Here is a 54,822-nt window from a genome sequence, read left to right as displayed (position 1 = left end):
GATGGCCCACTGCTCCACTCGCCGATTGCCTTATCGAACCTGACCCAGGCATTTGCCGATCTGGTGGTGCGCTTGGTTCCTCATCGGCTCTCGCATCTTCTGGACAAGAAAATCCATCTGATCGCCCCACGGCATGTCCGTCGCGCAATTGAATTCATGCATGCGAACATTGCCCAGCCGTTGACGATGCAGAATGTCGCGGACGCCGCGGGCGTTTCCATTCGCGCTCTTGAGATCGGTTTTCGGGCCTTCAAGGCAACCACACCGTCGGCCTACCTCAGGACGATCCGTTTGCAGGCGGTCAGGGAGGATCTGCGCGATCCTTCAAACCGGCAGCCGTTGCGGGACATCTGTTTGAAGTGGGGGTTCTTCCACTTTGGCCGTTTTGCCGCAATCTATCGGGCGGCCTATGGAGAGAACCCGTCGGACACGAGAAGGCGATCCGGTCTATGAGGGCGCCGATCGGAGAGCCCGGCGGGTTTGCGCCAGGGCTGCATGTTGCAAGCCGGCCAGAGAAGGTCTAGCTCGCAAAGCGGCCGGCGTCGGCGCCGTAATAGTTCAGGTAGCGGTCGGAAATGCTGGAGATCGGCAGCACGATCAGCACGTCGGTCGTGTTGAAGGCATGATCGATGACGGCGCTGGAGCCGACCATCGCGCCGAGGCGCAGATAACCCTTGATGAGCGGCGGCAGGGCCATCAGCGCCCGCTTCGGGTTGACCGCCTCGACCGGCATCAGGTCCATGTTGCGAGCGAGATGCGGCAGCGCTCCGACGGCCCATTCGTCCTTCGCCAGCACATTATGGTAGAGGAAGGACAGGGCGAGCGCATGGCTTTCGAGATAGACGCCGGGGAACGAGGCGCAGCCGAACATGGCGCTCATGCCGTGCTTCAGCGCATAGGCCCAGTTGCCCTGCCATAGAAGCTCGACGGTGCGCTTGGTGCGGTATTCCGGCAGCACGCAGGAGCGGCCGAGCTCCATGAAGCGCTTGTCCGGATGCTTGGCGAGAAGCCCCTCGATCTCGAATTCGGAAGCCGAGTAAAAACCGCCATTGGCCATGGCGACATCCTGGCGCAACAGCCGATAGGTGCCGACGATCTGGTCTTCAGAATCGCCCTCGATCGCACGGTCGAGCACAAGAAGATGATCGCAGAAGGCATCATAGGCGTCGACATCACGCTGGCGGCGCATGGCGTCCAGCGGCAGCTGCGCTTTCATTTCGTCGACGAAGACGCGGTAGCGCACCGCCTGCGCGGCGTCGATCTCGCGCGCCGTGCGGGCAAGGCGCGTTTCCAGATTGCCGATGCGGCCAAGGATATCGCCGTCCTTCTGGACAGCAGCCGTCGACGGCCGTGCAGCCTCGGCTGTGACGTCACGATTGAGAATGTCGATGGAGGACATGGCGATTCTCCGGTTGCCGGCTTATCGACGCCATAAAACACTTCTGTACGACAGGAAAGTGACATATTGCATTTCCCGAGGCAAGACGCGTGCCGGTCCCCACGGGGCTCTATCGCGCCTCTGCGCGGCGGGCGGAAAGTGCGGCGACCGCCTGAACTTCGGTCAGCAGCCGCAGCGGGTCGACCGGCTTCACCATGACCCGGTTGGCGCCGTTGAGCAGGACCTGGCGGCGTGATTCGTCGCTCTTGTCGGCGGTCAGCACGATCACCGGCACGGGGGCAAGATCGAGCCGCCGTTCGTGGCCGCGCAGCCGTCCCAGCATGTCGATGCCATTGCCGCCCGGCATCGACAGATCGCTGATGATGATGTCGGGGCGGGCATCGGCCTCGCCGAGGGCGCAATCGAGCAGCGTCTCGAAATCTTCGACGTGGCGCACCTTGTGCCCGCCTTTTTCCAGGACGACGCGCACCAGCATGGCGTTGATCGGATCGTCCTCACCGAGCAGGATGCTGAGCCCGCTCGCCGCCACCCTCGCCTCCGCCACCGAAAGCCCGAAGCCCGGCTGGTTGTCGTTCAGCGCGTCGCGCTTTTCCATGCCGCGCATGCGCCCGCGCAGCACATCGATCAGCGACTGTTCGCGCAGCGGCCGGATGAGCCAGGCGTCGAACAGGTCGAGCGGATGGGCGCTGCGCTCTTCCGGGTTGACGAGCAGAACCTTGCGCAGGCCGAGCGCGGCGATTTCGGCGCGATCGGCAAGGTGAGTGGAAAATTCCGCCGACATGCGGTGGTCGACGATGATATCGGTCGGCCGGCCGCCGCCATTGGCCATGCCGAGCAGCTTTTCCCGCGCCGTCTCGCCGTCACCGACGAGATGGCAGATGCCGCCGAGCGCGGTGATGGTCTCGGCGATGGCGGTGCGCGCCGCCCCTGCCGGCGCCAAGAGCACGACGCTGTTGCCGGCAAGCAGCGTGTTTCGCCGGTCGGGCCGCTCGCTGCCGATATCGACGGGAAAGCGGATGGTGAATTCGCTGCCGAGGCCCTTTTCGCTGGCAACCGTCAATGCACCGCCGAATTCGCGCATGATGCGCGCCGAGATCGCAAGGCCGAGCCCGGTGCCGGCGCTCTTGTCGGCGACGGTGCCGCCCTGCTCGAACTCGCCGAAGACGCGCGCCTGCTCCTCCGCCGTCATGCCGGGGCCGCTATCGGCCACGGTGATCAACAGGTTGCCGGCGTCAAGCGAGACGCGGATGAAGACACCGCCGACCTGAGTGAACTTCACGGCGTTGCCGATGACGTTGAACAGAACCTGGCGCAGCCGCGCCGGATCGAAGCTCATTTGCTCCGGCACGTCGGATGACACGGTGGCGCCGATCTCGATACCCTTTTCATGCGCCCGGTGGGCGAGCATCTCGACGACGCTCTCGAGCAGCTTGCGCAGGGATTCGGAGCGTGGGTGCAGTTCGAAACGGCCGACCTCGATGGTGGAGAAATCGAGCAGATCTTCGACGAGCTGCGTCAGCGCGTGGCCGGATTGGCGGATATTCGCCAGATAATTCTGCTGTTCCTGCGTCAGCCGCGTCTCGGCGAGCAGATGCGTCATGCCGAGGATGCCGGAAAGCGGCGTGCGCACTTCGTGGCTGACGGTGGCGAGCAGCCTGGATTTGGCGGCGCTGTTATATTCGGCCTTCTGGCGGGCCTCCTCGCGGCTCTGCGCGATCAGCCGCTCTTCGGTGACGTCGCGGGCAACGCTCTGCAGCAACAGGCGGCCGTTCGCAGGATCGCGGGTGACGACGTCGCGCCAGACGAAAATGCGCTGGCCTTCCGGTGTCGAGATTTCGACATCGTAGCAATGCGGGATCGGACCGGGGCGGAAGGCGAGGCCGATCTCCTCGCAGCTGCGTCCTTCCGGATGCAGCCGTCCGGTCAGACGGCGAAACGTATCATTGGCGGAGATGATGCGCCGGTCCATGGTGCGGCCGACAGTGATGTCGCCGAGCACGTCGTGCACGTCGGCGAACAGCTTTGCGCCGTCGTTGCGCTCCGGCAGGGATTGGCGGCCGGGCGTGTTTGCCCCGCGCCGGCGGATCGTCAGGACGAGGTAACCGGCAAGCACCGCAAGGCCGAGAACGACAAGCCCGCCTGGCAGCAGCAGCGGATGGCCGGCATGGGCAAGCAGCATGAGGATCGTTGCGGCAAGGAGGCCGACGCCACTCAGCCAGTAGAACAGCAGGCGCCGTGTCGGGGCGGGCGCCTGGCGCCGATTGGCTTCCGCGGGTGCCCCCGCATGTGGTCGCGGGGAGGGTTGCCCCATCCGCTCCTGATGCGGCTTGGCGGCGGGTCCGCCGAAGGCGGCGGACAATCTTTCCTGCAACTGTCCCAGGTTGTGCATGCTATATGGCTAACATGAGGCCCCTTCCGAATGCCTTCAGGAATTCGATAAGATTTTAGCGGCCGGCCTTTTTCGGCAGCAGCAGCTCGTCGAGAATGACGCAGGCCGCGCCGATGGTGATGAAACTGTCGGCGAGATTGAAGACCGCGAAGGACCAGCTTTCGGTGTAAAAAAGGATGTAGTCGATCACATGCCCGTAGGCGAAGCGGTCGACCAGATTGCCGATCGCGCCGGCGATGATCAGCGCGTAACCGAGATGGGCGAGCCAGCGATCCTTGGCGGTGCGGTACCACAGCCAGATGACGAAGGCGACGATGATGAGCCGCATGCCGACGATGAACCAGCCGTCCATGCCCGACAGCATCGAAAAGGCGACGCCGAGATTATAGGTGCGGTAGAGCGCCAGCATCGGAAGAACAGGCACGGCTTCTTGCAGCGGCAGGTAATGGTCGACGGCGATCTTGACGATCTGGTCGATGAGAACGGCGGCGACGATGAAGAAGAGGATCGGCGCTGGGCGCGCAAAGAGCGCGGGACGTGCATGCGTCTGTTCGGTCATTTGCCCTCGGCAAGTGAGAGGAGATGGCGGCGCGCCTCGAAAAGCATGACGGCGGTGGCGACGGCGAGGTTCAAGGAATCGGCGCGGCCCTGCTGCGGAATGCGGGCAAGCGCGTCGGCCTCTTTGGCGAGTTGCTCGGGCAGGCCGGATTGCTCATTGCCCATCAAGAGCACGATGGGCTTCTTCCGGTAGTCGATCGTGCGGTAATCGACCGCGCCGGCAAGATGGGTGGCGACAATGGAAACGCCGGCCGATTTCCGCCAACCGAGGAATTCCTCCGGCGTTGCGCGTGCGACCGGCACGGCAAAGACCGAGCCCATGGTGGCGCGCACGGTCTCGAGCGAAAAGGGATCGGTTGCCTCTCCGACCAGAATGACGCCGGAAGCCCCGGCCGCATCCGCTGTGCGGATGATGGTGCCGAGATTGCCGGGGTCGCGCACGCGATCGAGCGCCACCCAGGTCTCGCCCTCCCTGGGCCGGATGTCTTTGAGCGGTTTCCAGCGCTGGTCGAAGATGCCGACGACCATCTGCGGGTTGTCGCGGCGGGTGATCGAGCCGATCACCTTTTCGCTGACTTCGAGCACCAGCCCGCCGGAGGCGACGGTCTTGGCCGCCATCTGCTCGACCAGCGGCTTGCCCTTGGCAGCCTTGGCGTAGACCAGCGTGCGGATCGTCCAGCCGAGTTCGATCGCATCGATGACGAGCTTCAGCCCTTCGGCGAGGAAAGTCCCGCTTTCCTCCCGCGACTTCTTGTTCGTCAGCGCCTTGATGTCCTTGATGATCGGATTGGCGAGCGAGGTGACTTCCTTCACCTGGCCGACCCGGCGCGGTCCCTGATCGTGGAAGTCCTTGCTCATTTGGGCACCCAGCGGGAAAAGAGGGAGGTGGAAAGGGCGCGGCCCGGCGTTTTGCCGTCGAGGCCGGCCTCGCGGATCACCAGTTCGCCGGATTCGACCGCGCCGCCGGCACCCCGCATCGTCTCGCGCATCAGCTCGTGGATCGAATAGAAGCTGGCGCGGATCGAATAGGCCGTCAGCACTAGGCCGGCCGCCTGCGGCGACAGGATCTCGCGGCAGACATCCAGCATCAACGGCAGGTGCTCGAAGAGATGCCAGACTTCGCCATTGGGGCCGCGGCCGAACTTCGGCGGATCGGTGAGGATGATGTCGTACTGGCTGCCGCGGCGCTCCTCGCGCAGGATGAATTTCATCGCATCTTCGCAGATCCAGCGGATCGGCAGCTTCTCCATGCGCCCAAGCGCCTGGTTTTCGCGCGCCCAGCCGATCGCCTTCTTCGACGCGTCGACATGGGTGACCTCGGCGCCGGCTGCGGCGGCGACCAGCGAGGCGACGCCGGTATAGCCGAAGAGGTTCAAGACTTTCAGCGGCCGGCCGGCTTTTTCGACCTGATCCTTCATCCAGCTCCAGTGGACGATCTGCTCGGGGAAGACGCCGACATGGCGGAAGGAGGTGAAGCGGCCGAGAAAATCGACGCCGAGCAAATTGAGCGGCCAGGTCTCGCCGAGTGCGGCCTTCGGGAAGCGCCAGCGGCCGGTGCCTTCTTCATCGGTATCGCCGGTGAAGACGGCGTCGACCTTCTCCCAGATTTGCGGCGCCAGTGAAGGCCGCCACAGCGCTTGGGCCTCCGGGCGAATGATGCGATAGGGGCCGTATTGCTCCAGCTTTTGGCCGTCGCCGCTGTCGATCAGGTGGAAATCGCCGGCGCCGAGCGATTCGAGAATGACAGGCACGCGTTCCGCCGGCCGCTCGCCGCTGCGCGTCGTCAGCGGACGCGCGGCTGCGACCGGCACTGCGCTCTCTCGCGCCGCCTCGCGGGCCGCCACAGACTGCGCAACCGGCCTCGCCGGCCGGCCGGCCCGATCGTCCCTGCGGCTTTCACCGGAGGGACCTGACGTTTTCTTCTGGCCCGGCCGGCGTTCTTTCTGTTTCAACGTGCTCTTCCGCGTCTCTGTCGGGCACAGCGCCCTTTGAATTATGCAGTAGCCCAGAAAAGCGTGCCGGATCAACTGCGCGCCGGCGGGGGCGTCTATTTCAAGTCGTCGGAGGCGAGCATGAAGGCATAGAAGCGCAGCGGACACGGGCCGCGGCTCAAGAGAGAGCCTCATCCTGAGGTACCCCGCAGGGGCCTCGAAGGACGAGGCGGGTGCGCTGACCTTGGATGAATGCAAGGAGCAGCTTTGCGGCGTGTCCTTCGAGGCTCCGCCCTATGGGCTGCGCGCCTCAGGATGAGGGATGTTGGAGCATGCCGTACGGTCAATTTCTCGCTGCGGCGCCAGCCCGCAGATAAACATTCCTCCGCCTTGGCAAAGCGCTTTGCCGTTGGGATAAGGTGAGCGAATCGGAGATGGGGCTATCGAATGGATTTCACCGGCGAAGAACGCATCGCGGCGCCGCGGGACATGGTCTGGGCGGCGCTCAACGATCCGGACATCATGCGCGGCTGCATTCCCGGCTGCCAGAGCATCGAGCGGCTGTCGCCCGACACCTTCGAGGCGACGATCAGGGTCAAGTTCAGCCTGCTGTCGGCCACCTTTCATGGACTGCTGACGCTTGCCAATGTCGATGCGCCCAAAAGCTATACGCTGTCGGCCGAAGGCAAGGGCGGCCTTGCCGGCTTTGCCAGGGGAGCCGCCGATGTCGTGCTCGAAGAGCGGGGCGGTGAGACGATCCTGCATTACCGGGCGAGGGCCGAACTCGGCGGCAAGCTCGCCCAGCTCGGCGCCCGCCTGCTCGATTCGACCTCGCAGAGGCTGGCCGAAGGCTTCTTTTCGGATTTCAACGCTGCCGTCGTCGCAAAAATGGCCGCCGATTAAGCGCCGAAGGCGTTGGCGGTGGGCTTGGCGCGGGCAGGAGCTTGGTTTAAGCCCTCATCATGACATGGACCATCAGGCCGCCGCGGGCGGAAGACCAGGACATGCTTGCGGAAATCTATCTTTCCGTGCGCCGCCAGACATTCGTCTGGGTCGATCCCGGCAAATTCCATCACGAGGATTTTGCCGCCCATACCAATGGCGAGACGATCCTCGTCTGCGAGCATGCCGATGGCGGGCTTGCCGGCTTCCTGTCGCTCTGGCCGGAAGACGATTTCATTCACATGCTTTACATCAGACCGGAATTCCAGGGCCTCGGCGCCGGCACGGCGCTGCTGCAGGCGCTGCCGGAATGGCCGCAGCATAAATACCGGCTGAAATGCCTGGTGAACAATCGGCGGGCGAAGGCCTTCTACCTTTCCCACGGTTTTGCAGTGACCGGCAACGGCGCCTCGCCGGAAGGCGATTATGAGGAGCTGAGCTTCTGTCCGGTTTGACGCGCCGGCAACGCTCTTACCGCGACGGCAGCTGGCCGGCGATATCCTCGGCGCGCGTCCTGTGGCGGTCGGCCTCACCCTGCCAGCGAATGGCTTCCTTGGCCTCGGTGCGTGCCCGCTTGCGGTGTTTGCCCTGGCTGAACCAGGTGGCGGCCGAGCCGATCAGCATGCCTGAAATCAGCGCGATGAAGAGGAAGACGAAGAAGGGGGCGGAGACCGCAAGCACCTGATCGTCAGGCCGGAACGGATTGAAGGCGAGCGTAACGCTCTGCCGGTTGGCAACGCAGAAGACGATGAGAATGACGCCGAGCGGCAGCAGAATCAAGAGGTTGACGATCTTCTTGGCCATTGGTGTCTCCATGCGTCGGACGGCGCCGCTCTCTTCGAATGGCGCGTTGTATCTACGCATCGGCCCGAAAATCGATTCCGATTTTCGGGCCGATGCGCTAGCAGAATAGGAAAACCGAGTTCAAGTTCAAGTGCGGTTTCGCCGCAGGCCGGTTGCGCCGCTCAATCCTCTTCGTCGGCCTGGCCGGGATTGAGCCGCTCGCGCAGTTCCTTGCCGGTCTTGAAGAAGGGAACCCACTTCTCCTCGACGAAGACGGTATCGCCGGTGCGCGGATTGCGGCCGGAGCGGGAAGGGCGGTTCTTGACCGAAAACGCGCCGAAACCGCGCAATTCGACGCGGTTGCCCGCAGCCAGTGCATCGGTGATCTCGTCGAGAACCGCGTTGACGATATTTTCGACGTCGCGATGATAGAGATGCGGGTTGCGTGCCGCAACAATCTGCACCAATTCGGACTTGATCACAGTCGCCCCCTTAAATTATTGATTTCTTATCAATCGTGGCCAACCTGCCAAACTGAAAGCAGCCCGTCAAGAAGCAACTTTGGGGGCAGGATTCCATTGATATCCTGGCCTTTGACGAGATCATCATAACCGAGGATCGTAATCAACCGCGTAACAGCCCCAGCGAGCAGAAACGGCGTGTTGCTCTTCTTGTCCCAGTCCACCATCGGCAGATCGGCGTCCACCCCGCGCGATTTAAGATAGGCACGGATTTCGGGCTCGCCGCCGATCGTATCGACGAGTTTCGCCTTGAGCGCCTGCCGGCCGGTATAGATCGTGCCGTCGGCGAGCTTCAGCACCTCCTCGCGCGGAAGCTTGCGCCGGTCGGCGACAAGGTCGACGAACCAGTTGTAGCTGTCGAGCACCATGTTGCGGATCATCGCCTTGGCTTCCTCACTCGCCTCGTGGAAGGGCGAGGGCTCGGCCTTCAGCGGTGAGGATTTGATCTCCTGCAGCGACACACCGATCTTGTCGAGCAGCGGCTGGATCTGCGGATACTGAAAGATGACGCCGATCGAGCCGGTGATCGAGCTGTCGCCGGCAATGATCGTATCGCCGGCAGTGGCAATCATGTAGCCGGCCGAGGCGGCAAGCGTGCGCACGTCCGAGACGACGGGCTTCTTGGCCGATATGGCCCGGATCGCCTTGAAGATTTTTTCGCCGCCATAGGTCGTGCCGCCGGGCGAGGAGATCGAAATCACCGCTGCCTTCACCTGATCGCTGGTCTCGACCTTCTTCAGCCGCTCCAGAAGCTCGTCGTCGTCGACGATCAGCCCGGATATCGTCACATGGGCAATATGCGGGCGCTCGGTTCCGGCACCGCCGAAGGCGAAGCCGTAGAAGGCCAGACCAAGCGCCACGACGAGGGCCACCGCGACGATGCGCCAGAAGCCGAGCTTGCGGCGCAGCCGCCGGCGATCGGCGATGATCGAACTGTCCATGAGATACCTCCAGCGCTGGCCCGGCGTCGGCACGGCGCCGATCGATCCGGTGAAATAGGTGGCAGCGGCGCGTACGAATGCCACTTTTTGATGTTTTTCCGTTTTGTTGCTTGTTGCAGAAAAAATTCCATATTGGCAAGCCAATGTAATAATGCGAAACGAACTGTGATTGGCGGCCGGCTTTGTTATAAGGCGCGGCAATCACCGCAGATGGAACGAGACCAATGCTCGACACCCTGAAGAACAACGGAAATGCCGCTTATGTGGGCTCCGGCAGGAGCGCCTATGGCGATGCGTTGTTCCATTCCGCCCGCGTGCGGCGGCTGAAGATCCTGCTGCCGGTGGCCGCTCTCATCGTCGCCGCTGGCCTCGCGGCGGTGGCGCTGGTCAGCATCTACCTGCCCGAAAACGTCAAGTTCGAAGGTGCCAAGATCGAGAACGGCAAGGTCGTGATGGAAAAGCCGGCGATCGCGGGCCGCAATTCCGACGGCATCAACTATTCGATGCTCGCTGAACGAGCGTTACAGGATATCCGCAATCCCGATCTCATCACGCTCGAGACCATCAAGGCCGCCGTGCCGATGAATGACGGCCTGATCGCCCGCGTCGTCGCCTCGACCGCCGATTACAACCGCGCCACCGACAATCTGCATATGACGGCCCCCTTCACCCTGGTGCTGAGCAGTGGCCTCAACGCGAAATTCCAGTCCGCCCGGCTCGACATCAAGGGCGGCAACATGCGCAGCGACGACCCCGTCACCATCACCAAGGACAATGCCTCCATTGTTGCGAAGACGCTTGAGATAACAGATAAGGGGCGGGTGATCACATTCGAGGGGAATGTTCGCATGAATGTCGATCCATCCACCATCCATAAACAGGGCACCTAACCAGCCGGGTCATCCATGACAAAAGATTGTCGCATTTCAGCTTGCAAGACGGGCGTAGCATTCATTGCCGGCGCGTTTGCCCTTATCCTGACGGCCTCGGGCGCCGGCGCGCAGCAGGCGACGGCCTCGATGTCGGGCATGAAGCTTTCCAACGACCAGCCGATCCAGATCGAAAGCGACAAGCTCGAGATCCATGACCAGGAGCACACCGCCCTCTTCACCGGCAACGTCAAGGTCGTCCAGGGGACGACGACGATGCAGTCCGGCAAGATGACCGTCTATTATAAGGACAAGGCGGCAAAGCCGGGCGCCGATGGGGCTCAGCCCGCCGCCCAGCCGGAAAAGTCTGCCTCGCTCGCATCGGGGAGTGCCGATATCGACAAGATCCTGGTGACCGACAAGGTCCTGCTGACCTCGGGCACGCAGACGGCGACCGCTGATGACGGCAATTTCGACATGGCCTCGCAGACATTCACCCTGACGGCGGATCAGGGCAATAAGGTTATCCTGTCGGACGGGCCGAACGTCTTTACCGGCTGCAAACTGACCGTTCACATGCAAACCGGCCAGGCGGAGCTTGAAAGCTGCGGCGGGCGTGTCCAGATTCAGCTCGATCCGAAATCGCAGCCGAATGCGCAGCAGCAGAAGCAGAACTGAGAAGCCGGCCTCCCACGTGAAATTAACATCGCTATCCACCATGTTCGGCCAGCCCGAGCCACAAGCTGCGGGTGCCGCCGACAAGAGTCGCTATCAGGGAACGCTGATCGCCCGTGGTCTGACGAAGACCTATGCGACGCGTCGCGTTGTCAACGGCGTCTCGCTGGTGGTGCGCCGTGGCGAGGCCGTCGGCCTGCTCGGTCCGAACGGTGCGGGCAAGACGACCTGTTTTTACATGATCACCGGCCTTGTGCCGGTGGATGAAGGCACCATCGAAATCGACGGCAACGACGTCACGGCCATGCCGATGTACCGCCGCTCCCGCCTCGGCGTCGGTTACCTGCCGCAGGAAGCCTCGATCTTTCGCGGGCTGACGGTGGAAGAAAATATCCGCGCCGTCCTCGAAGTGCATGTCAAGGACAAGGCCGAGCGCGAGCAGAAGCTGAACGAGCTGCTGGAGGAATTTCATATCCAGAAGCTCAGAAAGAGTGCCGCGGTCGCTCTTTCCGGCGGCGAGCGCCGCCGTCTCGAAATCGCCCGTGCGCTGGCGACCGACCCGACCTTCATGCTGCTCGACGAGCCCTTTGCCGGTGTCGACCCGATCTCGGTCGCCGACATCCAGAACCTCGTCCACCATCTGACCGCGCGCGGCATCGGTGTTCTCATCACCGACCATAATGTGCGCGAGACGCTCGGTCTCATCGACCGCGCCTACATCATTCATGCTGGCGAAGTGCTGACCCATGGCCGGGCGAACGATATCGTCAACAATCCGGAAGTGCGCCGGCTCTATCTCGGCGACAATTTCAGCCTCTGACGCCGGATCAGGCTGATTTTCGACCAAATCGGAATCCGTCATGCTCCCGTCGGCGCGGAAATTCACCTTGCCGCTTAGTTCCGCTTGACCAAATGAGATAAAAAAGCAATTTTTGGGCCAACTTGGTTTCCGTGGCCTGAGGCGTTAACTGGACGCGGTTTCCCGGAGGAATTGAGGGGAGTTTCGCGTCCGTCATGGCACTGTCCGCCAATCTTTTCCTGCGCCAGAGCCAGTCCCTGGTGATGACACCGCAACTGATGCAATCCATCCAGTTGCTGCAGATGACGCATTTCGAGCTCAGCCAGTTCATCGCCCAGGAAGTGGAAAAGAACCCGCTGCTCGAATTCCCATCGAATGACGGCGAGGGCGGCGACGACCGTGGTGCCGGTGAGGACGAGCAGTTTGGCCAGCCACCGGAGGATGCCGGCTCGGACGACGGCGCCGACAATCGCGCCGAGGCGCTCTCCAGCGACTGGTACGACAATGGCGGCAGCGAAAGCACCGGCCGGCTGAACGACGAGCTCGACGCCAATTATACCAATGTCTTTCCCGATGACGGCGCGCCGCAGCGCCTCGATGCGCCGGAACTTGTCGGCCAGTGGAAGTCGATGCCGGGCAGCGCCGAGGGCGCCGATTATGATCTCGACGATTTCGTCGCCGGCCAGCTGTCGCTGCGCGACCACCTCGCGCAGCAGATCCCCTTCATCCTGCCCGATATGACCGACCGGCTGATCGCGCAGAATTTCGTCGATCAGCTCGATGATGCCGGTTATCTGCAGACCGATCTCGTCGAGACCGGCGAGCGGCTCGGCACGAGCCTCGAACAGGTCGAACACGTGCTTGCCGCCCTGCAGACGCTCGATCCACCGGGGGTTTTCGCCCGCAGCCTCGCCGAATGCCTGGCGATCCAGCTCAGGCAGAAGGACCGCTACGACCCTGCCATGCAGGCGCTGGTCGACAATCTCGAACTGCTGGCGCGGCGCGATTTCGCCACGCTGAAGCGGCTCTGCGGCGTCGACGAGGAAGACCTTCTCGACATGCTCGGTGAGATCCGCCAGCTCAATCCGAAACCCGGCAGCGGTTTCGAGGTGGGTGTTTCCGAAGCGATCATGCCCGATGTCGTCGTCAGGCCGTCGGCAGACGGCGGCTGGCTGGTCGAGCTCAATCCGGATACGCTGCCGCGCGTGCTGGTCAACCAGTCGTATTTTTCGCGCGTGACCAGGAACGGTGAGGATCATGCCTTCCTGTCCGAGTGCCTGCAGAGCGCCAACTGGCTGACGCGCAGCTTGGACCAGCGGGCGAAAACCATCATGAAGGTGGCAAGCGAGATCGTCCGCCAGCAGGATGCCTTCCTGCTCAACGGCGTCGACCACCTGCGGCCGCTGAACCTGAAGACGGTCGCCGAGGCGATCAAGATGCACGAATCCACCGTCAGCCGCGTCACCTCGAACAAATACATGCTGACGCCGCGCGGCCTCTTCGAGCTTAAATATTTCTTCACCGTGTCGATCAGCGCCGTCGAAGGCGGCGACAGCCATTCGGCCGAGGCCGTGCGTCACAAGATCCGCGCCCTGATCATGCAGGAGAGCCCGGACGCGGTGCTCTCCGATGACGATATCGTCGATATGCTGAAGAAGGGCGGCATCGATCTCGCCCGTCGCACGGTGGCGAAATACCGGGAAGCGATGAACATCGCCTCCTCGGTCCAGCGCCGCCGCGAGAAGCGGGCGCTCGCCAAGGTCGCGGGCTTCTGACGCGGGTCTCATCCAGGCGCCGGGTTCGACCGCATCGCCAGCCATATCAGGTGTCACCACACCGCTCTCCGGCTAAATTTGGTGGACTTGTTGCACGGTGTTGATTCTATTGCGTATCAAACGTTTCTCAGCGCTTTAGACAATTCAATTGTCGCTCTAAGAGGTCGCCGCCCGCCACCAGCCAGGTCGAGCCGCGGACCTCGACCCCGGTAGGTCAGGGTGAGAGGCAGCCGTCGACGCCAACCGGACAGCAGTGGTGTCACTGCAATAATGATACCCGTAGGGCGGCACAGCTTAAGCGCGAAGCGTTGAAGGCCATCGAAGCGGTGATCGTCGGGAGCGCCTGTCGGCAAGGAATCCTCCGCACGTTCCCCGCGCATCGCCGCTGGCCATTTTCCGCCCTATTGACTTTTTGGTAAGCTCTGGCTAGAAGCCCGCCGCAATCGACGCCGTGAGCGCCTTTTGAAGTTATCCCCATCATCCCAAGGGCACCGAGGACCCGCAGGCCCACGCCGATCTTGCTTGAGATTGCGCGAAGTGCTTGGATGAACCTGAGGCTTGGCGTAAACTGATACCCGCAAACGACCATAAGAAGGGAAACTCCATGAGTGTGCGTGTATCCGGGAAACATATGGAAATTGGTGAATCCTTCCGTCAAAAGATCGAGGACCAAATTGGTATGGCCATCACGAAATACTTCGACGGGGGGTATTCCGGCCAGGTGACCGTCGAAAAGGCGAGTTCTCGTTTCTCGGCAGATTGCAAGCTTCATCTCGACAGCGGAGTGGTGCTGCATGCCGCCGGCGAAGCAACCGATCCCCAGCTTGCCTTCGACGCCGCTTCCGAGCGCATCGAGAAGCGTCTGCGCCGCTACAAACGCAAGCTGAAGGACCATCATGCCGGAAACCACCTGAATGGTTTTGCAGAAGTCTCCTACACGGTCATGGACTCCGTTCCTGATCACGAGGATGAAATTCCCGACGATTTCGCCCCGGCGATCGTCGCTGAAAGCACGAAGCAGCTGAAGACCATGTCGGTCGCCACCGCCGTGATGGCGCTCGACATGACCGACGAGCCGCTTCTCCTGTTCCGCAGCCCCGGCAAGGAACATCTGAACATTGTTTACCGTCGCCACGACGGGAATATTGGCTGGATCGATTCGGCCAATATCAAAGGCTGAGATCAGGGCGGTGAGCGGCGGTATCGCCGCCGCTCCCCCGCATCATCTGATCCCGGCGACAGAAGGAAAAAGAAATGGCATTGGCAGATTTGCTCCATCAGGATGCGATCATTCCCGCCCTCAGAGTAAATTCCAAGAAACAGTTGCTTCAGGAATTGGCGGCACGAGCCGCAAGGATCACCGGGCTCTCCGAACGGGAGATCTTCGACGTCATCCTGCAGCGCGAACGCCTGGGCTCGACCGGCGTCGGCAACGGTATCGCCATTCCCCACGGCAAGCTGGTGAACATTCATTCGATCGTCGGCATCTTCGCGCGGCTGGAGCAGCCGGTCGATTTCGAAGCGCTGGACGACCAGCCGGTCGATCTCGTCTTCCTGCTTTTGGCGCCGGAAGGCGCGGGCGCCGATCATCTCAAGGCGCTGTCGCGCATCGCCCGCGTCCTGCGTGATCATGATCTCGTGGCAAAGCTGCGCGCCACCGATTCCGCCTCTGCGATCTACGCCTTCCTCAACGAAGAGCAGACCTCGAACGCGGCCTGAACCACTTCTATTCCTGATAAAAAAGGCGCCTGATTTCGCAGGCGCCTTTTTTCATCATAGAACGGAACGGAACGATCAGAACTCTTCCCAGCTGTCCTGCGCCACGGCGGCGGAACCGCGCGACGGCGCGGCCGGTCGGCGGGCTGCCGGGACGGCGGCCCGAGGCGAGGCGGCTGGGGCAGCCGGCGCCCGCATCTGCTGGGCGACGGCGGTGAGCTGAGCAGCGTTGCCCGAACCGGAGACCCGGAAGCGTGTGGCGAGCGCCTTCAGCGTCTGCGCCTCGTCGTTGAGCGCCACGCTGGCGGCGGTCGCTTCCTCGACCATCGCCGCGTTCTGCTGCGTCACCTGGTCCATCTGGTTCATGGCCTGGTTGATTTCCTTGAGCCCGACCGCCTGTTCGCTGGCCGAAGCCGAGATCTGCCGGATGAGGTCGTTGATGCCCATCACCTGTTCGGCGATCTTGTGCAGCGTGCCGCCGGCACGCCCGACGAGATCGACGCCTTCCTTGACCTGGACGGCCGAGGTGTTGATCAGCGTCTTGATCTCCTTGGCGGCGTTGGCCGAGCGCTGCGCGAGTTCGCGCACTTCCTGGGCGACGACGGCAAAACCCTTGCCGGCCTCGCCGGCGCGCGCCGCCTCGACGCCGGCATTCAGCGCCAGCAGATTGGTCTGGAAGGCGATCTCGTCGATGACGCCGATGATCCGCGAGACCTCCGTCGAAGACTGTTCGATCCCCTGCATCGAGGCGATCGCCTTCTGCACCACCTCGCCGGACCTTTCGGCATCCTGGCAGGCGAGGCTGACGTTGTCGGCCGCCGTGCGGGCATTATCGGCGCTGGAATCGACCTGCGCGGTGAGCTCGTTGAGCGCCGCCGCCGTCTCCTCCAGGCTGGCCGCCTGCTGTTCGGTGCGCTTGGCGAGATCGGAGGCGCTGTTGCTGATCTCGCCGGTGCCCGAGCCGATATTGGCAACGCTGAGGGTCATGGTGTTGATGGTCTCTTCGAGGCTTGCAAGCGCCGCGTTGAAATCCTGCTTCAGCTTGCCGTATTCGCCGGGGAAGTCGTCGCTGATGCGGTGGCCGAGATTGCCCCGCGACAGCTCGGAAAGGCCGGCGCCGACAATCGAGACGATACGGCGCTGCAGCGACACCGATTCCTGGCGTTCCGATTCCGAGCGGCCGCGCTCGGCCTCGGCCGCCTGCCGTTCTCTGGCAGCCTCGTCTTCGAGACGCTTGGTGTCGGCGAGTGTAAAGCGGAAACCTTCGAGCGCCTTGGCGACCGAACCGACCTCGTCGCTGCGATCCTGGGCTGCGACCGGCTCGCCATAGTGGCCATCGCTGAGCGTCTTGACGCTGGCGACGAGCCCCCCGAGTGGCCGCTGCACCAGCGAACGGACGGCGAAATAGAGCGCGAGCATGACGGCGCCGAGCACGATCAGGCCGTTGATGATCATCATATAGGTCTGGTCTTTGACCGGTGCGTTGATGGCGGCATGCGGGACGTCGACGAGCACGACCCAGGTGGCGTTGACGCCGGGAACGGCGAAGGGATAGACGACCCGGTCGAAGGGATCGAGGCCGTCATAGGTCAGGTTCCTGACGAGGCCGGGCTCTTTGCTCGACAGCGCCGCCTTGACGATGTCGGCGCCTTCGCCGTCATATTGCTTGGTCATCAGGTCGGGGATCGGCGCGACGATCCAGTTGCCGGCCTGCGACAGCAGCGTCACGCGGCCGGAGCCGAAAGGATGCAGTGCCTGCAGCTTGTCGGTCAGCGACTTCAGCGAGATGTCGACGCCGCCGACGCCGATCATCTTACCATCAGACATGACGGGATAGGCGATCGAGGTCAGCAGCGTCGGAACGTCGGTGCCTTCGGCCATGTAAGGCGTCGTGATCGCACCCTTGCCGCTATCGGCGGCAAGCTTCCACCATTCGGCAGTATAATCTTCGTCGAAAGTCGAATACTGGACGCCGCCATCCTTGGTCTTCGACCAATAGGGCGTGAAGACGCCGTTCTTGTTTCCGCCCTCGTCCTTGTTGTTGGCGAACTCGGTGCTCTTGCCGTCAAACGCGCCGAGCTTCTCGCAGAACCAGCTGCCGAAGGCGAAGGCATTCTGCTCGATATTGGCCTTCAGGACGTTGATGACGCCCTTGCGATCGAGCGACTTGCCTTCATGGGCGCGGCCGATGACACCGGTCATGCTGCGCGCGGCGCTGGCAAGTTCACCGACATTGGCGGCGATCTCATTGGCGATCGATTTCGCCTCGAGATTGGCCTGATCCATCGTCAGCGTCTGGACGCGGTCCCGGGTCTGGCCGATGAGGAAAAAGTTCGAGACGATCAGCACAAGCGCGATGGCGATGCCGGTGATGACGATGAGCTTCGCCGCAAGCGATTTCATTCGAAAAATGAACATGGAGTCCTCGGGCATGGGATGCGCCGAACGGGCATTCTCCGGCGCAGGAGCGAAGGCATCGCCCCGTCATGGAGCAGCCGAATGAGCCGCGGATCCGCAAGCGCGACGATCCGGCGATCACGAGGAAGATCGCCGGAAATACCTTAAATTTGAATGAAACTCGAATGGTCGAGGCAAGGAAAACCGCAGAAATTCCCTCAAAACTAACGGGTTTTCTCGGCGGCTTCGCAAAGAGACTGAAACTATATTCTGTCCGCGACGTCCTTGCTTGACGGGATCGATGGCTGCGCTCCCGCCTTGAGGCATGCGAGCGAGCCGGCGACGGCCGCCCGGCGCAGCGCGGTGGGAAAATCGAGGCCGTCATCGAGACTTGCGGCGAAATAACCGCAGAAGGTGTCTCCCGCCCCCACCGTATCGACCGGATCGATTTTCAGGCCTTGCGCCCTGGAAATGACCCCGTCGCGGATGGCGATGACGCCATCGCCGCCGAGTGTGACGATCAGCGTCTGGCCGGTCTCCTGGTGCAGGCGGTGAAGGGCTGCCTCGCGTGCTTCGGCGTCCATGCCGTCCTGTCCGGCGAGCCGCTCGAACTCGGTTTCGTTGGCGATGACGATATCGGCCAGGCGCCCCAGACGCGGCGCATCGGGGATCAGCGGCGCGAGGTTGAGGATGCTGGTGATGCCCTTGGCGCGGCCAGCCGACAGTGCACGTTCGACGGCATCGACCGGCACTTCGAGCTGCAGCATCAGGATATCGCCTTCGTTCATCCTGCCGACCGCCGTCTCGGCATCGCCAGCTGTCACCAAGCCGTTGGCGCCGGGGACCACGGCGATCATGTTCTCACCATCGCCGCCGACGAGGATCAGCGCCGTGCCTGTGGGACCGTCGACATGCTTGACCAGGGAGAGGTCGGTTCCGGCGTCATCGAGCAGGGCGAGTGCGTCGGCGGCAAAACCATCCTTGCCGACGGCGCCGGCCATATGCACATAGCGGCCGGCGCGGCGGGCTGCCAGCGCCTGATTGGCGCCCTTGCCGCCGGCGGCCGTGGCAAATCCGTTGCCGGCGACCGTCTCGCCGGGCTTCGGCAGGCGCGCGGTCGTGGCGATGAGATCCATGTTGATGGACCCGAAAACTGTGATCATGAGGATGTCCCGTCCTTTGGAACACGCGGGCGACGTCATGTTCCAACTCTTGTATGAAATGCGGGGCAGACACTGCCCGAAGCGGTCACTCCTCGTCAACCACCCGAAGCTTGAGAAGACCGGTGCGGCTTTCCACCGATTTGGCCGGGGTCTCGCCGTCGCGGGCCGGCCTGGCATCGCCGCCCGCCTCGAATTCCAGCGCTTCGATCCTGGCGCCGCGCCTGGTGAGCTTGTCGGCTGACGTGACGACCATGTCGACATCCTTCTGCGCCATGGCGAAATGGCCCTGCAGCTTGCGCACCCGCTCGTCGAGGCGGCCGAGATCGTCCATCAGCAGCGCCACCTCGCCCTGGATCAGATGCGCCTGCGCCCGCATGCGCTGGTCCTTGAGCACGGCCTGGATAACCTGGATCGACAGCATCAGCAGCGACGGCGAGACGATGACGATGCGCGCCCGGTGCGCCTTCTGCACCACCGGCTCGAAATTTTCGTGGAGCTCGGCAAAGATCGATTCGGACGGCACGAAGAGAAAGGCGGTATCCTGGGTTTCTCCCTGGATCAGGTATTTCTCGGCAATATCCCTTATATGGATCTCCATGTCGCGGCGGAACTGCTGGCCGGCGAGCTTGCCGGCCTCGGGGCTGCCGGCGTCGCGAATGGCGTTCCAGGCCTCGAGCGGGAATTTCGCGTCGATGACGAGCGGCGGCGCGCCGTTCGGCATGCGGATCGTGCAGTCCGGCCGCGAGCCGTTGGACAGCGTCTGCTGGAAGGCGTAGGCGCCCATCGGCAGGCCGTCGGCAACGATCGTCTCCATCCGCGACTGGCCGAAGGCGCCGCGCGTCTGCTTGTTGGAAAGGATCGCCTGCAGCCCGACGACGTCCTTGGCGAGCGTCTGGATATTGTTCTGCGCCGCATCGATGACCGCCAGCCGCTCCTGCAGCCGCTGCAGGTTTTCATGCGTCGATTTGGTCTGCTCGGTGATCGTTGAGCTCATGCGCTGCGACATGCCGTCGAGGCGTTGGTTGATCGACTGGTTGAGTTCGCTTTGCCGCGCGCCGAAGACCTCGGCCATGGCCGTGATGCGGCCCTGCATCTCCGCCTGGATTTTCAAAAGCTCGGCCATGCGCATCGCACTTTCCCTGGCGCGCAGATCCGCCTCCTCCGCCTGTTCGCGGCGAAGGCTGGCGGCGCGCAGAGAAAGGACGATCACCAGCAGGATGAGGGCTGCAAGAACGCCGCCGGCCAGCGCCAGCATGGCCGGGCTGATCGAGGCGACGGAAGCTGCGAGCGATTCGGAAATGACGGTCATGGCGCAACCATAACAGAAGATGCGGCAAGATATAGATCAAAACGTGAACGAAATCGGCGCTCCTCAATATCTCTGGAGGCCGCCGCGCCTTGCCGGCCAACGCGGAAAATCGCGGCCGGATTTAACGATTGCTCAACCATATTCGCCAAAAGCTGTGACGCAGAATTCCCTCCCGCGCCGTCGCGCCAAATACAGAGATACCCATGACATCCCAGCAGACCGACAGCGCGCTCAAGCAGCGTCTCGATTTCATCGAACTGGACGAGGCGGCGCGCAAGTCGATGCGGGAGCTGCGCCCTGTGATTGCCGAGCTGATCGGCGGCGCCCTCGATAAATTCTACGCCAAGATCGCCAGGACTCCCGCTGTCTCGAGCTTCTTCACGGACAGGAACCATGTCGGCCATGCCAAGAAGCGGCAGCAGGATCATTGGGCCAATCTTGCAAGCGGTGCGTTTGATGAGCGCTATGTCGAAGGCGTGACTGCCGTCGGCCGCACGCATGCCCGCATCGGGCTGGAGCCGCGCTGGTATATCGGCGGCTATGCCATCGTCATGTCCGAGCTCGTCAAGGGCATCATGGAGAAGCAGTGGCCGTCGGTCTTCGCGCGCCAGCAGGGCAGGCAACTGGCCGAGAAGCTGTCCGCCGTCATCAAATCAGGCATGCTCGACATGGATTATTCCATCTCGGTCTATCTCGAGACGCTGGAAGCCAAGCGCCGTGCGCTGGAAGAGGAGCGCGCCAAGGCGCAATCCGACCAGGCCATCGCACTGGAGCAGCTGCGCCGCGGCCTGGAAGCACTGTCGAACGGCGATCTCGAAGCCACTTTGCCATCCGACCTGCCGGGTGATTTCAGGCAGATGGCCGAGGATTACAACCGCGCCGTCAGCGCCCTTCGCCAATCCTTCGCATCCGTGCGCGACACGTCGGGCCAGATCATGAGCGGTGCCGACGTCATTTCCAATGCGACGAACGACTTGGCGCTGCGCACCGCCCAGCAGGCAGCCGGCGTCGAGGAAAGCTCGGCCGCCCTGCAGCAGCTTTCCGTCAGCGTCGGCCAGACCGCCGCCAATGCCGAAAAGGCTTCCGGCGCCGTGCGTGAGACACAGCAGAAGGCGAAGAATTCAGGTGAACTCGTCACCAGCGCCGTCTCGGCGATGGCCGGCATCGAAAAATCCTCGACCGAAATCTCCAAGATCATCGGCGTCATCGACGAGATCGCCTTCCAGACCAATCTGCTGGCGCTGAATGCCGGCGTCGAAGCGGCGCACGCCGGTGATGCCGGCAAGGGCTTTGCCGTCGTCGCCCAGGAAGTCCGCCAGCTCGCCCAGCGTACGGCTGAAGCCGCCAAGGAGATCAAGAACCTGATCTCGCAGAGCTCGACCCAGGTCAATCAGGGTGTGGGCATCGTCTCCAGCACCGGCGAGGCGCTGAACGACATGATCAGCCGCATCGATATCATCAACCGCTTCGTCGCCGATATTGCCGCCGCCGCCCGCGATCAGGCAACCGGCGTCAACGAGGTCAGCGTGGCGATCCGCAGCATGGGCGAAATCACCCAGCAGAATTCCGGCATGGTCGAGCGCACCTCGGCGGAAACCCGCCGCCTCACCGATGAGGTGGGCAAGCTGATCGAGCTGCTGCAGCACTTCCGCGCCCGGCCGGAAGGCCGCGCCGTCACCGCTGCCCGCCGTGCGGCTTGACGCGAATATGGCAAAATTCCGGGCGGGGATGCAAAAAAGCGTCTTCCCCGCCCGCCGGATAATTCCATAGTGAGAAAAGATGGGTTATGGGAACGCCCATGACCATCAAGCCACTCATCATTCTTCCCGATCCCATTCTCCGCCAGCTGTCCCAGCCGATCGAGCGGGTGGACGCCGACCTGCAGCGCCTTGCCGACGACATGCTGGAAACTATGTATGACGCGCCGGGCATCGGCCTTGCCGCCATCCAGATCGGCGTGCCGCGCCGCATGCTCGTCATCGATGTGTCGCGCGAGGGTGAGGAAAAGCAGCCGCAGGTCTTCATCAACCCCGAGATCGTCAAATCCTCCGACGAGCGCTCGGTCTATGAGGAAGGCTGCCTGTCGATTCCCGATTATTATGCCGAGGTCGAGCGCCCGGCTGTCGTCTCGGTCAAATATCTCGACCGTAACGGCAAGGAACAGATGGTGGAAGCCGACGGCCTGCTCGCCACCTGCCTGCAGCACGAGATCGACCATCTGAACGGCGTGCTGTTCATCGATTATATCTCGCGGCTGAAGCGGGAGATGGTGATCAAGAAGTTCACCAAGGCGGCGAAATCGAAGGCGCTCTGAGCGTTGCGTTGAAAATGATTCGACAAAGCATTATGATATCGTTGATATCATAATGGAGGTGCCGAATGGGTGACCTGCTTATTCGCGATGTTCCGGACGCAATGAAGCGGCAACTTCAGGAAAGCGCGCAGCGTAATGGCCGCAGCCTTTCGGAAGAGGCGATCGAAATCATCCGCCGGCAGATTGCGGTCGGGCGTTCGGGGGCTTCCGCCGGGCAGCGCCTGCGCTCGCTGATGAGCGATGAAAAGTTGAGCGATGAGGAAGTGGAAGCTATCGCCGCATCTCGTCACGAACACGACCGCGAACCGCCGCGCTTCGACACATGATCGTCCTCGATACGAATGTGATTTCCGAGTTGCAGGGGAGGACCCATAGCGAGCGGATATTGAGCTGGCTTGATGGTTACGACGTCGAGATGCTTTTCCTGACGACGATCGCCGTCGCTGAAATGCGCTATGGTCTTGAACTTCTTGATGACGGCAGGCGGAAGGCAACATTGATATCCGACTTCAACAGGATCGAGTCGGAATTTGCCGGCCGCGTGCTCGGTTTTTCCCTGAGCGCGGCCAATCGTTACGGCCTCCTGGCGGCGCAGCGCAGGAAGGCGGGACGGCCGATGGAGACCAAGGACGCGATGATCGCCGCCATCTGCCTTGCAAACGGCGCCACGCTCGCCACCCGCAACACCCGAGATTTCGAGGGGCTTGATCTCAAGCTCGTAAACCCGTTTGAAGACGGCTGATCCTCAATTGGCGAGATAGAATGTCTCTTAGCATCATTTTCATGGGAACCCCGGAGTTCTCGGTTCCGACCCTGCGCCTGCTCGTCGATGCCGGCCACAGGATCGTCGCCGTCTATACGCAGCCGCCGCGGCCGGGCGGGCGGCGCGGGCTCGATCTGCAGAAATCGCCGGTGCATCAGGCGGCCGAGCTGCTTGGTCTCCCGGTCTTCACGCCGGTCAATTTCAGGGATGCGGAGGAGCGCGAGAGGTTTGCCGCGTTCAAGGCCGATGTCGCCGTCGTCGTCGCCTACGGGCTGCTGCTGCCCGAGGCGGTTTTGAACGGCACCCGCGACGGCTGCTATAACGGCCATGCCTCGCTGCTGCCGCGCTGGCGAGGTGCTGCGCCGATCCAGCGGGCGATCATGGCCGGCGATGAAAAGACCGGCATGATGGTGATGAAAATGGACAAGGGTCTCGATACCGGCGCCGTCGCCCTGACCCGCGAGGTCGAGATCGGCCCGAACATGACGGCTGGCGAACTGCACGACCGGTTGATGCAGGTCGGCGCCAAGGCGATGGCGGAGGCCATGGTGAAGTTGGAGATGAACGACCTGCCGCTGACGCCGCAGCGGCAAGACGGCGTGCTTTACGCCGCCAAGATCGACAAGGCCGAGTCGCGCATCGATTTCGCCAGGGAGGCGCCGGATGTGCACAACCATATCCGCGGCCTCGCGCCGTTTCCGGGCGCCTGGTTCGAAGTCGAGATCGGCGGCAGGCCGGAGCGGGTGAAGGTGCTCGGCTCGGAGCTGGCTGAGGGAGAGGGCGCTGCCGGGCAGTTGCTGACCGACGACCTCGTCGTCGCTTGTGCTTCTGGCGCGGTGCGGCTGACCAGGCTGCAGAAGGCGGGCGGCAAGCCGCTTGCCGCGGCGGATTTCCTCCGCGGTACGCCGCTTGCCGCCGGCACGAGGCTTTCCTGATGCCGCGTTTCCGCATGACCGTCGAATATGACGGCGGCCCCTATGTCGGCTGGCAGCGGCAGGAGAACGGTCCTTCGGTGCAGGGCGCCATCGAAGCGGCGGTGTTGTCGCTGACCGGCGAGACCGTTTCGGTCCGCGGCGCCGGCCGCACGGATTCCGGCGTGCACGCCATGGGACAGGTAATCCATGCCGATCTTTCGAAGGAATGGTCGCCCTATCAGCTGCAGAATGCGCTGAACGCGCATCTGAGGCTTGCCGGCGAGCGCGTCTCCATTCTCGACGTCGAGGCGGTTCCCGAATTCTTCGATGCCCGCTTCTCGGCGCTCAGGCGCCATTATCTCTACCGTATCGTCAGCCGGCGGGCGCCGCTGGCGCTCGACGCCGGCAAGGCCTGGTGGGTGCCGAAGACACTCGACCACGAGGTCATGCACGCCGCCGCCCAGCGGCTGGTCGGCCGGCACGATTTCTCCACCTTCCGCTCCGCCCATTGCCAGGCAAACAGCCCGGTGCGCACGCTCGACCGGCTCGACGTGACGCGCAGCGGCGCGCTGATCGAGATCCGCGCCACCGCGCAGAGCTTCCTCCACAACCAGATCCGTTCCTTCGCCGGCACGCTGAAGCTCGCCGGCGAGGGCAAGTGGACGCCCGACGATGTCGAGGCCGCACTCGAAGCGCGCAACCGCAAGGCCTGCGGCCCGGTGGCACCGCCCGACGGGCTCTATTTCCTGCAGGTGGATTATCCCGAGGTGATCACCGACCGCCGCAGGCCGGTTACTGACACCGATGACGGTGACGATCTATCGTAGAGCCTCCGCGGCCCGGCTCAGGCGGGATAGATGCCGAGGAAGTGCTGCAGATATTCCGAAAGGATCATCGACGGCACCAGCAGCACCAGCGTCAGTGCTCCGACCATCAGCGCGTGATCATGGCAGATCATCCTGAGGATGCGCGCCAGCGCGAAGACCTGCGCCAGCATGAAGGCGAGCAGCAGCAGCGAGACGAGGCCGACCGTGCCGGGCAGGAAGAACACCAGCGCCAGCAGCAGGCCGTTGATATAGGAGAGCGGCACGCCGAGCCAATTGACGCTGACGACGACGGGGGCGAAGCGCTCGCCCATGCGGAAGGCCAGCAGCAGCACCCCGGCAAAGACCAGCGGCACGAACCAGTTGGCGACCTCGACGAGGCCGAGCCTGACAAAAAAGGCAAAATTGACATCGGCTTCCGGCGGCATCGACCGCAGGAAGGCCTGTCGCCACCAGAGCCAGGAAATACCCATCGGCGGCAGGCACCAGGCCATCGCCCAGAACGAGCGGTTGACGCCACGCTCCGACAGATCGAGGAAGCGGAAGCCGCGCGGATCCATCCGGATCAGCAGCCACAGGCCGGCCAGATAATACTGGACTTCCTTAAGACCCGGCATGGGCGAACCAGCGGTCGATGAAGGTCTCGTAGATCGTCGTCAGCGTCTCCAGATCGGCAACGGCGACACGTTCGTCGACCATGTGCATCGTCTGACCGACCAGGCCGAACTCGACGACCGGGCAATAGTCCTTGATGAAGCGGGCATCCGACGTGCCGCCGGTGGTCGAAAGCGTTGGCGACCGGCCGGTGACGCTTTCGACGGCCGAAGACAGCGAGGCGATCAACGCATTGTTGCGGGTGAGGAAGACGTGGCTCGGCCGGTCGGCCCAGACGATATCGTATTTCACCGGCTCCCGGCCCGGGCGCAGCTGGCCGTTGCCGGCGGCGGCATCGAGCCGCCGCAGGATTTCCGCACGCAGCGTATCGACGGTCCAGCTGTCGTTGAAGCGGATGTTGAAGCTTGCCGATGCCTTTGCCGGAATGACGTTCGTGGCAGGATTGCCGACATCGACCGTCGTCACTTCGAGGTTCGACGGCTGGAAATCATCGGTGCCGCCGTCGAAGGGCGGATCCATCAGCGCCTGCGTCAGCTGGACGATGCCGCGCACCGGATTGTCGGCAAGGTGCGGATAGGCGGCATGGCCCTGCACGCCGTGCACGGTGATCCTGCCCGATAGCGAGCCGCGACGGCCGATCTTGATCATGTCGCCGAGCCTGTCGGGATTGGTCGGTTCGCCGACCAGGCAGGCGTCCCAGCGCTCGCCGCGCTCCGTGGCCCATTGCAGCAGCTTGACGGTGCCGTTGATCGCCGGGCCTTCTTCGTCGCCGGTGATCAGCAGGGAAATCGAGCCGGCCGGCGCGCCGTTCTTCTCGATATGGCGGGCGACGGCGGCGACGAAACAGGCAATGCCGCCCTTCATGTCGACGGCGCCGCGGCCGAAGAGCTCGCCCTTTGATATCTCGGCGGCAAAGGGCGGATGTGTCCAGGCCGCTTCGTCACCGACCGGCACGACATCCGTGTGGCCGGCAAACATCAGATGCGGGCCGTCGCCGCCGAGGCGGGCATAGAGGTTCTCGATATCGGCTGTGCCCTCTTCGCGTGCCGTCACCTTGTCGACCGTAAAGCCGAGCGGCGCGAGCATGGCGTCGAGCGCCGTGAGCGCGCCGCCTTCGGCGGGCGTCACGGACGGGCAGCGAATCAACGTCTGGAGATTGGCGACGGGGTCGGTAGCGGTCATGGCGTCGAACTATCCGGCGGGAATGGCAAAGACATGGCAAGGCGGAGCCGCCTCGCGTAAAAAGACGCCGTCTGTTTAACGGATCAATGTGCCGGTGTCATCAATCTCTGAGCAGCTCGTTGATGCCGGTCTTGGAGCGGGTCTGTTCGTCGACGCGCTTGACGATGACGGCGCAGTAGAGGTGCGGCGCCGGCTGGCCGTTTGCCATCGTCGCATTGGCCGAGGCCATCGAACCGGCGACGACGACGGAATAGGGCGGCACTTCGCCGTACATCACTTCACCGGTGGCGCGGTCGACGATCTTGGTCGACTTGCCGATGTAAACGCCCATGCCGAGCACGGAGCCTTCCCGGATGATGCAGCCCTCGACCACTTCGGAGCGGGCGCCGATGAAGCAATTGTCCTCGATGATCGTCGGGCCGGCCTGCATCGGCTCCAGCACGCCGCCGATGCCGACGCCGCCGGAGAGATGCACATGTTTGCCGATCTGTGCGCAGGAGCCGACCGTCGCCCAGGTATCGACCATCGTGCCTTCGCCGACATAGGCGCCGAGATTGACGAAGGAGGGCATCAGGATGGCGTTCGGCGCGATATAGGCCGAGCGGCGCACAACGCAGTTGGGCACGGCGCGGAAGCCTGCGGCGCGGAATTGGTTCTCGCCCCAGTTTTCGAATTTCGAGGGAACCTTGTCCCACCAGGTGGAATTGCCCGAGCCGCCCTTGACCACTTCCATGTCGTTGAGGCGGAAGGACAGGAGCACCGCCTTCTTCAGCCACTGATTGACCGTCCAGGCGCCGTCGGCGCCGCGGGTCGCCACGCGGACCTTGCCGGCATCCAGCAGATCGAGTGCTGCTTCGACAGCATCGCGGACCTCGCCCTTTGTCGACATGTTCACATTGTCACGATTGTCGAAGGCGGCTTCGATGGTCTTTTCGAGGGATGCGAGGTCGGTGGCGCTCATGGGAATTCCTTAAACTTCGATCTTTATCGTGGAGACGGCGCAGTCTCCGGAATTGCGGTTGGCGGGATTGTGTCCTGCTCTACAGCATGCGCCCGTAGAATGGAATTATTTTTCGGGCAGGATCAATCTGGTTTCAAGGCGTTATAGCGACATATCCGGCACTAAGGCCGGCAGTACTGAAAGGCATTTCGACATGGCGAAGGGACGAAACGGCGGTTCTAGGCGCAAGGATGGCGTATGGGACCCGCTGAAAAGCAGTTCGACCGACAGGCAGCGGGCCCAAGCCGTGCCGAAGACGCCGCAGACGATGTCGCCTGCCTATCGCCTTGCCTATGTCGACGAGGATTTCCTTTGCCGCGAGGAATTGCGGCCGATCCGCCTGCAGCTGGAGCTGCTGAAGACCGAGATGATGCTGACGGAACGCGGCATCCGCTCGACCGTCGTCATGTTCGGCGGCGCCCGCATTCCCGCCCCCGGCCAGAGCGCCTGGGCGGCGCGCAACGACATCCAGCGCGTCAATCTGGAGGCGGCGTCCGTCTATTATGACGAGGCCCGCAAATTCGCCCGGCTCTGCTCGAAATATTCGGCCAGCTTCGATTTCCAGGAATATGTCATTGTCACCGGCGGCGGTCCCGGCGTCATGGAGGCGGGCAATCGCGGCGCGGCCGACGAGGGCGCACCCTCGATCGGCCTCAACATCGTGCTGCCGCACGAGCAGGCGCCGAACGCCTATGTGACGCCGGAGCTCAGCTTCAACTTCCACTATTTCGCCATTCGCAAGATGCATTTCATGGTGCGCGCCAAGGCGATCGCGGTCTTTCCCGGTGGGTTCGGAACGCTCGACGAATTCTTCGAATGCCTGACGCTGATCCAGACCGGCCGCATGGAGCGGCTGCCGCTGATCCTGTTCGGCGAGGCCTTCTGGCGCAGCATCATCAATTTCGAGGCATTGGCCGAATTCGGCACGATCGCGCCTGATGACGTCAAGCTGATCAGCTTCGTCGACACGGCCGACGCCGCATGGAAGATCGTCCAGGATTTCTACGAGCACTAAGAATAGGGCCTGAGCGCAGGTCCCGATCGCGAGAGTTGTCCCTTTCCCCGCCGGAGCGGGGAAAGAGCGGAGCAATGGTTCGTCCAGCCTTACAGGAGCGGCCGGTCCGGCATGTCGTCGATCGAGATGACGCCGTCCTTGTTGCGGTCCATGCGGGTGAACAGCTTGTCGAAGGCGGCAACCGCTTCCTGTTTGGAAACCTGGCCGTTCTCGTCGGTGTCGGCCCGGCGCATCATCATCGAGGCGCGCATGAAGGTGCCGCCATGGCGCATCCAGTGATGGCCGTCATGCCCGTCGCGGGGCGGCCGCCCGGCCTCGTTATCCGGCATGTCGGGCGCGGCGTTCGCGTCCTTTTCGCCGCCGGCCTCCTGCTTGTGCTGATCCTTCATCGCCTGCAGCTGGGTCTGCCGGTACTGGCGGATTTCGCCTGGAGTCAGCGAGCCGTCATTGTTGGTGTCGATCGCGGCGAAGATCTTGTCGAGGCCGCCGGTCGCTTCCTCCTTGGAGACCTTGCCATCCTTGTTCGCGTCGAACTCCTTGAGCATGCGGACATAAGTGATTTCGAGGAAGGCGTCGCGGCCCGGACCGTCCATGCCGGCATGATGCGGACGCGGCCCGTTGCCGGGTGCGGCAAAGCTTGCCCCGGCGGCTCCGCCGAAAATGAGGACGGAGGAGAGCGCTGCCACTATCAGCTTGTTGCGGTACATCGTGTTTCCCTTTCGTAAGGTGTCCCTTGACGAAAGAGGCTAGGGCAGCGGACCCAAAAGACCCAGTTAAACATCGGTAAGCTGGGTGAAACTTTGGTAAGGTGACCGGTAGAGCTTTTCCTGGTTAGATTGAAGCATTCTGCCGGAGCAGGTTTTCGTCAGGGCAGAGGCGATTGGCGACGGGCATACCCCAAGGTATGTCCGAGCCGAGCGCCTCTGATCCTGGCGGAAAAATGCCCGGCCCTTCGGGTTGGCTGAGACGGGCCGGCTGATCGACCGGCCGGCTTGGCCGTAGCGCTGGGCTGCGACGCGCGCCGGCCGGTCGACCATCCGACTCCATTTGAGCCAACAGAATGCTTCAATCTAACCCGGAAAAGCTCAAGCCGCCGGATCTGGTCACCTTGCCGAGAAATGCAACGAGGTCGTCGGTGACGAAATCGATGTGATCCTCCTCGCCGCTGGTCTTTTCCCACCATTCGACGACCGTCTCTTCCAGATTGCGCGGCACGAGCAGCACCGTCTGCATGCCGAGTGCCTTCGGCACCGTCAGATTGCGCGGCAGATCCTCGAACATCGCTGCCTTGCCCGTGTCGACGCGCTTCAACGCCGCAAACTTGTCATAGGTCGCCTGCGCCGGTTTGGGCACGTAATCGGCGGCGACGATGTCGAAGATATCGTCGAAATGCTCGAGAATGCCGAGCGCTCCCGCCGTCATCTCGGCATGCTTGACGCTGCCGTTGGTGAAGATGAATTTACGCCCCGGCAACGCCTTGATCGCCTGCCCGAGTTCCGGCTGCGGCATCAGCGCCGAATAATCGATTGCATGCGCCTTTTCGAGAAAGTCGTTCGGATCGATACCGTGATGGATCATCAGACCCTGCAGCGTCGTGCCATGCTCGAGATAATATTGCTTCTGCAGCTTGCGCGCTTCTTCCCGCTCCATCTGTAAGAGTGCGGCAACATAGGCGGTCATGTTCCTGTCGATCTGCGCGAAGAGATTGACGTGATGCGGATAGAGCGTGTTGTCGAGGTCGAAAACCCAGTCGGTAACGTGGTCGAAATCGGCTTTTTCGGGGGTGCGGTCGATCTTTGTCATGCGGTCTTATGGCATGGCTGCGACCGCAAAGAAATCGACAAGAGTAAAATAGAAGACTTATTCCATTCGTGAAGCGCGGCCGTGGGTTTCGGAATGTAAGGGTGTTCGGTCGGACATGACGGCGAAGGGACAAGGACCGGAGGCGCTGATACCGGCGGTGGCAGCCGAAGCGGTCCGCGCTATCGCCGAGGCGGTCTGGCGAGGAGCGCAGCAAATGCCGATACGTCCACCCGCCGAGCCTTTTGACTAACGAAATCACTGCCGGTTACCTGCGCCACATCGCCATTCGGTCCAAGATCACGGGATCACGACGGGCGCCCCGGCGGAGCCGGGGACTTCGCCAAACCTGTTGGGATTCTTCGAGCCAGGGGTGAGGATGATTGCAAGATGGACCGCCAGCAGAAAGCTGCCCATGAGAATTTCCCCGATCAGAGAGCCAACTGCCTCGTAATAGCTGTAGACCAAGTGAAGCACAAAGACGGAAGGCGTCCACCAGCCGCTCTGATCGAAGTCATGCAGTCGCCTCACCATCAGGCAAAGGCTGGCAATGATAGCCAGCACATAGGTTAGGAGGACTAACCCCTGAACCATTGAAAACGCCGGCCGAGTTCCGACCAGCGTCAGTAGGCGAGTGAGCGTGAATACTGCGGCCGCGGCGATAGCGACGACTGCCAGATTGAACAGTAAATAGCGAAGACGACCAAGTCTGCCCCGTAACGAGAATGTTTTGAGCACTGTACCCCCTCACAACTGATCGGGAAAAACACTCTCGCGCTCATAGTTAGACGGTTGCATCGAAGCAAGGAAAATACTGCACCATCAAACGTCGGGGACTAAACATCTAGCGAATCGACGCGCAGTCCTCAACGTTGCATTATGCGGGCGCTAGCTGCCGCCATCGTTGAGCTTCTGTTTCCTCCAATCTCAATCCACCGATCGTTCGTGTACAATGAGGGATATCCCTGCGCGAACGGAATAAGTCTTTAAAATAGACGCCCGATTTTCGGCGGACGCGGCAGGCGCGGAATGGTAGAAAGCGGACATGCTGTTCGAACGCCCCGATGATGACACACTCTATGACGCCCTGATCGCGCGCAGCGCCGATTACGAGGGTCAGGCCTACGTCTGCGTGAAGACGACCGGCGTCTTCTGCCGTCTGACCTGCCCGGCGCGCAAGCCGAAGCGGGAAAACACCCTGTTCTTCGAGACGATCGCCGCCTGCATGCATTCCGGCTTTCGTCCCTGCCGGCGCTGCAGGCCGCTGGAGCAGCCGGGCCGGGAGCCGGTCGTCGACGCCTTGCTGGCCCGGCTCGAGGCCGAGCCGGAGGTTCGCTGGAGCGAGGACGAGCTCGTGCGCCGCGGCCATGATCCCTCGACCGTGCGCCGCGCCTTCAAACGGGCGCTCGGCATGACCTTCCACGATATCGTCCGTTACATCAGGCTCGGCGAAGCGGCCCGCCAGCTGGCGGACGGGGCGCGTGTCATCGATGCGCAGATCGAAGCCGGATACGAATCGCCGAGCGGCTTTCGCGCGGCTTTCCAGCGGCTCGTCGGCAAGGCGCCGGCGCTTTCGCAGAACCGCGAACTGCTCTTTGCCGATTGGTTCGACACGCCGCTCGGGCCGATGATCGCGGTTGCCGACAAGACGCATCTGCATCTTCTCGAATTTCACGATCGCAAGGCGCTGCCGGCCGAGCTCGAAGCGCTGCAGAAACGCGTCCGCTCCTCGGTCGCGATCGGCCGCACCCCCGTCATCGATCAGATCGAGGCGGAGATCCGGGATTATTTCGAGGGCCGGCTCAGCGTCTTCAGGACGTCCTTGGCGCTTGGCGGCACGCCCTTCGAAAAGCATGTCTGGGCAAAGCTGATGGAGATTCCGATCGGTCGGACGCGCGCCTATGGCGATCTCGCCAGGGAGATGCAAAGGCCGGAGGTGGTGCGGGCCGTCGGCCGCGCCAATGGCGCCAACCAGCTGGCCATCATCGTGCCCTGCCATCGTATCCTCGGCGCGGACGGGTCGCTGACCGGCTACGGCGGCGGCCTCTGGCGCAAGCAATGGCTGCTGCGCCATGAAGAGAAGATCAGCACAGAAACAAAGATGGAGGAGACAGCATGAACCAGACTGAAAAGGCCCGAGCATTCGGCGCGCTTCACCAGAAGGGCAATCCGATCGTCCTCTACAATATCTGGGATGCCGGCACGGCGAAGGCGGTGGCGGAAGCCGGCGCCAAGGCGTTGGCGACCGGAAGCTGGTCGGTCGCCGCAGCGCACGGGTATGCCGATGGCGAGAAGCTGCCGATGTCGGTGCTGGTCGAGACGGCAAAATCCATCACCGATTTCGTCGACCTGCCGCTTTCCGTCGATTTCGAAGGCGCCTATTCGGCGGAGCCCGAGGGGGCGGCGGCCAATGTCGCCAGGCTGGTCGAGGTCGGCGCCGTCGGCATCAATTTCGAAGATCGGGTGGTTGCCGGCGAGGGGCTCTATCCCGCCGAGAGCCAGGCGGCCCGCATCCGCGCCATTCGCGCCATGGCCGAGGCCAAGGACATCCCCTTCTTCATCAACGCCCGCACCGATCTCTTCCTGGCCGAGAGCGATCTTGCAAAACATGCCGGTCTGGTGGACGAGGCGATTGAGCGGGGCAGGGCCTATGCGGCCGCCGGCGGCAACGGCTTCTTCGTGCCCGGCCTGATCGATCCCGGTTTGATCGAAAAGATCTGCGCGGCATCGTCGTTGCCGGTCAATGTCATGATGCGGGCGGGCGCCCCCGATGTGAAAACTCTGGCACGGCTCGGCGTCGGCCGCATCAGCTATGGGCCGGGGCCTTACCGGTCGATGATGGAAAAGCTGAAACAGGAGGCGGCGGCGATTTACAGCCTGTTCTGAGATGTTTGCGGGCCGCATCCGCATGAAAGGCTGCGGCCCGAAAACGACATCCCGTTCGCTCAGGACCGGAAGCGCAGATTGCGCCGCGTCAGCTGGTCGACCGAGGTGCAGCCCATCAGCTTCATGCCGCGTTCGATCTCGGTGCGCATCGTCTCCAGCGCCCGTTCGACGCCGGGCCGTCCGGCCGCGGCAAGCGGGAAGAGATAGTAGCGGCCGAGGCCGACGGCCTTCGCCCCCAGCGACAAGGCCTTGAGGACATGCGTGCCCCGCTGCACGCCGCCATCCATCATCACGTCGATCCGGTCGCCGACGGCATCGACGATCTCGGCGAGCTGATCGAAGGCGCTGCGCGAGCCGTCGAGCTGGCGCCCGCCGTGATTGGACAGCACGATGCCGGTGCAGCCGATCTCGACGGCGCGTTTGGCGTCTTCGACCGACATGATGCCCTTCAGGCAGAAATGCCCGCCCCAGGCGCGCACCATCTCCGCCACGTCGTCCCACGACATGGAAGGGTCGAGCATCTCGGTGAAGTAGCGGCTGATCGACAGCGCGCCGCCATCCATCTTGACGTGGTTTTCGAGCTGCGGCAGGGCGAAGCGCTCATGCGTCAGCCAGTCGATCGCCCAGGAGGGCTTGATGGCGAACTGCATCATGCCGGCGAGATTGAGCTTGAAGGGAATGGCAAAACCGGTGCGCTTGTCGCGCTCGCGGTTGCCGCCGGTGATGCTGTCGACCGTCAGCATCATCGCCTGCACGCCGGCATTTTTCGCCCGCGCCATCATCTCGTGGTTGAGGCCGCGATCCTTGTGGAAATAGAACTGGTAGACCTGCGGTCCGGCGCTGATCTGGCGGGCTTCCTCCAGGCTGATCGTGCCGAGCGAGGAGACGCCGAACATCGTGCCGTGTTTGGCCGCCGCCGCCGCGACCGCCCGCTCCCCCTGATGGTGGAACAGCCGCTGCAGCGCCGTCGGCGAGCAATAGACCGGCATCGCCAGCTTCTGCCCCATGACGGTCACCGACATATCGATGTCGGCCACCCCGCGCAAAACGTTGGGCACCAGATCGCAAGCCTCGAAGGCCGCGGTATTGCGCCGATAGGTCACCTCGTCATCGGCCGCACCGTCGATATAATCGAAGATCGGCCCGGGAAGCCGCCGTTTGGCCATGCGCCGGAAATCGTGAAAATTATAGCAGTCTGTAAGGCGCATCTGTTTGCTCGACCCGTTAAGTTTTCGGGCCGCAACCTAAAGCACGATTCGAAACCTTGCCAAGGCTTGATCGTGCAATTTGCGACCTGTCGGATGGATATTGCCGCTTGGGTGGTCTGCAGGCGGAAGGTGATCTGCGGCGTTCCCCCGCCTGTGCCTCGGCGCGGCATTCTCCAACCTCCCTCATCCTGAGGTGCGTAGCCCGCAGGGCGAAGCCTCGAAGGACACGCCGCAGCACCGCTCCTTGCATGCATCGACCGCCAGCGCACCCGCCCCGCCCTTCGAGGCCCCTCCGGGGTGCCTCAGGGTGAGGCTCACTTGAACGCCGCGCCATATTCTGCGGTACCGCTCAATGCTGTGCGACAGGATGAGCCCCACCAGCTTCTTCGGAGATTTCAATGCGCTTCAGGCCCTTCCTCGGCACGATCGTGTGCGGGAGCTTGATCGCCGAAGCAAGACCGAGCCCTGCCAGCAGCCGAATGAAATGCCAGCCGAGGTCCAGCTGTCCCGGCTCGATGCCGAGCCGGGCCGATTCCGGAAAGGCATGATGGTTGCCGTGGAAGCTCTCGCCGAAGGTCACCAGCCCGAAACGCGGCAAATTATATCCCTGCACCGCGACGTCATCGACGCTCCAGCCTTGATGGCCGTTGCGATGGGCGAAATGGCCGACCAGCCAGTGCCCGGTCAGCGACACCGATATCCTGACGGCAATCCCCCAGACCAGCCACGGCAGCCCGCCGAGAGCGAAGAGCAGGAGTCCCAAGGGAATTTGCTGCGCCATCCATGTCGCCTCCAGAAGGCGATAGAAGCGGTCGCCCCGCTCACGCTCTTCAAGGACGAAGCGCGGCGGCCGGTCGAGCGCCACGGCGCAATGCATCTGCCAGAAGGCGTCGACGAAGAACGATCGCCGATGGGCATAGAGGTCATGGCAATCTCGTTGCCGCTGCGCCCAGTCGCGAATGTCGTGGGCATAGATCATGCCGAAGGGACCGGCCATGCCGACCAGCGTCCCGAGATAGACGAGCAAATGCTCGAGCCAGATCGGAGCGCTGAATGAACGGTGAATCAGCAGCCGGTGCATGCCGACCGAATGACCAAGGCAGATCGTGATGGCGGTCGATAGAACAAAGACGGCAACAGCGCTCCAGCTGAAGGTCAGCGGTCCGCCCACGATGGCAATCACGGTCATGGTGGTGATCCAGATCGACTTTGCGGGCATCCAGACCACGCGGCCCTTCACGGGATCACTGCCATTGTCGATCATGCGTCCGGTGGAAATGCTGCGCATGGCAAAAACTCCTCGCATCGGGCCCATTCTCCAGTTGAACAGCGCCCGCCAATCCATTAATTAAGCAATTACCTAATTACTTTGCGCCAATGAAAATAATTAAGCAATACGTTAATTGCTTAATTATGGCGCGGCGACGTTTTGGCGCGCAGGCATGGAGACGGAACTTGGAAGACGAGACTTTCGACGACATTTCAGAAAGCAGCTCCGTCGGCGCCGCCCAGCGGGTGTTCCACGCACTTTCCAGCGCGCCGCGGCGGAAGATCCTCGCTTACCTCTCGGCATCGGGGCTGACCGCGGGCGAGATCGCCGACCGCTTCAGCATGTCGAAGCCAGCGGTTTCGCAGCATCTTTCCATCCTGGAAACTGCAGGACTGATCAGGCGGGAGAAACAGGGCCAGTTCGTGCACTATTCGCTGATCGAGAACAATCTCGTCAATACGCTCAACGGCTTCGTGCAGGAGGTCTGTCCGGTCGGCCGGCCGATCAAGAAAGAAAGCCAGGCGCGGGCGCGCCGGAAAGAATTGCCCTGATTGCGAATTCCGGGCATCTCCGACCTTGAGGGAAACGGGAAATGTTCGGCGTGAGAGGACGCGCCCTTCTTGCGGTGAAGAGCGCAGTCCCGATCAGGGAACGATCAGCGTGCCGATGCCGTGCTCGGTGAAGATCTCGAGCAGGACCGAATGGGCGGTCTTGCCGTTCAGGATGACGACGCCCTGGACACCGGCCTTGATCGCGTCGATGCAGGTCTCGACCTTCGGGATCATGCCGCCGGAGATCGTGCCGTCGGCGATCAGCGCACGCGCTTCGGCGACGGAAAGTTCCTTGATCATCTGGCCGTTCTTGTCGAGAACGCCGGGCACGTCGGTCAGGAACAGCAGGCGGGTGGCGTTCAGCGCCCCGGCAATGGCGCCGGCGAAGGTGTCGGCGTTGATATTATAGGTCGCGCCGTCGCGGCCGGGGGCGACCGGGGCGATGACCGGGATCATTTCCGAGCGGGCAAGCAGATCGAGCAGCGTGCGGTCGACCTCGACCACCTCGCCGACGAAACCGAGGTCGAGCACGCGCTCGATGTTGGAATCCGGATCCTTGATGGTCTTGCGCGCCTTTTCGGCGAAGACCATGTTGCCGTCCTTACCGCAAAGGCCGATCGCCCATTCGCCGGTCTGGTTGATGAGCGCGACGATTTCCTTGTTGATCGAGCCGGCGAGCACCATCTCGACGATCTCGACCGTCTTCTGGTCGGTGACGCGCAGCCCGCCTTCGAATTTCGATTCGATGCCCATCTTGTTCAGCATGGCGCCGATCTGCGGACCGCCGCCATGAACGACGATCGGGTTGACGCCCGACTGCTTCAGAAGCGCGATATCACTGGCAAAGGCCTTGCCGAGTTCGGGATTGCCCATGGCGTGACCGCCGTATTTCACGACGATGGTCTTGTTTTCATAACGCTGCATGAAGGGCAGCGCCTGGGCGAGAAGACGTGCCTGGATTTCGCTTTCGGACTCGTTCATGGGGACCCCGCAGGAATTGATCGCGGCCTTTTATCGCAACTTTCCGACAGAGGGAATAATCCAGAGCGCAATAGTTTTTCGTATGTGGCACGGAGACCGAGCGTTCGGCTCGGCCGTACGGCCCAAGCACGATATGAGGAACGGCATGCAAGGCGATGAGATCAAGGACCTGATCGGCCGCGTCGCGCTCGGCGACCGCACGGCATTCGCTGCCCTCTACAACCAGACCGCACCGAAACTTTTGGCAATCTGCCTGCGTATCTTGAAGGACCGCGGGGAAGCCGAAGAAGCGCTGCAGGACGTCTATATCAGCATCTGGCAACGCGCCCGCAGCTTCCAGGCGGCCTCGGGCTCATCCTCGGCGTGGCTTTCGGCAATTGCCCGCAACCGGTCGATCGATCTGCTGCGCGCGCGCAAGCCCATCGCCGACGAACTCGACAGCGCTTACGATCTTGCCGATTCCGCGCCCGACCCGGAAAGGCAGACAGTGACGAAGGATGAAGGAAGGCGGATTGACACCTGCATGGAAGAGTTGGAAGCTGATCGTGCGGTCGCGGTGAAACGGGCTTATGTCGAAGGGCTGAGCTATCAGGAACTGTCCGATCAGTTCGGAGTTCCGCTGAACACGATGCGGACCTGGCTCAGACGCAGCCTCTTGAAACTGAGAGAGTGCATGGAACGATGACATCGCCCGACAAAAGCAAGGGAGACCGCTCCCGAGACGAAGTTCTCGCCGGCGAGTACGTGTTAGGCGTCCTGTCGCTGCAGGACCGCCGGGTGGTGGAAGAGCGCATGCGCCACGATCGCACATTTGCGGCGATCGTCAGCCGTTGGGAGGCCAATCTCTCCGCCTTCAACGACGAATATGACGGCGTCGCGCCGAACCGCGAAACCTTCAAGCAGATCGAGTCCCGGCTGTTCGGCGATGCCGGCAAGCCCGCATCCTTCTCGCAAGGACTGTGGAATTCTGCGGTTTTTTGGCGCTCGCTGGCCTTCGCCTGCATCGTCGTCGCCGTCAGCGCCGTCATCTTTGCCTCCGGTGTTGTGCCGCAGCCGCAGGGGCCGACACCGCTGGTGGCCGAACTTGCGGGTCAAAACAGCACGATCAATCTCCGCGCGTCCTACGAGCTGCAAAGCGGCCGGCTGAAGATCGTGCCGGTCGCTGCCGGCAAGCCGGAGGAGAAATCGCTGGAACTCTGGCTCGTGCCGGGCAGCGGCTTGGCGAAATCGCTCGGCGTCTTCCAGCCCGGCGAAAGCGGTGAGCTCGTCATTCCCGCCGAACTGCGCAACCATGTCACGGATGGCGCAACCCTTGCCGTCAGCCTCGAACCCTTCGGCGGCTCGCCGACCGGACAGGCGACCGGCCCGATCGTCGCAAGCGGCACGGTGCACCGGCCATAAACAGGCGCCGGCCGCAAAATCATTTTCTCCTGTCTGAAACTCTTCGGCGCGGACCTCCGTAGTTCGACATGTCCGGACGACGCGCAGGCATAAAGCCCCGCGGATGGTGTCCGGTGAGGAGAAAATCATGATCAAGTCCCTAGTGCGCGGTTTCGCGCTCGCCACCGTCCTTTCCGCTGCCGCCTTTGCCGCCGCCAAGAACCCGATCGTTGGCGGCGCGGCGATGTTCGACAGCAAGAACATCATCGAAAACGCCATGAATTCCAAGGATCACACGACGCTGGTTGCTGCCGTCAAGGCCGCCGGCCTCGTCGGCACACTCGAGGGCAAAGGCCCCTTCACCGTCTTTGCGCCGACCAATGAAGCTTTTGCCGCCCTGCCGAAAGGCACGGTCGAGACGCTGTTGAAGCCGGAGAACAAGGCGACGCTGACCAAGGTCCTGACCTGCCACGTCGTGGCCGCCGATGCGATGGCCAAGACCGTCGCCAAGATGATCAAGGCGGATGGCGGCGAACACGACATCAAGACCGTCGGCGGCTGCGTGATCAAAGCCCGGGAAGATATGGGCAAGATCACCCTGACCGACGAAAACGGCGATGTCGCGCATGTGACGATCGCCGACGTCAAACAGTCGAACGGCGTCATCCACGTCGTCGACAAGGTGCTGTTGCCGAAGATGTGAGTGTGTGTATCGGCAGAGGGCGCGCTCTTCGGGCGCGCCCCAAACCAACTGCGAATGGTGCCCTGCGTCTAGCGTTTCCGTGAATGTGGCGCCGGCGCCACTCACACGGCTATTGGGCCGCTTCGACTCTTGGGAAAACGAGCGAGACACTCATGCCAGTGCCGGGGGAAGAGCTTACCTCGATCTCGGCGCGGGCGTTTTGTTTCAGGGATTGGATGATCATTGCGCTCAGTTTTCCGGGGTTCGGCCAGGCTGCATCCTGAGGAAGACCGACCCCATTATCGGCGACGGTGATCCTGCATCCGGTGTCGCTGACGACACAGCGCAGAGTGATCTCTCCGCTATCCCGCCCTACGAAGGCATGCTTGAACGTATTGGTCAGGAGCTCGTTGATGACGAGTCCGGCAGGCATCGCCACGTTCACAGAAACCGGCCAGGTGTCCACCTTCATGTCGAGCCGGATGCCTTCCACAGCGTGGGCGGCCATGACCGACGCGGCGATCTGGCTCACATAGCTGCCGAGATCGATCATCGCGCCCTTCTCTTCGTCCGACAGTGCGCGATAGAGGAGAGCCAAGGCTTCAATCCGCCCCGCAAGACGTGCAAACCGCTCGCTTTCCTCGTTCTTTTGAGCATTACGCGCTTCCATTCGGATCAGCGCCGTTATCATCTGCAGATTGTTCTTCACGCGATGCTGAAGTTCTCGAAGAAGGATATCCTTCTCGGCCAGCAGCTCGCTGAAGCTCTGGCCATCCGTCACCTCATTGCGGGCAGCAAAGGCGACCAGACGAAAAAGCGGGATGTCATCATCGTTGACGATCGTGTTCGACCACACGTCGATAATCACATTGCTTTCGGGTTCTGCCACGAGCGAGAAGGCGCCAATATATTCCTCCGCCGTGGTTACAGCGGCTGTAAGCGTTGCCTCGCCGGAGACTGCAGTACAATTCACCTCAATGTCCAACCAGCGCTTTCCCTCCACCTGTGTGGCGGTGAGCGCGGTCAGCCGTTCGAATTCGAGGTTGACGTAGATTAGCTTCTCACAGGTGCCGAGCTCGGACACCGCCACTGCAAACGGAACATGATCGAGAAAGTGTCGAAACCGGTCGTCGTCGAGGGCTTCGGCAAGATGGGGCAGGTTGCCGACGCCTTCTGGCGAAAGGGCTTCGTCTTTGCTGTCAGTCATGAATGATTTCTCGCGGACGCCGCTGCTCTTCAACAGCATGAGATCAAGCGTTGCTGCAAAAACTGCGATGGCGCAAGCACAATCGATGTCGCATGTCTAAACAGCCCGTGTCCAAATGCGCAGCTGGCGGGGATCTCGAAGCTGCCGTGAACGCGACGGTCGACATGACTGGCGGCAGGCCCCTGCTGGCCGCAAGGTCATGCGTCAGCGTCCGTCGCGAGCTTATGCCCGGTCATAGGTGAATGAGGTTAGCAGCGTGGTGACGAAATTGCTGGCCCTTTCTTTGACCAGAAGTTCGGTCCACTCATCCGTCCCGCGCAGCCGCAAATCCGTATAAATACTGTCCACGGCGGCCTCTTCTATGCGCTTGATATGGGACTTGAAGGACGCCTCGCCGCCGCCATGATACATATCTCGGATAACCATGCGCAAAATCTCCTGGATAGCGATCTGCCATGCTGTATTGATCGACTGAAGTTCGTTCGCATCCTCTGCCATTGCGGCGTCCTTTGGTATGAGTGAACTGTCAGCACGGCTCTGCCCGTGCCTGTCGACGCCTCATTGAACCCGCGAATGCTGCCTTTTGAAAGTGGCGTCGGGAGAGGGCGATGCGGCGCGGTTCGTGCACGAGAGGATATTCGACGCAGCAACGGCATACCACGTCTCCGGGCCACCTGCATCGGGCTCGGTCGCGACCGCTTGCCGGTGATCAGCAGGCTTTGGCGCGTTTCGCAAGAAGAGCAGACGTCGCCGAGGCGCGGTCGTCGCGTTGCTTCGCAAGCCGTGCTTCCCGCAACCGCAAGGTCTTTGCCTGTTGCGACTGGACGCGGGATTCCAGCTCTTCCATCGCTTTATTCTTCGCGAAAAACTGGGACTGGATGTTGCCGAAGGCGATCTCTGCCCGCTGGCGGGATTTGCTGTATGTTTCTGTCATTTCTTCTCCGATATTGAAGGCTCGGCTGGGAGCGAAAACAAAAAGGCCAGGCAGATTGCCCGGCCTTGAATAAATCGGTGCTTCCGGCAATGCCGGTACATCCGCGGTCAAAGGGAAGCAGATACCGATTTAAGCCTTCTGGAGATTGCAAGCGGACATCTTGCCCGACTTGTGGTCTCGCTCGAGATCGAAGCCGATCTTCTGGCCTTCGACGAGTTCGCGCATTCCGGCGCGCTCGACGGCGGAGATATGAACAAAGGCGTCAGTGCCGCCATTGTCCGGCTGAATAAAGCCGAAGCCCTTGGTGGAGTTGAACCATTTAACTGTGCCAGTGGTCATGATGAACCCTTTCATAGCAATATTGAAGAACCGCAGCGCAAAGGCGATGCGGATGGTGATAGCGATTTTTGAAAGGAAGTTCGTTCAGGCCGCGGTGCTAATCGCGCGATAACCAAGCCAGCAAGCAAAATTCGATAAGCACTATATAGGTCACCTAATCCGGCTCGTCAACTTTTAGTTTTCCGCTTGACCGTGAAATAAACTTTTAGCTGTTTCGGTGAGTGCAATAAAGGTCGGGTCATTATTTCCAGTTTACGATCCCGACAGTTTCGGCGATCGCCTGGCGCAGATCGTCGAGCCCGTCGCCCTTTTCGGACGAGGTGGAGAGCACGGCGGGATAGGCTGCCGGCCGCTTGCGGATCTTGTCTGCCGTTTCGGCCAGCAGCTTCGGCACGGCCGGCGCCTTGATCTTGTCGGTCTTGGTCAGCACCAGCTGATAGGAGACGGCGGCCTTGTCGAGCAGGGTGAGCACGTCCTCGTCATTCTTCTTGATGCCGTGGCGGCTGTCGATCAGCACGTAGACGCGCTTCAGCGTCGCGCGGCCGCGCAGGTAATCGAAGACAAGTTTGGTCCACTTGTCGACCTGCTCCTTCGGCGCCTGCGCGTAGCCATAACCCGGCATGTCGACGATCGCCATCGGCGGCAGGTCGCTGCCTTCGCCGGAATAGCCGTCCGGGACGAAATAGTTGAGCTCCTGCGTGCGCCCCGGCGTGTTCGAGGTGCGCGCCAAGCCTTTCTGGCCGACCAGCGCATTGATCAGCGACGATTTGCCGACATTCGAGCGGCCGGCAAAGGCCACCTCCGACGGCCCCTCCGGCGGCAGGAAGGTGAGCGACGGGACACCGCGGATGAAGATCCAGGGGTGGCCGAAGAGCGGCTTTTCGGTTTCGGGCATGCGGGCTCGGCAATCCTAGGGTTCGGTCTTCTGTCGGCTTCGTGGTTTTACGGGCGGATGTCAAGCTTTCAGGCGGCCCGCGTCGCGCTTCGCGGGCCGGCTAGAGCATGATGCCGAAAAGTGTAGGCGGTTTTCGGGCGACATCCTGCTCTAACTCTTTAATTTAGAACAGGATTCAGATTTTAGGCCGAACGGGCCTAAAATCATCCTGTTCTAGAAATGAAAAGCCCCGCCGGAGCGGGGCTTGAAAGCATCATTTCGATGGCGCCGTTTTTCGTCGGAACAGGCCCTTGAGATTGTCGAAGAGTTCGATCCTGACGCCATGGCGCCTCATGATCACCGACTGCTGCAGCACCGAGAGCGTGTTGTTCCAGGCCCAGTAGATGACGAGGCCGGCCGGAAAGCTTGCCAGCATGAAGGTGAAGACCAGCGGCATCCAGTTGAAGATCATCGCCTGCGTCGGATCGGGCGGCGTCGGGTTCATGCGCATCTGCACGAACATGGTGACGCCCATGATCAGCGGCCAGACGCCGAGATGCAGCAGTGCCGGCGCTTCGAAGGGCAGCAGGCCGAACAGATTGACGATCGTCGTCGGATCCGGCGCCGAAAGGTCCTGGATCCAGCCGAAGAATGGCGCATGCCGCATCTCGATGGTGATGTAGATCACCTTGTAGAGCGAGAAGAAGATCGGGATCTGCAGCGCCACCGGCCAGCAGCCGGCGATCGGGTTGATCTTCTCTTCCTTGTAGAGCTGCATCATCGCCTGCTGCAGCCCCATGCGGTCGTCGCCGAATTTCGTCTTCAGCTCTTCCATCTTCGGCTGCACGCGCTTCATGTTCGCCATCGACGCATATTGCTTGCTGGCGAGCGGGAAGAACACCAGCTTGACGACGATGGTCGTGCACAGGATCGCCACGCCGAAATTGCCGAAGAAGCGGAAGAAGAAGTCCATCAGCTTGAACATCGGCTTGGTGATGAAATAGAACCAGCCCCAGTCGATCAGCCGGTCGAACTTCGGGATCGAATAGGACGCTTCGTAGCCGTCGATGACGGGCACTTCCTTGGCGCCGGCGAAGACGAGGTTCTTGAGCTCGACCGACTGGCCCGGCGCGACGGTGAAGGCATCGTCCTTGTAGTCGGCCTGATAGCGCGGCTGGCCGTCGGCGAAATGCGAGAAGCGCGCTTCATAGGCCGAGGTCTGCGGCGGGACGATCGTCGCCGCCCAGTATTTGTCGGTGATGCCGAGCCAGCCGCCGGTGGACTTGGCCGGCTGCACGGCTTCCTCCTCGACGGCGCTGTATTTGGTTTCGATGAGGCCATCCTCGCCGATGACGCCGATAAAGCCTTCATGGAGAACGTAGACCGACGGGGTCGTCGGCTTGTTGTAGCGCGTGACCCGGCCGTAGGAGGAAAGCGAGGCGGGCGCCTGGCCGGCATTCTCGATCTTGTCGGTGACGCTGAACATATAGCGGTCGTCGACGGAGATGGTGCGGGTAAAGGTCAGGCCCTTGTCATTGGTGTAGGAGAGCGTCACCGGCGTCTTTTCGGTGAGCTTGGCGCCCTCGGGTGCCGTCCAGAGCGTCGCGGGACCCGGAACTGCGCCCGTCGCGTCGCTGCCGATATAGCCGAGTTCGGTGAAATAGCCGTCCTTGGTTTCCGCCGGGCTGAACAGCGTGATGATCGGGCTCGAGTCGTCGACGGTCTCGTGATAGCCCTTGAGCTTCAGGTCGTCGAGGCGGGCGCCGGCAAGGTTGATCGAGCCGGAAAGCGCAGGAGTATCGATGGCAACGCGCGGCGTTTTGGCGAGCGCCTGCTCGAGCGTCGCCGTCGCGGCCGCCTGGCCGGAAGGTGCCGAACCGCTTGTCTGGGCCGGGGCCTGGCCGCCTGCCGCGGGCTGCTGCGCCTGCTCGGTCTGCTGCTGCGCCTTCTGGGCTTCCTGCGCCTTGCGCTGGGCCTCGATGCGCGGATTCATATAGAGAAACTGCCAGCCGAGGACGATCAGCACCGAGAGAGCGATCGCAATGAAGTAATTGCGGTTGTTTTCCATCATACGTTCCTGGGGCGTCCGTCTCCGGAGCGCCGGTGTTTCGGCCTGGTTTCCACGCGAAGCTTCAGCTCCGCGGCCAATTCCTGGAAGGACGCCTTAAGCACGTCCCTGCGCGCGACAACCACATAGTCGTGTCCGGGCTGCATTGCAAACCCCGCATGAAGCCGCACCGCCTCTTTCAGGCGGCGGCGCATGCGGTTCCGTTCGACCGCGTTGCCATGTTTTTTGGTGACTGTAAAACCGACGCGGGCTTGGCTGTCGGGTTCCTTCCGGTCGAGGACCTCGAGAAGGAAGAGGCCGCCGCGGCGTTTTTCGCCTTCGCGGGCAGCAAGAAACTGCGGGCGGCTCTTCAGCCGCCCGACAGTGTATTTCTTCTCACTGGTCGTCAATTCGCCCGCCATCTCTTCTCGGGCAACCCGGCCTTAAGCCGAAAGACGCTTGCGGCCCTGCGCGCGGCGGGCAGCGATGACCTTGCGGCCACCCTTCGTGGACATGCGCGCACGGAAGCCGTGGCGACGCTTGCGAACAAGCTTGGATGGTTGGTAGGTACGCTTCATTTATTTAAACACCGCGGAGTGCGGCCCTTCTTGAATTTGCATGATGCAAGGAGCGTTGTTTTTCGAACGGGCGGGCCATGAAAGGCTTGAATGACCGGACGTGCGGCGGCTTATACGGATGAAGCCCGGCAAAGTCAATTATACCGCTTCATTTCACGTGCGCTGCCGCCGCGCTGCGATTTCTCGCACTCAGGTGTTAATAATTTCACGGGACTCCCGACAGTTGTATTTTTGCCGCCGGCGGCCTGATTTTCCAACGGACCGGCCTGCGCCGACGGTGCCGATGGCGGCAGTTTGCCCAGCCATAATCGTAAATATTGGAAATCGAACTTTAATCAATTTCGCCGATAGTCCGCGCATCGGCTGGAATTTGCTTTCCAGGCAGGGGGCGTCGCTAGGAGGCATGGCATTGAAGATCCGTGGGAAAATTAATCTGCTGGTTTGCGTGATGGGCGCGGTGGCGCTTCTGATCGGCGCAACGGCACTGTCCGCCATGCATGAATACAGCCGCAATCTCACGGCTTACGAGCACGCCGCCGCCCGCGCCTATGCCGGCGAACGCCTCAACCGCTTCGTCACGGCCGTCGTCATGGAATCGCGCGGCATCTACGCGGCCAAGTCGATCAAGGATACGCCGAACTTTGCCAAGGGCCTGATGGCCGGCCTCGACGAAATCGACAAGGTTATCGCCGGCTGGGCGCCGCTCGTGCCCGAGGCCGAAAAGGACAATTTCGCCAAACTGGTCGCGCGCGCCGCCGAATTCCGCACCTTCCGCACGGAAACGGCCCGCCTTGGCACCGAGGTCGGCCCCGAGGCCGCCAGCGCCCAGGGCAACAACGAGGCCAATCGCGCCAACCGTAAGGCCTTCCAGGCCGAGATCGACGTGGTCGTCGCCATCGACAAGGCAGAGCTTCAGACCGTCAGTGATGAGATCGAGAGCTTCCGCTCCTGGGTGTTGATGCTCGTCCTCGGCATCACCGGTATCGGCATCGCGGTCGGCGTCGGCATGGGCTTTTATATCGGCACCAGCCATCTCAGCCGCCCGATCAAGCGCGTCACCCATGCGATCAAGGAGGTCGCCGACGGCAATTTCGACGCTGAGGTTCCCTTTGCCGGCCGCAAGGACGAAATCGGCGAGATGGCCGCCGCGGTCGCGGTCTTCAAGGAGAACGGCCTTGCCGTCAAGCGCCTGAACGCCCAGGAAGCGGCGATGCGCGCCAAGAGCGACGATCTGCAGTCGAGCATGTCGGTCGTCGTCGCCGCGGCTGCGGCAGGCAATTTCAGCCACCGCATCGACAAGGATTATCAGGACGAGAACCTCAACCAGTTCGCCGGCAACATCAACACGCTGCTGTCGAGCGTCGATGCCGGCATTGGCGAGACCCGCCGCGTCATCGCAAGCCTTGCCGAAGGTGATCTCACCCAGACGATGAACGGCAGCTTCCAGGGCGCCTTCGCCGAGCTGCAGCAGAATGTCAACAACAGCTTCGTCACCCTGCAGGCGACGATGCGCGAAGTGCGCGAGACGACGGAAGCGATGAACGGCAACACCGCCGAGCTGCGCAATGCCAGCGACGACCTGTCGAAGCGCACCGAACAGCAGGCGGCTGCCCTCGAGCAGACCTCGGCGGCGCTCGACGAAATCACCGCCGTCGTCCAGAACTCCACCGAGCGGGCGCATGAAGCAACCATCATGGTGTCGGAAGCCAAGGAAAATGCCGGCCGCTCCGGCGTCGTCGTGCGCAATGCCGTCGAGGCCATGGGCCGCATCGAGCAGGCCTCGCGCGAGATCAGCCAGATCATCAACGTCATCGACGAGATCGCCTTCCAGACCAATCTTCTGGCGCTGAAGGCCGGTGTCGAGGCGGCGCGCGCCGGTGAGGCCGGCAAGGGTTTTGCCGTGGTCGCCCAGGAAGTGCGCGAACTTGCCCAGCGCTCGGCAACGGCCGCCAAGGATATCAAGGCGCTGATCACCAAGTCGGGCGACGAGGTGCAGGTCGGCGTCAAGCTCGTCCAGGCGACCGGCGAGGCGCTTTCGGAAATCGGCACCCGCGTCATCGCCATCAACGATCACATCCATTCGATCGCCACCGCCGCAGTCGAGCAGTCGACCGGCCTCAAGGAGGTCAACACCGCCGTCAACCAGATGGATCAGGTGACGCAGCAGAACGCCGCGATGGTGGAGGAAACGTCCGCCGCCACCCACAGGCTTTCGGCCGAAGCCAACGGGCTGGTGCACCTCATCGCCCGCTTCAAACTGTCGGATGGGGCAGCACCCGTGGCGCTCGTCCGCAACGAGCCGCACCGGCAGCCGGTCGCCTCCCCCGCCCGCCGGGCGATCGCCAAGGTCGCCCGCGCCTTCGGCGGTGGCAATGCGGCCGCAGCCGAACAGAGCTGGGAAGAGTTCTGATCTCCGACCCTTCACGCGTCTTCGAGCGCCGCCTCCGGGCGGCGTTTTCTTTGTGACGACGTGACGCTGATCGCAAAGATTTGAAAGCGGAGCCTGTTGGTCTAATATAAGGCTCCGGAGCATGATGCCGAAAAGTGTAAGCGGTTTTCGGACGACATCATGCTCTAGCGGATGAGGGCGGCCGCATGCCGCTAATCGGGCGAGACTCACATGCCGGTTCGAAACCAGGGCAACGATCCTTCGGCAGACATCCCGGCGGCCGGCGAGGCCGCCAAGGGACGGTGCCCGTCTGCCGGCATGTTCGGCGGATTGTCCGGGAAGCTGCTCTGGCTCACCGTCTTCTTCATCATGCTCGCCGAAATCCTGATCTTCTTTCCCTCGGTCGCCAGCATGCGCATGCGCTGGCTGCAGGACAGGCTGAACACGGCCGCCGCCGCCGCCATCGTCATCGATGGGCTGCAGCCGATCGAGCTGCCGCGTGCGCTGCAGAAGGAGACGCTGGAGGCGACCGGCACCAAGGCGATCGTGCTGCGCAAGGAAGGCACTTCGCGGCTCCTGGCGACAACCGACATGCCGACCTCGGTCGACGAATCCTATGATCTGACCGACGTGCCGCCGCTGACGGCGATCCGCGACGCGCTCGACACCCTGATCTTCGGCGGCAGCCGGATGATCCGCGTCTATGGCCCCGTCGGCGAAACCAAGGTCGGCGTCGAGGTGGTGATGAAGGACCGGCAGCTGCGCACGGCGATGTTTGCCTATTCCCGCAACGTGCTGCTGCTGTCGGTGCTGATCTCGCTGTTCACGGCGACGCTGATCTTTTTTGCGATCAACCGCCTCCTTATCGGCCCGATCCGCCGGCTGACCGGCAGCATGCAGCAATTCTCCTCCGATCCCGAGAATCCGGCCCATGTCTATATCGGCGACGGCGGCCGCGACGAACTGGCGGTGGCCGGCCGCAATCTCACCTCGATGCAGATGGAGCTGCAGAAAACGCTGAAGCAGCAGAAGAACCTGGCGGCCCTCGGCCTTGCCGTTTCTAAGATCAATCACGACATGCGCAATATCCTGGCTTCCGCGCAGCTGATGTCGGACCGGCTGGTCGATGTCGATGATCCGATGGTCAAGAGCTTCGCGCCGAAGCTGTTGCGCACCATCGACCGGGCGGTCGGTTATACCACCGAGGTGCTGTCCTACGGCAAGGCGAGCGAATCCGCCCCGCGCCGCCGCCATGTCCGGCTGCTGGAACTGACCCAGGATGTCAGGGACATGCTGGCGATCGACCCGCAAAGCGGCATCGAATTCATCGAGCAGTTCGCTGCCGACCTCGAGGTCGATGCCGATGCCGAGCAGCTCTTCCGGGTCATTCACAACCTCTCGCGCAACGCCCTGCAGGCGCTGACCGCGCCGGGTGAGGGCGGCCCGGGCGCTGTCAGGCGCATCACCGTCTCCGCCCAGCGCGTCGGCAGCGTCGTCAGCATCACGGTGGACGATACCGGCCCCGGCATGCCGTTGAAGGCGCGCCAGAACCTCTTTGCCGCCTTCCGCGGTTCGGCCCGCTCCGGCGGCACCGGCCTCGGTCTCACCATTGCCCGCGAGCTGGTGCTCGCCCATGGCGGCACCATCGCGCTTGTGGAAAAACCGACGGTCGGCACCCAGTTCCGCATCGAAATCCCCGATCGCCCGGTTTCGCTGGACGATTACCGCAACCGGACGCACAGCGAGAAGTGAGGGAATTTCACCCGCTGCGGCCGCAAACAGGCAAACGCGCGATTTTTTCAGAAATGCTCTTGCATTGTCCGAAAGGACCCTTTAGAGGATCGCCCACGCAAGCGGCACCGCCGCTTCTGCCACGCACCCGTAGCTCAGCTGGATAGAGCACCAGACTACGAATCTGGGGGTCAGGAGTTCGAATCTCTTCGGGTGCGCCATTTTCCTTTTCATGTCGAGTGCCACGCTATTTTGCCTTTTTGGCCATTAAGTTGCCTTTGGGGCGGGGATGCTGACTTTTTCGAACGGTTTCAGCATAATCAGACCGAAAATCGGTTTCGCAGATGTTGGAATTGTCGCGACGCGATTAAATTCCTGAAATCAACCGCGCGACTCTGGCGAGCGGATTGCCGAATGGCGGCTGGCGAACGGAACCTGTAAACGCATAGGCTTGAAAGCTGATGACAGAAATATCCGTTCCATATGGTCGAATGGGGTTCCGCCCGGAAGGTGGTACCGAATACGATCTCGAAATCACGTCGACACGCCTGGGGCTTGAGACAGTGGTTCCCTATCGCGGCGGCACGCTCGGGCTAAACCTGGTGATACAGGCAGCACCTTTGCCAGATGGTAACAAGGGGCCACGCTTTTATACAAACGAGATAGACCTGCCGTCATCGACCTTTGCATCTCGCGACGCGGCGATGCTGGACGGCTTCCGCATTTCGCACGATTACGAAGAGACCGGCGACGACACATTTCCGGCCCTACTTTATGTCACAGAGACGGCTTCTCACGATAGCGTGGATCGACTCGATCTCAGCCTGAACCACCTTGGCGGCGGTCGTTACAGGGTGCGCGCGTCTGGCAAGACTGAATTTTTTGCAGCTTTTGAGATCGATACGGTCGTCACTTTGGAACTCATCACGCTGAGGCACGACTATGGCCGCGTCGAGCCTGAAGTTGAAGAGGCGTTGGACAGGTTCGTTGATCGCAGCGCCGTCGATGTCGGTTGGGAACTAGAATTTAAAGAGCCGGACCGCTATCGCCTTGATGCGCGCTTTCGACATACGTGAGTGAGCAACAACAATGCGATCCTAGAAAATATGACGAGTAAAATAGCTTGGCAAAAAAGGCGCTTTACTGTAACCAGTGAAATTTAACCTATTGATTCTCAATGAGCTATATTACATTCAAAGGTAAATTTGCGTGGCAATCAACATTTCATTATCTGAAGTTCCGCATGGCTCCTGAACGGTAACGTCATCTGGTGTGCTCTCCGCCGGGTCGCGACCAGACGCTGCAGCTCTTCCGGTCCCTGCGGAGGAGCTGTGCCCGGTAACCGATGTGAGCGGAGGAGTTTGTCGTGACAATCTCAGACTTATTGACGGTCTCCAACCGACATCAATTTTCCTTGCCGGACTTTCAAAACGGCGATGAAATTAGGTTCCCCGGCGCTTTGGTGTCGGCATTGCTTGATCGGTTTACAAAACCAGGAGACGCCGTCTTCGATCCCTTTGTCGGCTTGGGAACGACGTTCTTCGTCTGCGAGCAGAGCGGCAGGTTGCCTTATGGGATAGAAGCCGACCGGCAGCGATATGAATGGGTCAGGGAACGCATCACGGCAAAGCATCATCTCATCTGCGGTGATAGCGCCGAGCTGGCAGCCTTCGATTTTCCCGAGATGGATTTTTGCATCACATCGCCGCCATACATGCCCCATTGGCATAAATGGAACCCGCTTTATAACGGCGATCCCGATTATGACGGCTATGATGTCTACCTGAAACGAATGCAGGAAATATACGGCCGGATCTGCAAACGCATGAAGGCAGACGCCTATCTTGTCGTTCAAGCCGACAATCTGACCAGCGAACAATTCTCTCCCCTTGTCTGGGATCTGGGAAGAGCTTTGTCAGAGGTCATGACTCTTGAAGGGGAAATTATGGTGAATTGGTCTGAAGCAGTGGAAAGCGGCAACCAGTTCACCCAGTGCCTCGTGTTCAGGAATACAGGCGGATGAAATCAAGTTTGCCGCAGTCGCTCCATCTCTCTGCCCCAAGGCAGCGAAGCGAAAAACTATTGCTCGGCCGGGTGGTCTCTCTCGTAGGCTTCTCTTTCTTCCTTCCCGAACAAGGATGAGTAAAAGCCGCTGCAAACCAGATATGAGCACTCATCCGGATTGCCCGTTTGCCATCCGGGCTGGCAGAGGACGACTCGATGGAATTTGGCGTTGCAAAGTCCGTGGTTTGCCAAGAGCCGCGGGTCGTTTCCGAAATACGCGCTTATGGCTGCCTCGCGAGTCCATGCAGGAACGACTTTCCAATCAGCGGCGCCGCCCTCAGCGCTGACATTGCCGGTCGCACAGAACGACCAATTCGATATCACGACCGGCTGATCGCAGGCAAAAGCCTGGGCGGCGCTTCCCAGCAAGATTGAAACCAGGGCCAGCAGCCGCTGGCCATAGATCATCGCGCCCTTCTCCCTCATACCGAACGTTCGCATCCTGGCCTCCAACCGTGTGCAACTGCCTGTCGCCGTCTGACGGGATCAGGTGAAATCAAAAAGACTAAGATTATTTTCCTAGTTCATGAAACGTTCTTACGCTAGATTGTTCGCCGTTGCAACCATGGAATGTTGAATGTCGAAGATTATTGTAACGAGTAGCGATGTCGCCGCTTGCGCCGGACCTTCCCTCCACAGGCGTCAAAAAACGAGTTCTTCCGGCGTTTCCCGCAAGGACGGGCTGGCAGCCGAGGCGAGGGCCTGATGGCGGAATTCAACCCTCGTGACAAGAGCCGCGCCAGTGCCGGCAAGACGCGGTCGCTCGTGCGCAAACATACCGCGCCGCCGAGCGCGAGCGATGACGGCAGCCTTCGTTGGCAATGGTTGACGATCCAGCTGCTGGAATCGCCGGCCTTCACCTCTCTGAGCGCGAATGCCAGCCGCGCCTTCTTCCGCATCATCATCGAGCACACGGCGCACGCCGCCCTGGCAAATGGCAGGCTTGTCGTGACCCATCCGCAGTTCGTCTCTTACGGCGTCACCGGCGAATATGTGGCCGACGCGTTGGATGAGCTGGCCTATAAGGGGCTGATAAAAGTTCGCCGCGGCCGGGCGGGAAACGGCGTCGCCCATCCCAATCGGTTTACGCTGACCTTTGTCGGTGACCATGAAGGCGCGCCGCCCACGAACGATTGGCGGCTATGCACGGCGGAGCGGTGCCGGAAGTGGTCGGAGGTCGACCGCAAGCTTGCCGCCGACAAACGCGGTCGGGTCGGCAGGAAGAAAAAAACGCCACTTCGGGATCCCGAAATTCCCCCGCTTCGGGATCCCGAAATTCGCCCCGCCTCGTGAGCGCTCGGGGCGAGGGAAGAGGCAATGATTTCAAAGCCGCAACCAATTTCGGGATTCCGCAGTGCTATATAGATTCTGGTGGGGAACTCCTCATCAGCCCGCAAGATAAGACCACGATCTGGCGGAGCAGTAGCCTGCTGCCGGCATGCCTAGTTTCGCGCAACCTTGCTGGTGTATCCGCGAGCGTGACGATGTTTGACGCGCTTTCGGCCGGAGGAATGCATGGTGATGGGAATTTTTCGGGCTCTGGGCGCCGCGGCGATGATGGCGGTTCTTTCCGGCTGCGTCGATCATGCCAACGAGCCGGTGCTGCTGGCCGTCGGCGTGCCCGTCAATCCGCCGGCCGTTGCACACGGCCTCTGCATGACCGACGGCAATGCGATGTATGACGAGGCGAAGCGCCAGTATGAGCTGCGCGCCCAGCTGACCGGATATGCGCAGGCTGATGCGCTCGAAGCGGAAACGACGGCGCGCGCCGCCGCCCATCGGCAATATGTCGCCTGCCTCTCCGGCCAAGGCTACCGCACATTATACGCGAATTGAGAACAGAGAATTCATATTTCCTGGCCGGCGCTGTCGGCGCCCTTCGCCTGATTGCGGCTTTTCACAATTTATCGCGATAAGGTCACGCCGGATCGCCTGCAATCACGAGTTTTGGAAGCCGCGCGTGATCGCGGAACCCCGCCGGTCGCAAAGGCATTTTCGCAGGGTAAATCCACGAAGGAGGGTTTATCATGAAAATATTCAGTCTTGTCCCTTTGACCGCCGCCCTCGGCACTCTTGTCGCCCTCGCGGCGATCCCTCCTGCTGAGGCCGCACCCGTTCCCATGCTTCGGCCGGCCATCGTCTCGCCGGCCCCGTCAGACGTGAAAGCAGTGCAATATAAGGCACATGCCGGCACCTGGCACGGCTATCGGGGCTTTGCCACGGAACGTCCCGGCACCCGCCGCCATTCCGATGGCTATTGGTATCCGCTGGCCGCCTTCGGCGTCGAAGCCGGCACGACCGGCTCGATCATTCGCCAGCCCGTCAACAGGCCGGTGGCTCCGACAATGTGCAACCCTACGTTTTCGGGATCGATCGGGCCTGGCAGCATGCCCTGCGATAACGGCTATTGAGCCGGCAAAGGAAAGAGGCGGCGACAAGCCGCCTTTTTCTCGCTCGGGGGCGCCGCTCACATGTTCGTGACCTCTGTTGCGGTGCGGTAGTATGTGACAGATCCGCTTCCTAACTCCTCGGCGTAAATTCCCTCACATCCTCCCAAGGAGACGATCATGATCTCGACGTTCAAGAGCGGCCTGGCGGCCGCGGCCCTCGGCGCAATGCTCGGCCTTTCCTCGTTCTCGGCCGAAGCGGCTCCCCTCCAGTCGAGTGCGACGGAGCAGGGCGCGGTCAAGCAACCGGTTGTCCAGGAAGAAACCCCGGTGCAGCACGACAGGCGCACCACCGGTTCGATCGGCGAGCGCGGTCCTGGTACCATGGCTTCACCCTACATGATGAACCCGAAGAAGCCGCTGAACATGGATTGCAAGCTCGGCTTCAACCCGACTAGCAGCTCCAGCTGCAACTATTGAGGCCTCGCGATCGGGCTGAGGGGCGGCTTCCGGGCCGCCCCTTTCCATGTGGACAGCGGCCGGAACGCGCCAGCCTTTCGCGCGAGCGCCCGCCATGTCAATGATGGCAAAAAGCCATGGATGCGCAAACAGGCCGGGCGCCGATTAAAAAAATCGTCGCAAACGCCGGCTCACACAGGCGATTGACGTCTCTGCCTTGGAATTGCCATGCTGGCCGCGATGGTCGCATTGATACTCAAT

Annotated in this window: 58 protein-coding genes, 1 tRNA gene and 1 pseudogene (1 of these 60 cut by a window edge); 31 read left to right on the top strand and 29 right to left on the bottom strand. The window is 62.0% G+C overall.

The features are described from left to right. Positions 1-453, top strand: the end of a protein-coding gene (locus tag CO655_RS21340; RefSeq protein ID WP_097606855.1) for a helix-turn-helix transcriptional regulator. Its footprint begins 537 nt before the window's first position; only the last 453 of its 990 coding nucleotides appear in the window; the start codon falls outside the window, past its left edge; it ends in the stop codon at positions 451-453. Positions 454-520: 67 nt separating this feature from the next. Here the strand turns inward: CO655_RS21340 and CO655_RS21335 are convergent, their stop codons facing one another. The 5 genes from CO655_RS21335 to CO655_RS21315 all read right to left on the bottom strand — a co-directional run bounded on the left by CO655_RS21335 (position 521) and on the right by CO655_RS21315 (position 6,298). Next, complete coding sequence (locus CO655_RS21335) at positions 521-1,399, bottom strand: GNAT family N-acetyltransferase (protein ID WP_097606856.1); 879 nt, start codon at positions 1,397-1,399, stop codon at positions 521-523. Between the two features lie 109 nt (positions 1,400-1,508). After that, on the bottom strand, positions 1,509-3,788 hold the full coding sequence (locus CO655_RS21330; RefSeq protein WP_097606857.1) for an ATP-binding protein: 2,280 nt from the start codon (positions 3,786-3,788) through the stop codon (positions 1,509-1,511). Between the two features lie 55 nt (positions 3,789-3,843). Then, the gene (gene lspA, locus CO655_RS21325) at positions 3,844-4,347 is read right to left on the bottom strand and encodes a signal peptidase II (protein ID WP_097579524.1); all 504 of its coding nucleotides are present in this window, start codon (positions 4,345-4,347) and stop codon (positions 3,844-3,846) included. Beyond that, a complete protein-coding gene (locus CO655_RS21320) occupies positions 4,344-5,204 on the bottom strand; it encodes an RNA methyltransferase (RefSeq protein ID WP_097666399.1) in 861 nt (286 codons plus the stop codon). Before CO655_RS21320 ends, lspA begins: the two co-directional genes overlap by 4 nt. After that, complete coding sequence (locus tag CO655_RS21315) at positions 5,201-6,298, bottom strand: class I SAM-dependent methyltransferase (RefSeq protein WP_097666397.1); 1,098 nt, start codon at positions 6,296-6,298, stop codon at positions 5,201-5,203. The genes CO655_RS21320 and CO655_RS21315 overlap by 4 nt, the downstream gene beginning before the upstream one ends. 426 nt (positions 6,299-6,724) lie before the next feature. Between CO655_RS21315 and CO655_RS21310 the strand changes: the two genes are divergently transcribed. Continuing rightward, positions 6,725-7,180, top strand: coding sequence for a carbon monoxide dehydrogenase subunit G (locus tag CO655_RS21310; RefSeq protein ID WP_097666395.1), 456 nt, complete (start codon positions 6,725-6,727; stop codon positions 7,178-7,180). Between the two features lie 59 nt (positions 7,181-7,239). Continuing rightward, entirely contained in the window at positions 7,240-7,674 is a 435-nt protein-coding gene (locus tag CO655_RS21305; protein ID WP_097606861.1) for a GNAT family N-acetyltransferase, read from the top strand. Between the two features lie 16 nt (positions 7,675-7,690). On the opposite strand, the gene CO655_RS21300 is transcribed toward CO655_RS21305, so the two are convergent. From CO655_RS21300 to sppA, 3 genes are all read right to left on the bottom strand, one after another. Next, positions 7,691-8,023: a LapA family protein gene (locus CO655_RS21300; RefSeq protein ID WP_097666393.1), complete on the bottom strand. Its 333-nt coding sequence runs from the start codon at positions 8,021-8,023 to the stop codon at positions 7,691-7,693. A 161-nt stretch (positions 8,024-8,184) separates the two neighbouring features. Further along, positions 8,185-8,484 carry an integration host factor subunit beta gene (locus CO655_RS21295; protein ID WP_003544934.1) on the bottom strand — a complete coding sequence of 100 codons (300 nt, stop codon included), beginning with the start codon at positions 8,482-8,484 and terminating at the stop codon, positions 8,185-8,187. A gap of 29 nt (positions 8,485-8,513) precedes the next feature. Further along, positions 8,514-9,464, bottom strand: coding sequence for a signal peptide peptidase SppA (sppA, locus tag CO655_RS21290; protein ID WP_097666427.1), 951 nt, complete (start codon positions 9,462-9,464; stop codon positions 8,514-8,516). 224 nt (positions 9,465-9,688) lie between these two features. Here sppA and lptC point away from each other — a divergent pair, with 224 nt between their 5' ends. From lptC to ptsN, 6 genes and pseudogenes are all read left to right on the top strand, one after another. Continuing rightward, a complete protein-coding gene (gene lptC / locus CO655_RS21285; RefSeq protein ID WP_064681350.1) occupies positions 9,689-10,354 on the top strand; it encodes an LPS export ABC transporter periplasmic protein LptC in 666 nt (221 codons plus the stop codon). Between the two features lie 15 nt (positions 10,355-10,369). Beyond that, positions 10,370-11,011, top strand: a complete 642-nt coding sequence (locus CO655_RS21280; protein ID WP_097606864.1) for an LptA/OstA family protein — start codon at positions 10,370-10,372, stop codon at positions 11,009-11,011. An 85-nt stretch (positions 11,012-11,096) separates the two neighbouring features. Beyond that, positions 11,097-11,828, top strand: a pseudogene (gene lptB / locus CO655_RS21275) (LPS export ABC transporter ATP-binding protein); the annotation flags it as partial. 194 nt (positions 11,829-12,022) lie between these two features. After that, entirely contained in the window at positions 12,023-13,582 is a 1,560-nt protein-coding gene (rpoN, locus tag CO655_RS21270) for an RNA polymerase factor sigma-54 (protein WP_097606866.1), read from the top strand. A 604-nt stretch (positions 13,583-14,186) separates the two neighbouring features. Beyond that, a complete protein-coding gene (raiA, locus tag CO655_RS21265) occupies positions 14,187-14,762 on the top strand; it encodes a ribosome-associated translation inhibitor RaiA (protein WP_003570772.1) in 576 nt (191 codons plus the stop codon). 74 nt (positions 14,763-14,836) lie between these two features. Further along, positions 14,837-15,301, top strand: coding sequence for a PTS IIA-like nitrogen regulatory protein PtsN (ptsN, locus tag CO655_RS21260; protein ID WP_003570770.1), 465 nt, complete (start codon positions 14,837-14,839; stop codon positions 15,299-15,301). Positions 15,302-15,376: 75 nt separating this feature from the next. Here ptsN and CO655_RS21255 read toward each other — a convergent pair whose 3' ends face one another. From CO655_RS21255 to CO655_RS21245, 3 genes are all read right to left on the bottom strand, one after another. Next, positions 15,377-17,716 carry a methyl-accepting chemotaxis protein gene (locus CO655_RS21255; protein ID WP_097606868.1) on the bottom strand — a complete coding sequence of 780 codons (2,340 nt, stop codon included), beginning with the start codon at positions 17,714-17,716 and terminating at the stop codon, positions 15,377-15,379. Positions 17,717-17,958: 242 nt separating this feature from the next. After that, positions 17,959-18,858, bottom strand: a complete 900-nt coding sequence (locus CO655_RS21250; protein WP_097606869.1) for a ribokinase — start codon at positions 18,856-18,858, stop codon at positions 17,959-17,961. A gap of 85 nt (positions 18,859-18,943) precedes the next feature. After that, positions 18,944-20,167 (bottom strand): DNA recombination protein RmuC, encoded by a 1,224-nt coding sequence (locus CO655_RS21245; RefSeq protein WP_097666391.1) that lies wholly within the window; start codon positions 20,165-20,167, stop codon positions 18,944-18,946. 203 nt (positions 20,168-20,370) lie between these two features. Between CO655_RS21245 and CO655_RS21240 the strand changes: the two genes are divergently transcribed. From CO655_RS21240 to truA, 6 genes are all read left to right on the top strand, one after another. Next, a complete protein-coding gene (locus CO655_RS21240; protein ID WP_097666389.1) occupies positions 20,371-21,867 on the top strand; it encodes a globin-coupled sensor protein in 1,497 nt (498 codons plus the stop codon). A gap of 98 nt (positions 21,868-21,965) precedes the next feature. Further along, positions 21,966-22,481 carry a peptide deformylase gene (def, locus tag CO655_RS21235; protein WP_097606966.1) on the top strand — a complete coding sequence of 172 codons (516 nt, stop codon included), beginning with the start codon at positions 21,966-21,968 and terminating at the stop codon, positions 22,479-22,481. A 65-nt stretch (positions 22,482-22,546) separates the two neighbouring features. Then, positions 22,547-22,807, top strand: a complete 261-nt coding sequence (locus CO655_RS21230) for a plasmid stabilization protein (RefSeq protein WP_009991317.1) — start codon at positions 22,547-22,549, stop codon at positions 22,805-22,807. Further along, positions 22,804-23,223, top strand: a complete 420-nt coding sequence (locus tag CO655_RS21225; protein ID WP_097666387.1) for a type II toxin-antitoxin system VapC family toxin — start codon at positions 22,804-22,806, stop codon at positions 23,221-23,223. The genes CO655_RS21230 and CO655_RS21225 overlap by 4 nt, the downstream gene beginning before the upstream one ends. Before the next feature lie 20 nt (positions 23,224-23,243). Continuing rightward, a complete protein-coding gene (gene fmt / locus CO655_RS21220; protein ID WP_097666385.1) occupies positions 23,244-24,179 on the top strand; it encodes a methionyl-tRNA formyltransferase in 936 nt (311 codons plus the stop codon). Continuing rightward, on the top strand, positions 24,179-24,985 hold the full coding sequence (truA, locus tag CO655_RS21215) for a tRNA pseudouridine(38-40) synthase TruA (RefSeq protein WP_097666383.1): 807 nt from the start codon (positions 24,179-24,181) through the stop codon (positions 24,983-24,985). The genes fmt and truA overlap by 1 nt, the downstream gene beginning before the upstream one ends. Positions 24,986-25,002: 17 nt before the next feature. Here truA and CO655_RS21210 read toward each other — a convergent pair whose 3' ends face one another. The 3 genes from CO655_RS21210 to dapD all read right to left on the bottom strand — a co-directional run bounded on the left by CO655_RS21210 (position 25,003) and on the right by dapD (position 27,740). Next, positions 25,003-25,599, bottom strand: a complete 597-nt coding sequence (locus CO655_RS21210) for a hypothetical protein (RefSeq protein WP_097666381.1) — start codon at positions 25,597-25,599, stop codon at positions 25,003-25,005. Continuing rightward, a complete protein-coding gene (gene dapE / locus CO655_RS21205; protein ID WP_097666379.1) occupies positions 25,586-26,779 on the bottom strand; it encodes a succinyl-diaminopimelate desuccinylase in 1,194 nt (397 codons plus the stop codon). The genes CO655_RS21210 and dapE overlap by 14 nt, the downstream gene beginning before the upstream one ends. A 100-nt stretch (positions 26,780-26,879) precedes the next feature. Continuing rightward, the gene (dapD, locus tag CO655_RS21200) at positions 26,880-27,740 is read right to left on the bottom strand and encodes a 2,3,4,5-tetrahydropyridine-2,6-dicarboxylate N-succinyltransferase (protein ID WP_097606877.1); all 861 of its coding nucleotides are present in this window, start codon (positions 27,738-27,740) and stop codon (positions 26,880-26,882) included. A 193-nt stretch (positions 27,741-27,933) separates the two neighbouring features. Between dapD and CO655_RS21195 the strand changes: the two genes are divergently transcribed. Beyond that, a complete protein-coding gene (locus tag CO655_RS21195; RefSeq protein ID WP_010031366.1) occupies positions 27,934-28,794 on the top strand; it encodes an LOG family protein in 861 nt (286 codons plus the stop codon). Positions 28,795-28,883: 89 nt separating this feature from the next. Here the strand turns inward: CO655_RS21195 and CO655_RS21190 are convergent, their stop codons facing one another. From CO655_RS21190 to CO655_RS21170, 3 genes are all read right to left on the bottom strand, one after another. Continuing rightward, a complete protein-coding gene (locus CO655_RS21190) occupies positions 28,884-29,501 on the bottom strand; it encodes an EF-hand domain-containing protein (protein ID WP_097606878.1) in 618 nt (205 codons plus the stop codon). A gap of 358 nt (positions 29,502-29,859) precedes the next feature. After that, on the bottom strand, positions 29,860-30,597 hold the full coding sequence (locus CO655_RS21175) for a pyrimidine 5'-nucleotidase (protein ID WP_097666377.1): 738 nt from the start codon (positions 30,595-30,597) through the stop codon (positions 29,860-29,862). Positions 30,598-30,894: 297 nt separating this feature from the next. Continuing rightward, positions 30,895-31,332 (bottom strand): DUF805 domain-containing protein, encoded by a 438-nt coding sequence (locus CO655_RS21170; protein WP_097666375.1) that lies wholly within the window; start codon positions 31,330-31,332, stop codon positions 30,895-30,897. A gap of 307 nt (positions 31,333-31,639) precedes the next feature. Between CO655_RS21170 and CO655_RS21165 the strand changes: the two genes are divergently transcribed. Then, complete coding sequence (locus tag CO655_RS21165) at positions 31,640-32,713, top strand: trifunctional transcriptional activator/DNA repair protein Ada/methylated-DNA--[protein]-cysteine S-methyltransferase (protein WP_097606881.1); 1,074 nt, start codon at positions 31,640-31,642, stop codon at positions 32,711-32,713. Further along, the gene (locus CO655_RS21160; RefSeq protein WP_097606882.1) at positions 32,710-33,480 is read left to right on the top strand and encodes an isocitrate lyase/phosphoenolpyruvate mutase family protein; all 771 of its coding nucleotides are present in this window, start codon (positions 32,710-32,712) and stop codon (positions 33,478-33,480) included. The genes CO655_RS21165 and CO655_RS21160 overlap by 4 nt, the downstream gene beginning before the upstream one ends. Positions 33,481-33,539: 59 nt before the next feature. Here the strand turns inward: CO655_RS21160 and CO655_RS21155 are convergent, their stop codons facing one another. Continuing rightward, positions 33,540-34,688 carry an alpha-hydroxy acid oxidase gene (locus tag CO655_RS21155; protein ID WP_097666373.1) on the bottom strand — a complete coding sequence of 383 codons (1,149 nt, stop codon included), beginning with the start codon at positions 34,686-34,688 and terminating at the stop codon, positions 33,540-33,542. A 349-nt stretch (positions 34,689-35,037) separates the two neighbouring features. Further along, on the bottom strand, positions 35,038-35,976 hold the full coding sequence (locus tag CO655_RS21150; RefSeq protein WP_097666371.1) for an acyl-CoA desaturase: 939 nt from the start codon (positions 35,974-35,976) through the stop codon (positions 35,038-35,040). A 167-nt stretch (positions 35,977-36,143) separates the two neighbouring features. Between CO655_RS21150 and CO655_RS21145 the strand changes: the two genes are divergently transcribed. Continuing rightward, positions 36,144-36,509 (top strand): metalloregulator ArsR/SmtB family transcription factor, encoded by a 366-nt coding sequence (locus CO655_RS21145; protein ID WP_064681329.1) that lies wholly within the window; start codon positions 36,144-36,146, stop codon positions 36,507-36,509. A 93-nt stretch (positions 36,510-36,602) separates the two neighbouring features. Here CO655_RS21145 and argB read toward each other — a convergent pair whose 3' ends face one another. Beyond that, positions 36,603-37,490 carry an acetylglutamate kinase gene (gene argB, locus CO655_RS21140; protein WP_097606884.1) on the bottom strand — a complete coding sequence of 296 codons (888 nt, stop codon included), beginning with the start codon at positions 37,488-37,490 and terminating at the stop codon, positions 36,603-36,605. 145 nt (positions 37,491-37,635) lie between these two features. Here argB and CO655_RS21135 point away from each other — a divergent pair, with 145 nt between their 5' ends. The 3 genes from CO655_RS21135 (at position 37,636) to CO655_RS21125 (ending at position 39,573) form a co-directional block, all read left to right on the top strand. Further along, positions 37,636-38,175: a sigma-70 family RNA polymerase sigma factor gene (locus CO655_RS21135; RefSeq protein ID WP_010032097.1), complete on the top strand. Its 540-nt coding sequence runs from the start codon at positions 37,636-37,638 to the stop codon at positions 38,173-38,175. Continuing rightward, positions 38,172-38,891, top strand: a complete 720-nt coding sequence (locus tag CO655_RS21130) for an anti-sigma factor (RefSeq protein ID WP_097666369.1) — start codon at positions 38,172-38,174, stop codon at positions 38,889-38,891. The genes CO655_RS21135 and CO655_RS21130 overlap by 4 nt, the downstream gene beginning before the upstream one ends. A 127-nt stretch (positions 38,892-39,018) precedes the next feature. Continuing rightward, positions 39,019-39,573, top strand: coding sequence for a fasciclin domain-containing protein (locus CO655_RS21125; protein WP_097606885.1), 555 nt, complete (start codon positions 39,019-39,021; stop codon positions 39,571-39,573). Between the two features lie 109 nt (positions 39,574-39,682). Here the strand turns inward: CO655_RS21125 and CO655_RS21120 are convergent, their stop codons facing one another. The 8 genes from CO655_RS21120 to rpmH form a co-directional block, all read right to left on the bottom strand. Continuing rightward, the gene (locus CO655_RS21120; protein WP_097666367.1) at positions 39,683-40,759 is read right to left on the bottom strand and encodes a sensor histidine kinase; all 1,077 of its coding nucleotides are present in this window, start codon (positions 40,757-40,759) and stop codon (positions 39,683-39,685) included. Positions 40,760-40,981: 222 nt separating this feature from the next. Further along, the gene (locus CO655_RS21115; protein WP_097606887.1) at positions 40,982-41,257 is read right to left on the bottom strand and encodes a hypothetical protein; all 276 of its coding nucleotides are present in this window, start codon (positions 41,255-41,257) and stop codon (positions 40,982-40,984) included. A 211-nt stretch (positions 41,258-41,468) separates the two neighbouring features. Further along, complete coding sequence (locus CO655_RS21110; protein ID WP_097606888.1) at positions 41,469-41,693, bottom strand: hypothetical protein; 225 nt, start codon at positions 41,691-41,693, stop codon at positions 41,469-41,471. Positions 41,694-41,822: 129 nt separating this feature from the next. Beyond that, positions 41,823-42,032: a cold-shock protein gene (locus CO655_RS21105; RefSeq protein WP_010026241.1), complete on the bottom strand. Its 210-nt coding sequence runs from the start codon at positions 42,030-42,032 to the stop codon at positions 41,823-41,825. A 241-nt stretch (positions 42,033-42,273) separates the two neighbouring features. Then, on the bottom strand, positions 42,274-42,927 hold the full coding sequence (yihA, locus tag CO655_RS21100) for a ribosome biogenesis GTP-binding protein YihA/YsxC (protein ID WP_097666365.1): 654 nt from the start codon (positions 42,925-42,927) through the stop codon (positions 42,274-42,276). A gap of 253 nt (positions 42,928-43,180) precedes the next feature. Beyond that, complete coding sequence (gene yidC / locus CO655_RS21095) at positions 43,181-44,974, bottom strand: membrane protein insertase YidC (protein ID WP_097666364.1); 1,794 nt, start codon at positions 44,972-44,974, stop codon at positions 43,181-43,183. Next, on the bottom strand, positions 44,974-45,375 hold the full coding sequence (gene rnpA / locus CO655_RS21090; RefSeq protein WP_097666362.1) for a ribonuclease P protein component: 402 nt from the start codon (positions 45,373-45,375) through the stop codon (positions 44,974-44,976). The genes yidC and rnpA overlap by 1 nt, the downstream gene beginning before the upstream one ends. A gap of 21 nt (positions 45,376-45,396) precedes the next feature. After that, positions 45,397-45,531: a 50S ribosomal protein L34 gene (gene rpmH / locus CO655_RS21085; RefSeq protein WP_008524438.1), complete on the bottom strand. Its 135-nt coding sequence runs from the start codon at positions 45,529-45,531 to the stop codon at positions 45,397-45,399. 409 nt (positions 45,532-45,940) lie between these two features. On the opposite strand from rpmH, the gene CO655_RS21080 reads away from it, so the two are divergent. The 5 genes from CO655_RS21080 to CO655_RS21060 all read left to right on the top strand — a co-directional run bounded on the left by CO655_RS21080 (position 45,941) and on the right by CO655_RS21060 (position 51,674). After that, positions 45,941-47,941, top strand: a complete 2,001-nt coding sequence (locus CO655_RS21080; RefSeq protein WP_097666425.1) for a methyl-accepting chemotaxis protein — start codon at positions 45,941-45,943, stop codon at positions 47,939-47,941. 210 nt (positions 47,942-48,151) lie between these two features. Then, complete coding sequence (locus CO655_RS21075; protein ID WP_097666360.1) at positions 48,152-49,672, top strand: HAMP domain-containing sensor histidine kinase; 1,521 nt, start codon at positions 48,152-48,154, stop codon at positions 49,670-49,672. 123 nt (positions 49,673-49,795) lie between these two features. Next, positions 49,796-49,872 (top strand) — tRNA-Arg (locus CO655_RS21070). Between the two features lie 240 nt (positions 49,873-50,112). After that, a complete protein-coding gene (locus tag CO655_RS21065) occupies positions 50,113-50,727 on the top strand; it encodes a hypothetical protein (RefSeq protein WP_141514343.1) in 615 nt (204 codons plus the stop codon). Between the two features lie 290 nt (positions 50,728-51,017). Beyond that, complete coding sequence (locus CO655_RS21060; RefSeq protein WP_097666356.1) at positions 51,018-51,674, top strand: DNA methyltransferase; 657 nt, start codon at positions 51,018-51,020, stop codon at positions 51,672-51,674. Positions 51,675-51,730: 56 nt separating this feature from the next. Here the strand turns inward: CO655_RS21060 and CO655_RS21055 are convergent, their stop codons facing one another. Continuing rightward, entirely contained in the window at positions 51,731-52,156 is a 426-nt protein-coding gene (locus CO655_RS21055) for a hypothetical protein (RefSeq protein ID WP_097666354.1), read from the bottom strand. Positions 52,157-52,420: 264 nt separating this feature from the next. Here CO655_RS21055 and CO655_RS21050 point away from each other — a divergent pair, with 264 nt between their 5' ends. The 4 genes from CO655_RS21050 (at position 52,421) to CO655_RS21035 (ending at position 54,582) form a co-directional block, all read left to right on the top strand. Further along, positions 52,421-53,008, top strand: coding sequence for a hypothetical protein (locus tag CO655_RS21050; protein WP_097666352.1), 588 nt, complete (start codon positions 52,421-52,423; stop codon positions 53,006-53,008). Between the two features lie 222 nt (positions 53,009-53,230). After that, the gene (locus CO655_RS21045) at positions 53,231-53,551 is read left to right on the top strand and encodes a hypothetical protein (protein WP_097666350.1); all 321 of its coding nucleotides are present in this window, start codon (positions 53,231-53,233) and stop codon (positions 53,549-53,551) included. 191 nt (positions 53,552-53,742) lie between these two features. Next, complete coding sequence (locus CO655_RS21040) at positions 53,743-54,126, top strand: hypothetical protein (protein WP_010029972.1); 384 nt, start codon at positions 53,743-53,745, stop codon at positions 54,124-54,126. A 156-nt stretch (positions 54,127-54,282) separates the two neighbouring features. Then, positions 54,283-54,582, top strand: coding sequence for a hypothetical protein (locus tag CO655_RS21035; RefSeq protein WP_097606904.1), 300 nt, complete (start codon positions 54,283-54,285; stop codon positions 54,580-54,582). Positions 54,583-54,822 lie beyond the last annotated feature (240 nt).

This window comes from Rhizobium sp. M1 (assembly GCF_002531805.1).
Lineage (GTDB): Bacteria > Pseudomonadota > Alphaproteobacteria > Rhizobiales > Rhizobiaceae > Rhizobium > Rhizobium etli_C.
Note: the sequence above shows the minus strand (reverse complement) of the source record. Positions and strands in the feature narration are given on the sequence as shown.

What these genes read in the sequence shown, in the direction of transcription:
- CO655_RS21105 (WP_010026241.1), bottom strand. Translation starts at nt 42,032, where the DNA reads ATGACCACTGGCACAGTTAAATGGTTCAACTCCACCAAGGGCTTCGGC.
- argB (WP_097606884.1), bottom strand. Translation starts at nt 37,490, where the DNA reads ATGAACGAGTCCGAAAGCGAAATCCAGGCACGTCTTCTCGCCCAGGCG.
- CO655_RS21335 (WP_097606856.1), bottom strand. Translation starts at nt 1,399, where the DNA reads ATGTCCTCCATCGACATTCTCAATCGTGACGTCACAGCCGAGGCTGCA.
- CO655_RS21050 (WP_097666352.1), top strand. Translation starts at nt 52,421, where the DNA reads ATGGCGGAATTCAACCCTCGTGACAAGAGCCGCGCCAGTGCCGGCAAG.
- CO655_RS21255 (WP_097606868.1), bottom strand. Translation starts at nt 17,716, where the DNA reads ATGTTCATTTTTCGAATGAAATCGCTTGCGGCGAAGCTCATCGTCATC.
- CO655_RS21320 (WP_097666399.1), bottom strand. Translation starts at nt 5,204, where the DNA reads ATGAGCAAGGACTTCCACGATCAGGGACCGCGCCGGGTCGGCCAGGTG.
- CO655_RS21245 (WP_097666391.1), bottom strand. Translation starts at nt 20,167, where the DNA reads ATGACCGTCATTTCCGAATCGCTCGCAGCTTCCGTCGCCTCGATCAGC.
- rpoN (WP_097606866.1), top strand. Translation starts at nt 12,023, where the DNA reads ATGGCACTGTCCGCCAATCTTTTCCTGCGCCAGAGCCAGTCCCTGGTG.
- CO655_RS21240 (WP_097666389.1), top strand. Translation starts at nt 20,371, where the DNA reads ATGACATCCCAGCAGACCGACAGCGCGCTCAAGCAGCGTCTCGATTTC.
- CO655_RS21110 (WP_097606888.1), bottom strand. Translation starts at nt 41,693, where the DNA reads ATGACAGAAACATACAGCAAATCCCGCCAGCGGGCAGAGATCGCCTTC.
- rpmH (WP_008524438.1), bottom strand. Translation starts at nt 45,531, where the DNA reads ATGAAGCGTACCTACCAACCATCCAAGCTTGTTCGCAAGCGTCGCCAC.
- dapD (WP_097606877.1), bottom strand. Translation starts at nt 27,740, where the DNA reads ATGAGCGCCACCGACCTCGCATCCCTCGAAAAGACCATCGAAGCCGCC.
- CO655_RS21035 (WP_097606904.1), top strand. Translation starts at nt 54,283, where the DNA reads ATGATCTCGACGTTCAAGAGCGGCCTGGCGGCCGCGGCCCTCGGCGCA.
- yihA (WP_097666365.1), bottom strand. Translation starts at nt 42,927, where the DNA reads ATGCCCGAAACCGAAAAGCCGCTCTTCGGCCACCCCTGGATCTTCATC.
- CO655_RS21195 (WP_010031366.1), top strand. Translation starts at nt 27,934, where the DNA reads ATGGCGAAGGGACGAAACGGCGGTTCTAGGCGCAAGGATGGCGTATGG.
- CO655_RS21160 (WP_097606882.1), top strand. Translation starts at nt 32,710, where the DNA reads ATGAACCAGACTGAAAAGGCCCGAGCATTCGGCGCGCTTCACCAGAAG.
- CO655_RS21310 (WP_097666395.1), top strand. Translation starts at nt 6,725, where the DNA reads ATGGATTTCACCGGCGAAGAACGCATCGCGGCGCCGCGGGACATGGTC.
- CO655_RS21175 (WP_097666377.1), bottom strand. Translation starts at nt 30,597, where the DNA reads ATGACAAAGATCGACCGCACCCCCGAAAAAGCCGATTTCGACCACGTT.
- CO655_RS21230 (WP_009991317.1), top strand. Translation starts at nt 22,547, where the DNA reads ATGGGTGACCTGCTTATTCGCGATGTTCCGGACGCAATGAAGCGGCAA.
- CO655_RS21280 (WP_097606864.1), top strand. Translation starts at nt 10,370, where the DNA reads ATGACAAAAGATTGTCGCATTTCAGCTTGCAAGACGGGCGTAGCATTC.
- CO655_RS21300 (WP_097666393.1), bottom strand. Translation starts at nt 8,023, where the DNA reads ATGGCCAAGAAGATCGTCAACCTCTTGATTCTGCTGCCGCTCGGCGTC.
- rnpA (WP_097666362.1), bottom strand. Translation starts at nt 45,375, where the DNA reads ATGGCGGGCGAATTGACGACCAGTGAGAAGAAATACACTGTCGGGCGG.
- CO655_RS21250 (WP_097606869.1), bottom strand. Translation starts at nt 18,858, where the DNA reads ATGATCACAGTTTTCGGGTCCATCAACATGGATCTCATCGCCACGACC.
- CO655_RS21165 (WP_097606881.1), top strand. Translation starts at nt 31,640, where the DNA reads ATGCTGTTCGAACGCCCCGATGATGACACACTCTATGACGCCCTGATC.
- CO655_RS21125 (WP_097606885.1), top strand. Translation starts at nt 39,019, where the DNA reads ATGATCAAGTCCCTAGTGCGCGGTTTCGCGCTCGCCACCGTCCTTTCC.
- CO655_RS21225 (WP_097666387.1), top strand. Translation starts at nt 22,804, where the DNA reads ATGATCGTCCTCGATACGAATGTGATTTCCGAGTTGCAGGGGAGGACC.
- dapE (WP_097666379.1), bottom strand. Translation starts at nt 26,779, where the DNA reads ATGACCGCTACCGACCCCGTCGCCAATCTCCAGACGTTGATTCGCTGC.
- CO655_RS21135 (WP_010032097.1), top strand. Translation starts at nt 37,636, where the DNA reads ATGCAAGGCGATGAGATCAAGGACCTGATCGGCCGCGTCGCGCTCGGC.
- truA (WP_097666383.1), top strand. Translation starts at nt 24,179, where the DNA reads ATGCCGCGTTTCCGCATGACCGTCGAATATGACGGCGGCCCCTATGTC.
- CO655_RS21065 (WP_141514343.1), top strand. Translation starts at nt 50,113, where the DNA reads ATGACAGAAATATCCGTTCCATATGGTCGAATGGGGTTCCGCCCGGAA.
- CO655_RS21075 (WP_097666360.1), top strand. Translation starts at nt 48,152, where the DNA reads ATGCCGGTTCGAAACCAGGGCAACGATCCTTCGGCAGACATCCCGGCG.
- raiA (WP_003570772.1), top strand. Translation starts at nt 14,187, where the DNA reads ATGAGTGTGCGTGTATCCGGGAAACATATGGAAATTGGTGAATCCTTC.
- lptC (WP_064681350.1), top strand. Translation starts at nt 9,689, where the DNA reads ATGCTCGACACCCTGAAGAACAACGGAAATGCCGCTTATGTGGGCTCC.
- def (WP_097606966.1), top strand. Translation starts at nt 21,966, where the DNA reads ATGACCATCAAGCCACTCATCATTCTTCCCGATCCCATTCTCCGCCAG.
- lspA (WP_097579524.1), bottom strand. Translation starts at nt 4,347, where the DNA reads ATGACCGAACAGACGCATGCACGTCCCGCGCTCTTTGCGCGCCCAGCG.
- CO655_RS21045 (WP_097666350.1), top strand. Translation starts at nt 53,231, where the DNA reads ATGGTGATGGGAATTTTTCGGGCTCTGGGCGCCGCGGCGATGATGGCG.
- CO655_RS21155 (WP_097666373.1), bottom strand. Translation starts at nt 34,688, where the DNA reads ATGCGCCTTACAGACTGCTATAATTTTCACGATTTCCGGCGCATGGCC.
- CO655_RS21130 (WP_097666369.1), top strand. Translation starts at nt 38,172, where the DNA reads ATGACATCGCCCGACAAAAGCAAGGGAGACCGCTCCCGAGACGAAGTT.
- CO655_RS21120 (WP_097666367.1), bottom strand. Translation starts at nt 40,759, where the DNA reads ATGACTGACAGCAAAGACGAAGCCCTTTCGCCAGAAGGCGTCGGCAAC.
- CO655_RS21190 (WP_097606878.1), bottom strand. Translation starts at nt 29,501, where the DNA reads ATGTACCGCAACAAGCTGATAGTGGCAGCGCTCTCCTCCGTCCTCATT.
- yidC (WP_097666364.1), bottom strand. Translation starts at nt 44,974, where the DNA reads ATGGAAAACAACCGCAATTACTTCATTGCGATCGCTCTCTCGGTGCTG.
- CO655_RS21115 (WP_097606887.1), bottom strand. Translation starts at nt 41,257, where the DNA reads ATGGCAGAGGATGCGAACGAACTTCAGTCGATCAATACAGCATGGCAG.
- CO655_RS21210 (WP_097666381.1), bottom strand. Translation starts at nt 25,599, where the DNA reads ATGCCGGGTCTTAAGGAAGTCCAGTATTATCTGGCCGGCCTGTGGCTG.
- CO655_RS21055 (WP_097666354.1), bottom strand. Translation starts at nt 52,156, where the DNA reads ATGCGAACGTTCGGTATGAGGGAGAAGGGCGCGATGATCTATGGCCAG.
- CO655_RS21150 (WP_097666371.1), bottom strand. Translation starts at nt 35,976, where the DNA reads ATGCGCAGCATTTCCACCGGACGCATGATCGACAATGGCAGTGATCCC.
- CO655_RS21330 (WP_097606857.1), bottom strand. Translation starts at nt 3,788, where the DNA reads ATGCACAACCTGGGACAGTTGCAGGAAAGATTGTCCGCCGCCTTCGGC.
- ptsN (WP_003570770.1), top strand. Translation starts at nt 14,837, where the DNA reads ATGGCATTGGCAGATTTGCTCCATCAGGATGCGATCATTCCCGCCCTC.
- fmt (WP_097666385.1), top strand. Translation starts at nt 23,244, where the DNA reads ATGTCTCTTAGCATCATTTTCATGGGAACCCCGGAGTTCTCGGTTCCG.
- CO655_RS21040 (WP_010029972.1), top strand. Translation starts at nt 53,743, where the DNA reads ATGAAAATATTCAGTCTTGTCCCTTTGACCGCCGCCCTCGGCACTCTT.
- CO655_RS21305 (WP_097606861.1), top strand. Translation starts at nt 7,240, where the DNA reads ATGACATGGACCATCAGGCCGCCGCGGGCGGAAGACCAGGACATGCTT.
- sppA (WP_097666427.1), bottom strand. Translation starts at nt 9,464, where the DNA reads ATGGACAGTTCGATCATCGCCGATCGCCGGCGGCTGCGCCGCAAGCTC.